Annotated in this window: 48 protein-coding genes, 1 tRNA gene, 1 pseudogene and 1 riboswitch (2 of these 51 only partly in view); of the genes and pseudogenes, 26 read left to right on the top strand and 24 right to left on the bottom strand. The window is 63.3% G+C overall.

The window, feature by feature from the left end:
* The 3 genes in view from NKI15_RS06075 to NKI15_RS06065 are tightly spaced (at most 3 nt apart) and all read right to left on the bottom strand, a layout consistent with a single transcriptional unit that may run on beyond the window.
* Window positions 1-680, bottom strand: the 5' portion of a protein-coding gene (locus NKI15_RS06075; RefSeq protein ID WP_023688708.1) for a dimethyl sulfoxide reductase anchor subunit family protein. 259 nt of this gene lie to the left of the window's left edge; only the first 680 of its 939 coding nucleotides appear in the window; the start codon lies at window positions 678-680; its stop codon lies beyond the left edge, outside the window.
* Window positions 681-683: 3 nt separating this feature from the next.
* The gene (locus NKI15_RS06070; RefSeq protein WP_023703453.1) at window positions 684-1,412 is read right to left on the bottom strand and encodes a 4Fe-4S dicluster domain-containing protein; all 729 of its coding nucleotides are present in this window, start codon (window positions 1,410-1,412) and stop codon (window positions 684-686) included.
* Window positions 1,409-4,339 carry a molybdopterin oxidoreductase family protein gene (locus NKI15_RS06065; RefSeq protein ID WP_023703452.1) on the bottom strand — a complete coding sequence of 977 codons (2,931 nt, stop codon included), beginning with the start codon at window positions 4,337-4,339 and terminating at the stop codon, window positions 1,409-1,411. Before NKI15_RS06065 ends, NKI15_RS06070 begins: the two co-directional genes overlap by 4 nt.
* A gap of 278 nt (window positions 4,340-4,617) precedes the next feature.
* Here NKI15_RS06065 and NKI15_RS06060 point away from each other — a divergent pair, with 278 nt between their 5' ends.
* Window positions 4,618-5,517 carry a LysR substrate-binding domain-containing protein gene (locus NKI15_RS06060; protein WP_023703451.1) on the top strand — a complete coding sequence of 300 codons (900 nt, stop codon included), beginning with the start codon at window positions 4,618-4,620 and terminating at the stop codon, window positions 5,515-5,517.
* Between the two features lie 4 nt (window positions 5,518-5,521).
* Here NKI15_RS06060 and NKI15_RS06055 read toward each other — a convergent pair whose 3' ends face one another.
* The 4 genes from NKI15_RS06055 to NKI15_RS06040 form a co-directional block, all read right to left on the bottom strand.
* Complete coding sequence (locus NKI15_RS06055) at window positions 5,522-6,778, bottom strand: Hsp70 family protein (RefSeq protein ID WP_023669606.1); 1,257 nt, start codon at window positions 6,776-6,778, stop codon at window positions 5,522-5,524.
* A 176-nt stretch (window positions 6,779-6,954) separates the two neighbouring features.
* A complete protein-coding gene (locus tag NKI15_RS06050) occupies window positions 6,955-7,746 on the bottom strand; it encodes a TIGR02186 family protein (RefSeq protein ID WP_023669607.1) in 792 nt (263 codons plus the stop codon).
* Window positions 7,746-8,669 carry a sulfite exporter TauE/SafE family protein gene (locus NKI15_RS06045; RefSeq protein ID WP_023669608.1) on the bottom strand — a complete coding sequence of 308 codons (924 nt, stop codon included), beginning with the start codon at window positions 8,667-8,669 and terminating at the stop codon, window positions 7,746-7,748. The genes NKI15_RS06050 and NKI15_RS06045 overlap by 1 nt, the downstream gene beginning before the upstream one ends.
* A 193-nt stretch (window positions 8,670-8,862) precedes the next feature.
* Complete coding sequence (locus NKI15_RS06040) at window positions 8,863-12,852, bottom strand: SEL1-like repeat protein (RefSeq protein ID WP_023703450.1); 3,990 nt, start codon at window positions 12,850-12,852, stop codon at window positions 8,863-8,865.
* A 479-nt stretch (window positions 12,853-13,331) separates the two neighbouring features.
* On the opposite strand from NKI15_RS06040, the gene NKI15_RS06035 reads away from it, so the two are divergent.
* The 8 genes and pseudogenes from NKI15_RS06035 (at window position 13,332) to NKI15_RS06000 (ending at window position 22,763) form a co-directional block, all read left to right on the top strand.
* Window positions 13,332-13,790: a MerR family transcriptional regulator gene (locus tag NKI15_RS06035; RefSeq protein WP_023669610.1), complete on the top strand. Its 459-nt coding sequence runs from the start codon at window positions 13,332-13,334 to the stop codon at window positions 13,788-13,790.
* Window positions 13,791-14,061: 271 nt separating this feature from the next.
* On the top strand, window positions 14,062-15,870 hold the full coding sequence (locus tag NKI15_RS06030) for an acyl-CoA dehydrogenase (RefSeq protein ID WP_352514530.1): 1,809 nt from the start codon (window positions 14,062-14,064) through the stop codon (window positions 15,868-15,870).
* Window positions 15,871-16,101: 231 nt separating this feature from the next.
* Complete coding sequence (locus NKI15_RS06025; RefSeq protein WP_023738205.1) at window positions 16,102-17,271, top strand: acyl-CoA dehydrogenase family protein; 1,170 nt, start codon at window positions 16,102-16,104, stop codon at window positions 17,269-17,271.
* A 31-nt stretch (window positions 17,272-17,302) separates the two neighbouring features.
* Window positions 17,303-18,511: an acetyl-CoA C-acetyltransferase gene (locus NKI15_RS06020; RefSeq protein ID WP_023749993.1), complete on the top strand. Its 1,209-nt coding sequence runs from the start codon at window positions 17,303-17,305 to the stop codon at window positions 18,509-18,511.
* A 23-nt stretch (window positions 18,512-18,534) separates the two neighbouring features.
* Complete coding sequence (locus NKI15_RS06015) at window positions 18,535-20,754, top strand: 3-hydroxyacyl-CoA dehydrogenase NAD-binding domain-containing protein (protein WP_352514531.1); 2,220 nt, start codon at window positions 18,535-18,537, stop codon at window positions 20,752-20,754.
* 41 nt (window positions 20,755-20,795) lie between these two features.
* Window positions 20,796-20,925 (top strand): annotated as a pseudogene (locus NKI15_RS06010) (thioesterase family protein); the annotation flags it as partial.
* Window positions 20,926-21,231: 306 nt separating this feature from the next.
* Window positions 21,232-21,882, top strand: coding sequence for a S24 family peptidase (locus NKI15_RS06005; protein WP_023715330.1), 651 nt, complete (start codon window positions 21,232-21,234; stop codon window positions 21,880-21,882).
* Between the two features lie 8 nt (window positions 21,883-21,890).
* Window positions 21,891-22,763 carry a thermonuclease family protein gene (locus NKI15_RS06000; protein ID WP_352514532.1) on the top strand — a complete coding sequence of 291 codons (873 nt, stop codon included), beginning with the start codon at window positions 21,891-21,893 and terminating at the stop codon, window positions 22,761-22,763.
* On the opposite strand, the gene NKI15_RS05995 is transcribed toward NKI15_RS06000, so the two are convergent.
* The gene (locus NKI15_RS05995; RefSeq protein ID WP_352514533.1) at window positions 22,726-24,375 is read right to left on the bottom strand and encodes a lysine--tRNA ligase; all 1,650 of its coding nucleotides are present in this window, start codon (window positions 24,373-24,375) and stop codon (window positions 22,726-22,728) included. The two genes, NKI15_RS06000 and NKI15_RS05995, sit on opposite strands and share 38 nt — an antisense overlap.
* 156 nt (window positions 24,376-24,531) lie before the next feature.
* Here NKI15_RS05995 and NKI15_RS05990 point away from each other — a divergent pair, with 156 nt between their 5' ends.
* Window positions 24,532-24,945 (top strand): tellurite resistance TerB family protein, encoded by a 414-nt coding sequence (locus NKI15_RS05990; protein WP_023688697.1) that lies wholly within the window; start codon window positions 24,532-24,534, stop codon window positions 24,943-24,945.
* A gap of 33 nt (window positions 24,946-24,978) precedes the next feature.
* On the opposite strand, the gene NKI15_RS05985 is transcribed toward NKI15_RS05990, so the two are convergent.
* On the bottom strand, window positions 24,979-25,794 hold the full coding sequence (locus tag NKI15_RS05985; protein WP_502898677.1) for an ABC transporter substrate-binding protein: 816 nt from the start codon (window positions 25,792-25,794) through the stop codon (window positions 24,979-24,981).
* Between the two features lie 296 nt (window positions 25,795-26,090).
* Here NKI15_RS05985 and NKI15_RS05980 point away from each other — a divergent pair, with 296 nt between their 5' ends.
* Window positions 26,091-26,822, top strand: a complete 732-nt coding sequence (locus NKI15_RS05980) for a helix-turn-helix transcriptional regulator (protein WP_023669621.1) — start codon at window positions 26,091-26,093, stop codon at window positions 26,820-26,822.
* A 275-nt stretch (window positions 26,823-27,097) separates the two neighbouring features.
* On the top strand, window positions 27,098-27,736 hold the full coding sequence (locus NKI15_RS05975; protein WP_023681954.1) for an acyl-homoserine-lactone synthase: 639 nt from the start codon (window positions 27,098-27,100) through the stop codon (window positions 27,734-27,736).
* Between the two features lie 201 nt (window positions 27,737-27,937).
* On the opposite strand, the gene ppk2 is transcribed toward NKI15_RS05975, so the two are convergent.
* Complete coding sequence (gene ppk2 / locus NKI15_RS05970) at window positions 27,938-28,843, bottom strand: polyphosphate kinase 2 (protein WP_023703442.1); 906 nt, start codon at window positions 28,841-28,843, stop codon at window positions 27,938-27,940.
* A gap of 102 nt (window positions 28,844-28,945) precedes the next feature.
* On the opposite strand from ppk2, the gene NKI15_RS05965 reads away from it, so the two are divergent.
* From NKI15_RS05965 to NKI15_RS05955, 3 genes are all read left to right on the top strand, one after another.
* Window positions 28,946-30,214, top strand: coding sequence for an ATP-binding protein (locus tag NKI15_RS05965; protein WP_023715333.1), 1,269 nt, complete (start codon window positions 28,946-28,948; stop codon window positions 30,212-30,214).
* Window positions 30,215-30,328: 114 nt separating this feature from the next.
* Window positions 30,329-31,051, top strand: coding sequence for a phosphate signaling complex protein PhoU (gene phoU / locus NKI15_RS05960; RefSeq protein WP_352885820.1), 723 nt, complete (start codon window positions 30,329-30,331; stop codon window positions 31,049-31,051).
* 95 nt (window positions 31,052-31,146) lie between these two features.
* Window positions 31,147-32,154: a magnesium and cobalt transport protein CorA gene (locus tag NKI15_RS05955; RefSeq protein WP_023692534.1), complete on the top strand. Its 1,008-nt coding sequence runs from the start codon at window positions 31,147-31,149 to the stop codon at window positions 32,152-32,154.
* A gap of 132 nt (window positions 32,155-32,286) precedes the next feature.
* Here NKI15_RS05955 and NKI15_RS05950 read toward each other — a convergent pair whose 3' ends face one another.
* On the bottom strand, window positions 32,287-32,805 hold the full coding sequence (locus NKI15_RS05950; RefSeq protein ID WP_023692533.1) for a GcrA family cell cycle regulator: 519 nt from the start codon (window positions 32,803-32,805) through the stop codon (window positions 32,287-32,289).
* 358 nt (window positions 32,806-33,163) lie between these two features.
* On the opposite strand from NKI15_RS05950, the gene NKI15_RS05945 reads away from it, so the two are divergent.
* From NKI15_RS05945 to NKI15_RS05935, 3 genes are all read left to right on the top strand, one after another.
* Window positions 33,164-34,363, top strand: coding sequence for an aspartate aminotransferase family protein (locus NKI15_RS05945; RefSeq protein WP_023681950.1), 1,200 nt, complete (start codon window positions 33,164-33,166; stop codon window positions 34,361-34,363).
* Between the two features lie 18 nt (window positions 34,364-34,381).
* The gene (gene argF / locus NKI15_RS05940) at window positions 34,382-35,293 is read left to right on the top strand and encodes an ornithine carbamoyltransferase (protein WP_023699513.1); all 912 of its coding nucleotides are present in this window, start codon (window positions 34,382-34,384) and stop codon (window positions 35,291-35,293) included.
* A 108-nt stretch (window positions 35,294-35,401) separates the two neighbouring features.
* Window positions 35,402-36,433, top strand: coding sequence for an Hsp33 family molecular chaperone (locus tag NKI15_RS05935; RefSeq protein WP_027049368.1), 1,032 nt, complete (start codon window positions 35,402-35,404; stop codon window positions 36,431-36,433).
* A gap of 185 nt (window positions 36,434-36,618) precedes the next feature.
* On the opposite strand, the gene apaG is transcribed toward NKI15_RS05935, so the two are convergent.
* Window positions 36,619-37,011, bottom strand: coding sequence for a Co2+/Mg2+ efflux facilitator ApaG/CorD (gene apaG, locus NKI15_RS05930; RefSeq protein ID WP_023681948.1), 393 nt, complete (start codon window positions 37,009-37,011; stop codon window positions 36,619-36,621).
* Between the two features lie 221 nt (window positions 37,012-37,232).
* On the opposite strand from apaG, the gene NKI15_RS05925 reads away from it, so the two are divergent.
* Window positions 37,233-38,384 carry a ceramide glucosyltransferase gene (locus tag NKI15_RS05925; protein WP_023750002.1) on the top strand — a complete coding sequence of 384 codons (1,152 nt, stop codon included), beginning with the start codon at window positions 37,233-37,235 and terminating at the stop codon, window positions 38,382-38,384.
* Between the two features lie 11 nt (window positions 38,385-38,395).
* Here the strand turns inward: NKI15_RS05925 and NKI15_RS05920 are convergent, their stop codons facing one another.
* Window positions 38,396-39,586 carry an O-succinylhomoserine sulfhydrylase gene (locus NKI15_RS05920; RefSeq protein ID WP_023669633.1) on the bottom strand — a complete coding sequence of 397 codons (1,191 nt, stop codon included), beginning with the start codon at window positions 39,584-39,586 and terminating at the stop codon, window positions 38,396-38,398.
* Window positions 39,587-39,643: 57 nt separating this feature from the next.
* A riboswitch (SAM riboswitch) is annotated at window positions 39,644-39,721 on the bottom strand.
* A 140-nt stretch (window positions 39,722-39,861) separates the two neighbouring features.
* On the opposite strand from NKI15_RS05920, the gene NKI15_RS05915 reads away from it, so the two are divergent.
* Window positions 39,862-40,956 carry a 2'-deoxycytidine 5'-triphosphate deaminase gene (locus tag NKI15_RS05915; protein ID WP_023738218.1) on the top strand — a complete coding sequence of 365 codons (1,095 nt, stop codon included), beginning with the start codon at window positions 39,862-39,864 and terminating at the stop codon, window positions 40,954-40,956.
* A gap of 101 nt (window positions 40,957-41,057) precedes the next feature.
* Window positions 41,058-41,828: an ABC transporter substrate-binding protein gene (locus NKI15_RS05910; protein ID WP_023681945.1), complete on the top strand. Its 771-nt coding sequence runs from the start codon at window positions 41,058-41,060 to the stop codon at window positions 41,826-41,828.
* Window positions 41,829-41,844: 16 nt separating this feature from the next.
* Here the strand turns inward: NKI15_RS05910 and NKI15_RS05905 are convergent, their stop codons facing one another.
* The 5 genes from NKI15_RS05905 to chvE all read right to left on the bottom strand — a co-directional run bounded on the left by NKI15_RS05905 (window position 41,845) and on the right by chvE (window position 47,558).
* Complete coding sequence (locus NKI15_RS05905) at window positions 41,845-42,294, bottom strand: hypothetical protein (protein ID WP_023750003.1); 450 nt, start codon at window positions 42,292-42,294, stop codon at window positions 41,845-41,847.
* A gap of 27 nt (window positions 42,295-42,321) precedes the next feature.
* Window positions 42,322-43,317, bottom strand: a complete 996-nt coding sequence (araD1, locus tag NKI15_RS05900) for an AraD1 family protein (RefSeq protein ID WP_352514535.1) — start codon at window positions 43,315-43,317, stop codon at window positions 42,322-42,324.
* A 202-nt stretch (window positions 43,318-43,519) separates the two neighbouring features.
* Window positions 43,520-44,806: a multiple monosaccharide ABC transporter permease gene (gene mmsB / locus NKI15_RS05895; RefSeq protein WP_023669637.1), complete on the bottom strand. Its 1,287-nt coding sequence runs from the start codon at window positions 44,804-44,806 to the stop codon at window positions 43,520-43,522.
* On the bottom strand, window positions 44,803-46,335 hold the full coding sequence (gene mmsA, locus NKI15_RS05890) for a multiple monosaccharide ABC transporter ATP-binding protein (protein ID WP_027049369.1): 1,533 nt from the start codon (window positions 46,333-46,335) through the stop codon (window positions 44,803-44,805). The genes mmsB and mmsA overlap by 4 nt, the downstream gene beginning before the upstream one ends.
* 152 nt (window positions 46,336-46,487) lie before the next feature.
* Window positions 46,488-47,558: a multiple monosaccharide ABC transporter substrate-binding protein gene (gene chvE / locus NKI15_RS05885; RefSeq protein WP_023681943.1), complete on the bottom strand. Its 1,071-nt coding sequence runs from the start codon at window positions 47,556-47,558 to the stop codon at window positions 46,488-46,490.
* Between the two features lie 293 nt (window positions 47,559-47,851).
* Between chvE and NKI15_RS05880 the strand changes: the two genes are divergently transcribed.
* Complete coding sequence (locus tag NKI15_RS05880; protein ID WP_023669640.1) at window positions 47,852-48,859, top strand: LysR family transcriptional regulator; 1,008 nt, start codon at window positions 47,852-47,854, stop codon at window positions 48,857-48,859.
* Between the two features lie 4 nt (window positions 48,860-48,863).
* Here the strand turns inward: NKI15_RS05880 and NKI15_RS05875 are convergent.
* A tRNA-Gly gene (locus tag NKI15_RS05875) sits at window positions 48,864-48,937 on the bottom strand.
* Window positions 48,938-49,120: 183 nt separating this feature from the next.
* Between NKI15_RS05875 and NKI15_RS05870 the strand changes: the two genes are divergently transcribed.
* Window positions 49,121-49,384 (top strand): DUF6460 domain-containing protein, encoded by a 264-nt coding sequence (locus NKI15_RS05870; RefSeq protein ID WP_352514536.1) that lies wholly within the window; start codon window positions 49,121-49,123, stop codon window positions 49,382-49,384.
* A 67-nt stretch (window positions 49,385-49,451) separates the two neighbouring features.
* On the opposite strand, the gene NKI15_RS05865 is transcribed toward NKI15_RS05870, so the two are convergent.
* Window positions 49,452-50,354 carry a histone deacetylase family protein gene (locus NKI15_RS05865; protein WP_023746698.1) on the bottom strand — a complete coding sequence of 301 codons (903 nt, stop codon included), beginning with the start codon at window positions 50,352-50,354 and terminating at the stop codon, window positions 49,452-49,454.
* A gap of 217 nt (window positions 50,355-50,571) precedes the next feature.
* Here NKI15_RS05865 and NKI15_RS05860 point away from each other — a divergent pair, with 217 nt between their 5' ends.
* Window positions 50,572-51,909 (top strand): MATE family efflux transporter, encoded by a 1,338-nt coding sequence (locus NKI15_RS05860; protein ID WP_023746699.1) that lies wholly within the window; start codon window positions 50,572-50,574, stop codon window positions 51,907-51,909.
* A 3-nt stretch (window positions 51,910-51,912) separates the two neighbouring features.
* On the opposite strand, the gene NKI15_RS05855 is transcribed toward NKI15_RS05860, so the two are convergent.
* From NKI15_RS05855 to NKI15_RS05845, 3 genes are all read right to left on the bottom strand, one after another.
* Window positions 51,913-52,227, bottom strand: a complete 315-nt coding sequence (locus NKI15_RS05855) for a hypothetical protein (protein ID WP_023703431.1) — start codon at window positions 52,225-52,227, stop codon at window positions 51,913-51,915.
* Window positions 52,228-52,342: 115 nt separating this feature from the next.
* A complete protein-coding gene (locus NKI15_RS05850; protein ID WP_023703430.1) occupies window positions 52,343-53,419 on the bottom strand; it encodes a quinone-dependent dihydroorotate dehydrogenase in 1,077 nt (358 codons plus the stop codon).
* Window positions 53,416-53,766 (bottom strand): DUF952 domain-containing protein, encoded by a 351-nt coding sequence (locus NKI15_RS05845; RefSeq protein ID WP_023703429.1) that lies wholly within the window; start codon window positions 53,764-53,766, stop codon window positions 53,416-53,418. Before NKI15_RS05845 ends, NKI15_RS05850 begins: the two co-directional genes overlap by 4 nt.
* Window positions 53,767-53,871: 105 nt before the next feature.
* Here NKI15_RS05845 and NKI15_RS05840 point away from each other — a divergent pair, with 105 nt between their 5' ends.
* Complete coding sequence (locus tag NKI15_RS05840; RefSeq protein ID WP_023746700.1) at window positions 53,872-54,306, top strand: hypothetical protein; 435 nt, start codon at window positions 53,872-53,874, stop codon at window positions 54,304-54,306.
* 133 nt (window positions 54,307-54,439) lie between these two features.
* A complete protein-coding gene (locus tag NKI15_RS05835) occupies window positions 54,440-55,099 on the top strand; it encodes a response regulator transcription factor (RefSeq protein ID WP_023703427.1) in 660 nt (219 codons plus the stop codon).
* Window positions 55,100-55,164: 65 nt separating this feature from the next.
* Here the strand turns inward: NKI15_RS05835 and NKI15_RS05830 are convergent, their stop codons facing one another.
* On the bottom strand, window positions 55,165-57,363 hold the 3' portion of the coding sequence (locus NKI15_RS05830; RefSeq protein WP_023703426.1) for a PAS domain-containing hybrid sensor histidine kinase/response regulator. Its footprint extends 1,311 nt past the window's final position; the window shows 2,199 of its 3,510 coding nt (coding positions 1,312-3,510); the start codon falls outside the window, past its right edge — the gene reads right to left on this strand; the stop codon is at window positions 55,165-55,167.

Below are 57,363 nucleotides of genomic sequence, written 5' to 3'. Positions count from 1 at the left end.
GTGTGCGGCCATTCCAGCGAGCGCACCGTCCCTCCGGCGAGGCCTGTCGCCGTGTTGGCGGTGGTCGCGATCTCCAGCGCGTCATTGTATCGCCACGTCGCCAGCTTCCAGCCCCAGCCGAGCAAGGTCAGCAGCAGGGCGGCTACCGCAACGGCGGTCGGGCTGATGGCGAAAGCCTGCAGCAGCGCGTTCAACAGCACGCTGCCGGTCATCGCCGAAAAGATGAGATAGCCCGGCAGCGTATACGGGCTATGCCACTGCGCGATCGGCTTCAGCGAGGCATAGATCATGCCGGTGGTGCAGACGGTGACGATTGCGCCGATAGTTGCGAGAAACCCGGCGATGGCCATCCAGCCTCCGGTGCGGCCAAAAAACACCCAGCCGATGCCGAACAGCCCGGCGGGAATGAAGGTCGCGACCGAGGCCACGCCTTCGCGCGACAGCCAGGAACTGCGCCATTGCGAGAAGGCGCGCCATGCACGTTCGGGGCGGCCGAGATGGCCGGTCGAGGACAATAGGCCGGCGGCGATCAGGCCGAGCGACAGCCCCATGCCGATAAGGCCGAGCCAGAAATGGGCCGGGATAAAACCCAGTCCGCCAAGCACGCCAAGCAGCGCCAGCAGGCCGTAGCCCGCTCCTGTGGCAGTTGTGAAGAAGACGACGGAAAAGGCTGGATGCATTGGTCAGTTCGAAAGCATGCGGTCGATCCAGCCGAGAAAACCGCCTTCGGCCGTGATTGGCTCGAGCCTTGGCGCCGGCACCCATGCGGCGCGCTGGGCGCGCGGCGGCAGATATTTGTTGGTCGGTTTGTAGCCCATCTCCGGCATCAGGTCGACGCCGCCACGCTCCGCCACCAGTTGCGAGACAGCCGACGAGGGATCGCCGAGATCGCCGAAATGCCGGGCGCTGGTCGGGCAGGCGGCAACGCAGGCCGGCACGCGGTCTTCCTCGGCCAGATTGTCGTTGTAGATGCGATCGACGCACAGCGTGCATTTCTTCATCACGCCGACGTCGGTATCGAATTCGCGCGCGCCATAGGGGCAGGCCCAACTGCACAGTTTGCAGCCGATGCATTTGCTTTCGTCGATCAGCACGATGCCGTCCGACGCCCGCTTGTAGGACGCGCCGGTCGGGCAGACAGTGACGCAGGCAGGCGTCTCGCAATGCAGGCAGGAGCGCGGAAAGTTGACCGTGCGCCCGCCCGCCTCGGTCGTGTGCTCATAGCTGTCCACGCGGTTGAACCAGACGCCGTCGACACGGCCGCCATAGGGGTCGATGTCGGTCAGTGGCGCCATGTGGCCGCCGGTGTTCCACTCCTTGCAGGCGGTGACGCAGGCCTGGCAGCCGACGCAGGTGTCGAGGTCGATGACCAGGCCAAGCTTCTTGTCTGTATGGGCGGGAAGGCAGGTCATTCCACGGCTTCCCTATTGACGCGGAACTCGGCGCCGAAGCGAAGGATGTCGGGCGAAGGCTCGACATTTGGCGGCTGGCTGAAACGCTCGAATTGCGGTTCGGTGAAGCCGGCTTCCTCATCAGAGCATTTGACGATGCGTACCCTGAGGTCGAACCACGCCGCCTGGCCGGTCACCGGATCGGAATTCGAATAGCGTTTGCCTTTCGCGTCAGCCGATGTCTGGTCGCCGATGATGTGGTTGAGCAGGAAGCCGCGATTGCTCTCGGCGGCGTTGTCCTTCAGCCCCCAGGCGCCGCGCCTTTTGCCGATGGCGTTCCATGTCCAGACCGTATCCGCATTGACCCCGTCGACCAGCTTGATCTGTCCCTTCACCCGGCCGTTGATGCTTTCGATCCACACCCAGTCGTCGTCGGCCAGGTCGAGAACTGCCGCGGTCTGGTGGTGCACGAACAGGCGGTTCTGGCTGGTGATTTGCCGCAGCCACGCATTCTGCGAGCCCCAGGAATGATACATGTGCATAGGCCGCTGCGTCAGCGCATGCAGCGGGTATTTCTGCGGATCGACCGCGGCCTCTTCGAACGGCGTAAACCAGAACGGCAGCGGATCCATATAGGTCTCGATGCGCTGGCGTTCGCTCTCGGTCGGCTGGACGCGACCATGACCGCGCGCGGCGAGGCGAAAGCGCTGCATCGGTTCGCAATAGAGCTGGAACACGATCGGCTCGGCCTTGGGGATGAACCCCATCTGCTCTGCGAAGTCGAGATAGGAGCGGTTGGCCATCTTGTAATAGCGCTGGTCCTCAGCAAAATCCTGGTGCCAGAAGCCGCCATTGCCGATGTAGCGCTGCAACTGGTCGGGATTGACTTCGCCCTTGCCGACGGAAGTGCCGTCCTTGCCGCGCCAGCCGGCCAGCGGGCCGATGCCCGGCGTGCGTTCGTGATTGACGATGTAGTCGGCATAGTCGGCATATCTGGCCGAGCCATCGTCCTCGACGAAGCCGGGCAGGCCAAGCCGAGCGCCAAGTTCGATCAGCACCGATTGGAACGGCCTGACATCTCGGTCCGATTCGACCACCGGATGGCGGATCGCGTCGCCCGGCCCGTCGGCATGGCTGATCGGCCGGTCGAGCAGGCTGATGCAGTCGTGACGTTCGAGATAGGTGGTGTCGGGCAGCACCAGGTCGGCGAACGGCACCGTCTCGGAATAATAGGCGTCGGAATAGATGATGAAGGGGATCTTGTAGTTACCCGCTTCGTCATGGTCGGTGAGCATGGCAATGGTCTCGACGGTGTTCATCGAGGAATTCCACGCCATGTTCGACATGTACATCATCAGCGTGTCGATTGGGTACGGGTCACCGGCCCACGCATTGCGGATGACCGTATGCATCAGCCCATGCGCGGCGAGCGGCGCATCCCAGGAATAAGCCTTGTCGATGCGCAAAGGCGTGCCGGCCTCGTCGACCAGGAGATCGTCCGGCCCGCAGACGAAGCCGAGCGGCATGCCGTCGAGCGGCGTCATCGGCCTGACCACCTTGCCGGCCGGCTTCGGTCCCGGGGGCGCCGAGCGCGGGTAGGGGGGCTTGAAACGGAAGCCGCCGGGCACGTCCACCGTGCCGAGCAGCACCTGCAGCAGGTGGATGGCACGGCAGGAGTGAAAGCCGTTGGAGTGGGCCGAGATGCCGCGCATGGCATGCATCGACACCGGCCGTCCCTTGATCGTCTCGTGCCGCCGTCCGGCCCAGTCGGTCCACGCAACCGGCAGTTCGATCGTCTGTTCGAAGGCGACGTGGGCGAGTTCGGCAGCGATCCGGCGGATGGTGTCGGCCGGAATGCCGCATCGTGCCGCGACCGCATCGGGTGCGTAGCTGTCGTCCATGTAGCGGTCGGCGATAAGCCGAAACACCGGCACGCAGCGGCGGCCGGCGAACGTGAAGCTGCCGGTCAACGCCGGCTTCGCATCCGCATCGGCTGCGTTGACGGTTGTCTTCGCCACTCTGTCCCACGCGAGAAGATTGTTGTCGCTGTCGCGCAGGAACAGCCCGTCGTCCGCCGCACCCGGCTCCTGGATGACCAGCACATGGGCGTTGGTGTAGCGGAGCAGATAATCGAGATCGACGCGGCCCGCCTTGAGCAGTTCGTGGATGAGGGCGAAGACGAAGAGGCCGTCGGTGCCGGGCCGGATCCCGATCCAGTCGTCGGCAATCGCGTTGTAGCCCGTGCGGCACGGGTTGATCGACACCACCTTGGCGCCGCGCGCCTTGAGTTTACCCAAGCCGATCTTGATCGGGTTGGAATCATGGTCCTCGGCGACGCCGAACAGCATGAAGTATTTCGTATTGTCCCAGTCCGGCTCGCCGAACTCCCAGAACGAGCCGCCGATCGTGTAGAGCCCGCCGGCCGCCATGTTGACCGAGCAGAAGCCGCCATGGGCGGCGAAGTTCGGCGTGCCGAACTGGCTCGCCCACCAGCCGGTCAGCGACTGCGACTGGTCGCGCCCGGTGAAGAAGGCGAGCTTTTTCGGATCGGTTCGGCGGATATTCGATAGCCGCTCGGTCGCAATCGAAAACGCTTCCTCCCACTCGATCTCGCGGAATTCACCCGAGCCCCGCAGGCCGCTGCGCAACAGCGGCTTCTTCAGCCGCGCCGGGCTGTAATGCTGCATGATGCCGGAGCTGCCCTTGCCGCAGATTACGCCGCGGTTGACCGGATGGTCCTTGTTGCCGTTGATGTAGCGCACCTTGCCGTCCTTGATGTGGACGTCGATGCCGCAGCGGCAGGCGCACATATAGCAGGTGGTCTTGGCGATGCTGTCGGAAACGGTTGGCGAGGTGTCGACACCGTCGCCTTCATCAGGCGCGCGTGTATTGGGAAGCGGCCGTTGCGACGGTGCGGAATTGGCCCCGCGCGGCGCAGCTGGATTCATGATGCCGGCGTGCTTTTGCTACCTGCGAATTTGGCCCGCGTCTTCGGTCCGGGGCCACGCATATAGTGTTCTTCAGGATGATATCGATCGCCGGCCAGCCGCCGCCTGAGGCCACGGGTCCAATGCGCAAAAAGGGATCTGAACCGCCCGATCATTTTGTTGGCCGCGATTTGTTGGCGAATTTTTTCTAACTTCGACTGAAAAAGTAGAATAAAGCTATCGATCCGTCTAATCAGTTGTTCTTGTAAATTCGATCGGAATTGGTTCTTAATGCACACATGACGCTGGACCAGTTGCGCATTTTCGTTGCCGTTGCCGAACGCGGCCATATGACCAAGGCGGCGGAGCTTTTGGGCATCTCCCAGTCGGCGGCGTCGGCGGCCATCCGCGCTTTGGAAGAGCAGCATGGCGTTCATCTGTTCAACCGTGTCGGCCGCAACATCGAGCTGGCTCAGACCGGCCACCGTTTCCTGCCCGAGGCCAAGGCGGTGCTGGAACGCGCCGCCGCCGCCCGAAATGTGCTGGAGCATGTCTCGCAGACGGTCGCCGGCAGCCTGTCGATCGCCGCCAGCCTGACCATCGCCAGCTACTGGCTGCCGCGCAGGCTGGCCTCTTTCCATGAAGCCTACCCGGCGGTGCGCTTAAGCGTCAGCATCGGCAACACCAGGCAGGTCGAGGCCAATGTGCTCGACGGCACCGCCGATCTCGGTCTGGTCGAGGGGCGCACCGAGTCAGACATCCTCCGCCGCACCAAGGTCGACGTCGACAGGTTGATGCTGGTCGTCGCCGCCTCGCATCCCGAAATCGCCGAGATCGCGCCGGGCCGCCCGCATATCACAGGGCTGCGCTGGATCATCCGTGAGGGTGGTTCGGGCACGCGCGAGGTGCTGGAGGACCTGGCCCGCCGCGAGGGGATATCGCTTGGCGACCTGCAGATATTTCTGGTGCTGCCGAGCAACGAGGCGGTTCGCCAGGCGGTCGAGGCCGGCGCCGGCGCCACCATCATCTCGGACCTCGTCGTCGGACGCGCCGTCGCCGAGGGCAGTCTCCGGTCGGTGCCGCTCGAACTGCCGAAGCGCGACTTCGCCATGATCACCCATCGCGACCGCCAGGCAAGCCTGGCCCAGATGGCGCTCAAGGCGCATCTCGGCGCTGAAGCCGTCAGCAATCCGGCGTAAGCGATCAGGCGAACTTCCGCTGCGCATCCAGCGCCAGGCCAAGGCCGACCGAGCCGAACATGTCGCCCTCGATAACGGCGGCTTGCGGCACCAGCGACAGGATTTCACGCCGTGCCAGCGGGATCGCGGTCGAACCGCCGGTGAGGAATACGGCGGTGATCGCAGAGGCCGTTATGCCGGCATCGGCAATCGTCTGCCGCACCGTAGCGGACACCCGCTCGATGTCGGCGGCGATGGTCTCTTCCAGGCCGGTCCGCGAGATCTCGGCGGCGAAATGCGCGCCAGGCAGCGCCACCGTTACATCGGCCGAAGCCTGATCCGTCAGCGCGATCTTGGCTCGTTCGACGAGGCCGGCCAGCGCATGGCCGTAACGGTGCTCGACAATATGGATGAAGCGGTCGACAAGGTCGGCGCGGACGGCCTCGAAGCGGATTTGCCTCAGATGCGTCATCGCCTTGGCAGTATAGACGAGGTTGATGCGCTGCCACGTCGCGAGATCAATGAAATAGCTCGCCGGCAGGTTGCGCTTGCCGTCTTTTGTGGGCGAGAGATAGCCGAGCTTGGGCATGACATGGGCGATGCTGAGCAGCCGGTCGAAATCGGTGCCGCCAATATGAATGCCTCGGTTGGCGAGGATGTCGTCCTTGCGGTCGCGTGAGCGGGCGCGTTGCGGCGAAACGCGCACGATCGAGAAGTCGGACGTGCCGCCGCCCATGTCGACGATCAACGCCAGTTCCTCGCGCTTCACGTCCTGCTCATAGTCGAGTGCTGCCGCAATCGGTTCGAACTGGAAGGCGATGTGCTTGAAGCCTTGCGCGCGCGCCGCTTTTTCAAGCTCGCTTTGCGCCTTGGCATCGGCTTCCACATCGTCGTCGACAAATTGCACCGGCCGGCCGAGCACAACGTTCTCCACCGGAGCGCCGGCATCTTCCTCAAGCCGCTTCTTCAAATGGCCGACGAACATGCCGACAATGTCGATGAAACCGATCTGCCGGGCCTTGATCCGCGTCTTCTCATGCGCCAGCGAACTGCCGAGCACGCTCTTCAGCGACCGCATCAGCCGGCCTTCGATGGCATCGGTGTAGTCGGCAATGGCGCGGCGGCCGAAATAGGTGTGACCGTCCTCAAAGTTGAAGAAAACCGCGCTTGGCAATGTCGGCTGTTCACCTTCCAGCGCCACCAGCCGTGCCTGGCCGTTGCGGATCACGCCCACCGTAGAATTGGACGTGCCGAAATCGATGCCGCCAAATGCCTGGTGCATTGCAGCCTCCTGTCATTGGGTCGTCGCTGTGGCAGGCGTCCGCAAGACGCGCGCCGTCCAGAGGCCTGACCGCTCTGCCGAATGATTGTGCGTGTTACCCGAGGGTTGGGAGGCGGCGGTCTATCGCAAGACTGAGAAAAGGGGAACCCCTTTTCCCCGGAAATGGGTCCTGCGCGTCAATCCCTGCGGAAAATCAGCCTGCCCAGCCAGCCGGTGATCATGGCCAGCGACACGGAGAAGACGCCGTAGAGAAACGAGTAATCATGCGCGACGCGGAAGATCGACTGTTCGAAGCCCGATTTGCGGATTTCGAGCTGGGCCGAGCTTTCCTTGAGGAACAGACCGCTCTTGAACAGGAACGCGCGGGCTTTATGGGTTCCAACCGGGACGTTGGGCGCCAGCCGCACCGTGGCGCGAAACAGGTTCTGCGACAAGAACTGCACGCCGCCGACATTCTCGCTATAGAGGCCGGTCGCCGCCTTGCGCTCGCGCAGCGCCACGGTGAATTCCTCGATCGTCGCCGGACTGTCGGTTACCTCGGCCGGCTGCATGTAAAGGTTGGAGGCGCCGAGCGACAGCTGCTTGTAGCTGTTGGGTTCGGTGATGTCCTGCAGCGGCCGCGTCGTGGCGACGGAGTAGGATACCGGCACGTTCTCGAAGGTCTCGGATTCCAGATTGACCCAGACGCCGAGCACCCGGTCCTTGCGGCGCACCACCACCGGCCGCGGCGGGCCTTCGAGCACGACGATGACGTCGTAGCGCCCCTGTCGCGCGACCAGCGGGTCGGGATTTTCCAGCGAACCGAAAATGGTCAGGTCGGCGCCGGAAAAGCCGGCGGTGATCGACACCGCGTCGGTGGAGAGACCGATCTGGATGCCTTCCGGCAAGGGGTTCGGCGATTGCGCTGCCGCCGGCAGAGCGAGGGCGAAAAGCAAAACGGCGGCCGAAAAAATCCCCCACCGCGGCATCAGTTCAGGCCCGCGGCGGTCAGCGAATAGAGGTTTGGCGGCGTGACGAAGAGATCGATGGCAAGCCGGATGGCAACCGCCAGCACCAGCAGCGCCAGCAGTGCCCTGAGCTGTTCGCCGCGCAGCTTCTGTCCTGCCTTGGCGCCATATTGCGCGCCGGCAACGCCGCCCGCCATCAGCAGGAAGGCAAGCATGACGTCGACCGTCTGGTTGGTGGTGGCGTGGACCAGCGTGGTGTAGGCCGAGGTGAAAATGATCTGGAACAGCGAGGTGCCGATGACGACGTTGGTCGGCACTTTCAGGAGGTAGATCAGCGCCGGCACCATGATGAAGCCACCACCGACACCCATGATCGACGACAGGAAGCCGATGCCGGCGCCGAGCCCCAGCACCGGAATGACGCTGACGAACAGCTTCGAGGCCCTGAAGCGCATCTTCAGCGGCAGCCGGTGGATCCAGTTGTGCTGGCCGGATTTCTTCAAGACCGGCGCCGCACCGCTGCGCGTCGCGCGCAGCGCATTGACGCTCTCGACCAGCATCAGCCCGCCGACGGTGCCAAGCAGCACGACGTAAAGCAGTGAGATAAACAAATCGAGCTGGCCGAGCCGACGCAGGAAGGCAAAGACGAAGATACCGCCGGTCGAGCCTACGATGCCGCCGGCCAGCAGCACCCCGCCGAGCTTGAAGTCGAGCGTGCCGCGCTTCATGTGCGACAGCGCGCCGGAGAAGGAGGAGGCGATAACCTGGTTGGCACCGGTAGCAACGGCGATTGCCGGCGGGATGTTGTAGAAGATCAAGAGCGGCGTGATCAGAAAGCCGCCACCGACCCCGAACATGCCCGACAGGAAACCCACCGCCGCGCCCATTGCCAGCAGCACGAAGACGTTGACGGAAATTTCCGCGATCGGGAGATAGATGCCCACCCGTCAGTCTCGATCAGTTTGCCTGTCGGCGATTGCAGCCATTCCAGGGCATTGTCGCACCGAAAAGCCAATTCTTTCTTGCACCGCCGGGGCAGTGGGATCAAACCCCGTCGCCCTACCGAAACAAAAAACATCTCAAGCAGTTAACAGGCAAATGTATGGCAAGGGCGTCGCGTTAGCGACGCATCTGCCGTTATTTGTGCGCCAGCAGCGCCTTCACCAGCTTTTCGTCGATTTCGCCGGTCGCCTGCATCTTGTTGTCGGTCTGGAAAGCCATGATTGCGGTCTTGGTCTTGCCGCCCATCACGCCATCGGCGCCGCCGGCATCGTAGCCGTTCTTGTTGAGGATGAGCTGGATGTTCTTGACCGCCTTCTTCATGTCGACGCTGGCGGTGGTCTGCGGCGTGCCTTCCTGCCAGGATTCAGGAATGTCGGCCGAGTTGGACGCCGGGTCGAGCGGCTTCGGCTTCCACAGTTCCGTGGCGGCGCGCGCCCGCTCCAGCTGTTCGGGGCGCAGCGCAGTGGCGACTTCGTCGCGCTTTGCAGCCGCATCCTTGTCGCCGGTCTTGGCGACGAGCGCGAACCATTTGTAGGATTCCTCCAGGCTCTGCTTCATGCCGACGCCCTTTGCCGCCAGGATGCCGAGATTGAACTGGCTGTCCTTGACGCCGACATCGGCCGCCGCCTGAAACCAGTGCGCGGCCGATTCATTGTCGGTCACGCCGTCGGCGGCCATGGCAAACAGAACGGCCAGATTGTGCATGGCGCTGGCATTACCCTGCGCGGCGGCGAGCTGGTAGAAGGTCTTTGCCTTCTTGACGTCGCGCGTGACGCCGATGCCCTTCTCGTAGAAATTGCCGATGCGGTATTCCGCCGGTGCGAAGCCGAGCTCGGCCGACTTTTCGTACCATTTGGCCGCTGCCGCCATGTCTTCCTTGACGCCGCGCGATTCAGCATAGCGCGAACCGAGCTCGAACAGCGCCTTGGCGTCACCGCCGGCAGCCGCGTCGCGCAAGGCTTGCGGGCCGGCATCGGCCGGAACGTCTATCTTGGCCACGACAGGTGCTACCGCGGCATCAGCCGGCGGAACGGCGCCGGTAGTATCCGAGGCCGTCGTATCCGAGGCCGAGGGCGCCATGACGGCGGCCGCAGGCTGCGCGTCGGCAGCCGCCGGTTCCGCAGTGGCGGTGGTCGGCAGCATTGCATTTGGCGCGGGGGCCGGATCGGCCAAAGCCATCGGCGCTGGCGCGGGCTCCACCGCCGGCACTTCGGGCCCAGCGACCGAGGCCGCATTCATTGGCGCATCGTTGCCAGCTGGCGGTTCCGTGGGCTCCGCCTGCCTGACGATCCGGGCCGGCACGTCCTGAACGGCCACCTGCTGTTCTGCCTTGGGTTGGCTGGCAGCGTTGACCGAGGCAGTCTCGACCGGCTGCGAGGCGACGATCGGCGCTGTATCGTTGCTTGCGACCTCGACCGGGTCGGCGAAGAAGGCCTTGCCCAACTGGAGGCCGGCAAGCGCCAGCATGATCGCGACCGCTCCCATCAGGATCGGCTTGCGCCGCGCCTTGAGCAGGTCGCCGATACGAAGCGCCTTGACCGGGCCCTTCATGGTAGACTGGCGTTTCAACGCGTCGGCCTCGGCGGCCGCGGCCTGCGCCGCGCGCCTGGCCGCGGCAATGAAGTCGGATTTCGACGCATCGCCGGAGTTTTGGCGCACCGGTGGGCCACGTTCGTCGCGTACGCGCTTCATGATGGCGTTGAGGTCGGGCGCGCCGGAGCCCGGCTCCAACGGCCGGTTGGCGAGCTTCGGATCGAGCGGCTCGTCGAGATCGACGCTCGGCAGGTCGACATTGGGCCCCGAGCCGGCAAGCGGCGGCATGTCAGCCGGCTTCTTGCCCCTGAAGGCGCGCGCAAATCCACCGAACAGCGACTTCTTGGCCGTGGCTTCGCCTTTCTCGGCAATCCTGTCGGAACCGAGCGCTGCCTGGGCAGCGGCCGCGGCAGCCTCGGCTGGCGAGCGCCGTACGGGTTCGCTGCCCATGACCGGGTCGCTACGCGTACCCGGGTCGGCGCGCATATCCGGCTCGCTGCGCATGATGGCGGCGGCGCGGCCGTCGAGATCGGCCATGTCTCCGGTCAGCGGCAGCGGCTGGTCGATATCCATCGACGGCGCGTCCTGCACCGAAATCTTGGAGGCGCGTGCAGCGCGGGCCCGCCGCGCCGGCTCGGCCTGGGCATCCAGAAGCTCGCTCACCGCCTCGGCCGGTTCGCTGGTCTCCAGCGAGCCCAGACGATCGACGATCTTGAGCAACGTGTCGTGGATAGCCTCGAATGTCCGTGAATTGCGCTCGTCCGAACGGCGCGTCAGCGCTTCCAGCGTCTTCAGATCCTGAGCAAGGCCGGTAACGGCCGCGGTGTTGGCGTTGGAATCTGCCAGCGAGCGCACGGCGCTCTCGGCTGCTTCGCGTGCCGCGCCCATGATGGATTCGCGGGTTCCGGCCAGCGACTTCTCGATTTCGTTGAGGCGCGGGCTGATGTCCTCGAATTCCGGCAGCGGCGTGCCGGGCTTCGACAGATGCGCCGATAGGCTGGAGACCTGCGCCTCAAGGCTGCGGATCAGTGCCGGATCGATGCCGGCGACCTGCGCGGCCGACGATTCCAGCCGGCTTGAAATGTCTTCGAGCCGGCTTTCCAGGCCGCGGATCGCCGCCTCGTTGGCAGGATCGGGAATGCGCGTCTCCATGCGTTGGGCGAGCGCGGTGAAGCGTGCGTCGATGGCGTCCATGATGCCGGCGCTGTCAGCCTGCGGCTGGCGCTGGTCCAGCCGGTCGGCAACCTCGTCCAGCCGCCGCTCGAGATCGCGAAACAGCATGTTGCCCTGTTCGATGGCATCGCCCTGCCGACGTTCCATCATGCCCGACAGCACGTCGAAGCGCTGTTCCAGACCCTGGAAGATATAGTCGGCGTCGGGCATGGCCGGGGCGCGGTCGATCTTGTCGGCGATCATCGCGATCTGCTTGCCGAGGCGCTCCATCGCCTGTTCCGGCAGATTGGCGCGGCCGGCAAGCTCGTCGACCCTGTTCGACAGCGTGCTGAGACGGTCGAGAACCTCGCCGCTCGGACGAACCTGCACGACTTCCTCGATCTGCTGCGCCAGCGAGGCGATCCGCTTCTCGATGCGTTCAAAGGGTTCGGGGTCGAAGGAATTGGCCTGTGCGGCGACGGTCGAGGCGACGATGGCGCGCGAAATCTCATCAAGCCGTTCGTCGATCAGGCCAAGCGTGTCGCCGCCGCGGTTGCTCTGCTGGCTGACGAAATGATCGACGGCGCCGGCAAGGGTGCGGACCTTTTCTTCCATCGAGCGCAGCGACAGCGATTCCGGCAGATTGTGGACGGCATTGCTGATCTGTTCGAGCCGGTCGGTCAGGGCCGAAAATCCGGGGCCGTCGGCACGGTTGCGCTGGTCGGCGTCGACACGGTCCTCGAACGCGCTCCAGCGGCGGTCGAAATCGTCCCAGCGGCGGTCGACCTTCAGCACGCTTTCCTCGCGCGCCAATGTGTCGAGCGCCGTCTTTACCTGCTCGAGCTCGAGCCGCAGCATGTTGACGCTTCGGTCGTCGCTCTTCTCGGCCAGCGTCTGGATTGCGCCGGACAGCCGCTCGAATTCGACGCCGAGTTCGGCGCTGCCCTTGCCGGGCAAGCCGCCTGCCTGACCACCCGATTGGTTGCTCGCCTGGAAGGCCCGTTCGATGTCCTTGCGCAACGCGGCGAATTCGCGCTGCAGGCCGGCCGTCATCTGATGGCGCAGTTCCTCGCGCAGGCCACGCAATTCGCCGGCGATCTTGCCGACCACGGCGACGCTGTCTTCCTGGCCGCGCACGCGGTCGATGTCGCGCGCGATCGCCTGATAGTTCTGGTCGAAGCCGGCCGGCCCGGCGCCTTTCGGCCGCGGCGTGGGCTGCGGGTCCTCGTACCAGCGCGGCGGGGCGTAGGGCTGGGCGCTTGCGTAGCGCGGCTCTGCCGGCGGCCGGCGCGGATCGAAGCGCTCGGCGGCGTCCTCGCGCTTGCGCTCCAGCCGCTGCTCCAGCGTTTCCAGCGAGCGGTTCAATTCATCAAGTGTGGTGTTCGGCCTGCGCGGCCTGCCGGCGTTGAGTGTATCGAGATAGGACCGCTTGCTGTTCATCGATGCATCCGTTTTTCAGAATGGCCGGCTTGCTGCCAGTTTCCCAAGTCCTTGTCGGGAACGAAGGCGGCCGCGCGGCACTGCTGCGGCGGAAGACGAGCTTCCCGGGCCAGGCCCGCTCTCCGAAAAACCGTGAAAAATTCGCTACAGGATAAACACGGGTGACCGACATCCGCACATTTCACCCATCGTGGTAAACAAGGTGTTAACCAAGCTTAAGAAGTTACGGCATTGCTGAAATACAGGCGGTGCCCGTTCGGACCCGGCGCCGGGGGTGCGGCATAAGGTTTCGCAATCCCAGAACGCCCTTGCGTCATGCGGCGGCTATCGATATAGAATTGACGTAAACGTAAGAGGGGCGCCGTTCGTGCCTTTTGCGATGAATTAGTTGAAACCACGACTGGAAGCATGCCCCCGCTTCCACTCAGGCGTTGCAAGGTCCGAGACCGCGATGCCACGACAGGGGAAAGCCAGTGACTATGAAACTTGTTTCGCCCGGCGAAGCCGCGGCCAACACCAACAATATGTCTGCCGAAGCCAGTGAGGAGCTCGTGCGCATCGGCGAGATGGCCAAGAAATACGGCGTGACGCTGCGCACGCTGCGTTTCTATGAAGACAAGGGCCTGCTCAATCCGAAACGCGATGGGGCAACGCGCCTCTACACGCGCCGCGACAAGGCGCGGCTGAAGCTGATCCTGCTCGGCCGCAAGGTCGGGTTCTCGCTGCGCGACGTCAAGCAGATGATGGATCTCTACGATCCCACGGGATCCAACACCAAGCAATTGCGGCTGGCTCTCGACAAGTCGGAGAAGCAGCTAGCCCGCCTGCAGAAGCAGCGCGCGCTGATCGACGACGCCATCAACGAGCTGAGCGGCTCGATGTCGGCCGTGCGCCAGATGCTGTCCGAGCGTTCGGCCCCGGCCAGCGCCGCCAGCTGATTTTGCTCCGCAGCTCCCGGCGAAAGCTTTGAACTTAAGAGCCGCGCGGCCGCCCGCGCGGCTCTTTTTGTTTGACCCCCCTCGCTTTGCACAAAGCCATGCACCGCTCGTGCGACAGGCTGGCATAGGTAAATTTTGTCCCGGCGACAAAATTGACGTTTACGCAAACGTCAATTTTTGCTATCTCGCTTTCGACATTGGCCGGCGTGCCGCCCCAACCTCATGTTCGGGGCCCGATCTCGCGGCCAAGACCCGCATGGTGGAGGAACACATGCCGATCTACAGGGCGCCGGTCCAGGACACGCTGTTCGTGCTCAACGAGGTGCTGGGTTATCAGCGATATTCCAACCTTCCCGGGTTTGCCGACGCGACGCCCGACGTTGTCGAGGCGATCCTCGCCGAAGGCGCCAAGCTCGCCGAAAACGTTATGCATCCTCTGAACCGCGTCGGTGACATGGAAGGCTGCGTGCGCCATGAGGACGGCTCGGTGACGACGCCGAAGGGCTTCAAGGAAGCCTACGACCAGTATCGCGAAGGCGGCTGGATGGGACTGGCGGCGCCCGTCGAGTTCGGCGGCCAGGGGCTGCCCTATGCCGTGCACACCGCGGTTGCCGAATACATGGTTTCGGCCAACATGGCGCTGATGATGTATCCCGGCCTGACGCAAGGCGCGATCGCTGCGATCATCACACACGGCACCGACGAGCAGAAGGCGACATGGCTGCCGAAGCTGGTCGAGGGGTCCTGGACCGGTACCATGAACCTGACCGAGCCGCATTGCGGCACCGATCTCGGCCTGCTGCGCACCAAGGCGGTGCCGAACGGCAACGGCACCTACAAGATCTCAGGCCAGAAGATCTTCATCTCGGCCGGCGAGCACGACATGTCGGAAAACATCGTCCATCTCGTGTTGGCCCGCATCGAAGGCGCGCCGGCGGGCGTGAAGGGCATCTCGCTATTCATCGTGCCAAAGCTGAAGCTCGATGCCTCGGGCAATCCGGGCGAGAAGAACACGCTCTCCTGCGGGTCGATCGAGGAGAAGATGGGCATACACGGCAATTCGACTTGCGTCATGAATTATGACGAGGCCGAAGGCACGCTGCTCGGTGAGGCCAATGGCGGCCTGAAGGCGATGTTCACGATGATGAACGAAGCCCGGCTCGGCGTCGGCCTGCAGGGCCTGTCGCTGTCCGAGATCGCCTACCAGAACGCGGTCTCCTACGCCAAGGACCGGCTGCAGGGCCGCTCGCTGTCTGGCGCCAAGGCGCCGGACAGACAAGCCGATCCGATCATCGTCCATCCCGACATCCGCCGCTCGCTGATGACCATGAAGGCCTTCAACGAGGCCGGCCGCGCGCTGGCGCTGTGGACGGCGATCAAGTCCGACATCGCCCACCGCTCCGCCGACGACAAGGATCGCCAGGCGGCCGACGACTATACCGGCCTGCTGACGCCGGTGATCAAGGGCGTGCTCACCGACAAGGGTTTTGACCATGCCGTCATGGCGCAGCAGGTGTTCGGCGGCCACGGCTACATCGAAGAGCACGGCATGAGCCAGTTCGTGCGCGATGCCCGCATCGCCATGATCTATGAAGGCGCCAACGGCATCCAGGCGCTCGACCTCGTCGGCCGCAAGCTTGGTCTGAATGGCGGCCGCGCCGTGCAGGCCTTCTTCAAGGACGTCGGCGAGTTCTGCGAGGAGAACCGTGCCGACGACAAGCTGGCGCCGTTCACCAAGGCGCTGAAGAAAGGCCTCAACGATCTGCAGGCGGCGACCCTGTGGCTGGTGCAGAACGGCATGGCCAAGCCCGACAATGCCGGCGCCGCGTCGACCGATTACATGCATCTCTTCGGCCTTGTGGCGCTGGGCTACATGTGGGCGCAGATGGCCAAGGCCGCGCTCGGCAAGACCGGCGCCAACGGCTCGCAGTCTGTCCACGAAAATGGGGCTTTCTACGACAACAAGGTGGTGACGGCGCGCTTCTTCATGGAGCGGATCATGCCCGAGACGTCGGCACATCTGGCCCGCATTTCCAGTGGTGCGGACACGCTAATGGCGCTGCCTGCGGAAGCGCTCTAGAAATGGCTGGCGTCCCCCTCCCCCTAGAGGGGAGGGTGGCCCGAAGGGCCGGGAGGGGTCCTGCGTGCAGTGCGCCGGCTGGTTGGCGCTTTGGTAGGAGATGATCGCAATGCCCCAAACCCGCGTCAATTCCGAAGATAAGGTCGAGCACGTCATCGGCGACCCCACCCGACCGCTTCTCGGCCACCCTCCCCTCGAGGGGGAGGGGGACGTTGGCGCGGGAGAAACGGCATGACAAATCCATCAGAAGTGCTCTCCTTGCCGACGCCCGCCTGGGCGGCGGACGAAGTCGGCATGCTCTACGACATGGCGCATCGCTTCATGTCGGAAGAGATCGCGCCGCGCTACGACGAGTTCGAGAAGAACGAGATGGTCGACCGCGAGAGCTGGCGCAAGGCAGGTTCCGCCGGCCTGCTCTGCGCCTCGATGCCGGAGGAATATGGCGGCTCCGGCGGCACCTTCGCGCATGAGAGCGCCATCATCGAGGCGATCGGCCATGTCGGCGTCGACGGTTTCGGCATCGGCCTGCACAATGCGATCGTTGCCCCTTACATCCTTCATTACGGCTCCGAGGAGCAGAAGAAGAAGTGGCTGCCGAAGCTGGCAACCGGCGAACTGATCGGCGCCATCGCCATGACCGAGCCGGGCGCCGGCTCCGACCTACAAGGCGTCAAGACGCGCGCCGAGAAGGACGGCAACCAGTACAAGATCAACGGCTCGAAAACCTTCATCACCAATGGGCAACTGGCCAATTTCATCATCGTCGTCACCAAGACCGATCCGGCCAAAGGCGCCAAGGGCACCTCGCTGATCGTCGTCGAGACCGACGAGGCCGAAGGCTTCGAACGCGGCCGCAACCTCGACAAGATCGGCCTGAAGGCCAACGACACGTCGGAGCTGTTCTTCAATGATATGCGCGTGCCGACCTCGAACCTGCTTGGCCACGAAGAGGGACAGGGCTTCATCCAGCTGATGCAGCAATTGCCGCAGGAGCGCCTGCAGATCGGCACCGGCGCCATCGCCATGATCGAACGCGCCCTGGCGCTGACCATCGACTACGTCAAGGATCGCAAGGCCTTCGGCAAAGCGATCATCGAGTTCCAGAACACCCAGTTCAAGCTCGCCGAACTCAAGACCGAGGCGACCATCGGCCGCGTCTTCTACAATGATTGCGTCACCCGCCACATCAATGGCGGGCTGGATCCGGTGACGGCGTCGATGGCGAAATACTGGCTCTCGGACCTGCAGGGAAAAGTCGTCGACGAATGCCTTCAATTGCATGGCGGCTATGGCTACATGAATGAATATCCGATCGCCCGCATGTTCCGCGACGCCCGCGTCCAGCGCATCTACGGCGGCACCAACGAGATCATGAAATTGCTGATCGGCCGCTCTCTCTGAGAGCGACGTCGGCAAAGCAAGGAGCAAGCAAATGGCTGAAGCTTATGTCTATGACGCCGTGCGCACACCGCGCGGCAAGGGCAAGAAGGATGGCTCGCTGCACGAGGTGCCGGCGGTGCGGCTTGCGGCCAGGACGCTTGAAGCGTTGCGCGACCGCAACGGCCTCGACACTGCAAACGTCGACGACATCATCTTCGGCTGCGTCGATCCGGTCGGCGAAGCCGGCTCCGTCATCCCGCGTGCCGCCGCCTTCGAGGCCGGCTACGACAACAAGGCGCCGGGCATGCAGATCTCGCGCTTCTGCGCCTCAGGCCTCGACGCCATCAATTTCGGCGCCGCCAAGATCGCTCAAGGCGCCGACGAGATCGTCATTGCAGGCGGCGTGGAATCGATGTCGCGCGTCGGCATGGGCGCCTCGGGCGGCGCCTGGTTCATGGACCCGTCCGTCGGCCTGCCCGGCTGGTTCGTGCCGCAAGGCATATCGGCCGATTTGATCGCCACCAAGTATGGTTTTTCGCGCGACAACGTCGATGCCTATGCGGTCGAGAGCCAGACGCGCGCCGGCAAGGCCTGGGCCGATGGCCGTTTCAAGAACTCCGTCATACCGATCAAGGACCAGAACGGCCTCACCATCCTCGATCATGACGAGCATATGCGGCCGTCGACCGACATGCAGTCGCTGGCCTCGCTCAACCCGTCCTTCGTCATGCCTGGTGAAATGGGCGGCTTCGACGCGGTCGCCGTGCAGAAGCACCCTGAGGTGGAAGAGGTCAATCACGTCCACCATGCCGGCAATTCGTCGGGCATCGTCGACGGTGCCGCCGCAGTGCTGCTCGGCTCCAAGAAGGCCGGCAAAACGATGGGCTTGAAGCCACGCGCGCGTATCCGCGCCTTTGCCAACATCGGCTCCGAGCCGGTGCTGATGCTTACCGGTCCGGTCGACGTCACCGAGAAGCTTCTGAAGCGCGCCAAGATGAAGCTGTCGGATATCGACCTGTTCGAGCTTAACGAGGCCTTCGCCTCGGTGGTGCTGCGCTACATGCAGGCATTCGAAATCCCGCACGACAAGATCAACGTCAATGGCGGCGCCATCGCCATGGGCCATCCGCTCGGTGCCACCGGCGCGATGATCCTGGGCACGGTGCTGGACGAGCTCGAGCGCCGCGATTTGAACACCGCTCTGGTGACGCTCTGCATCGGCGCCGGCATGGGCACCGCAACGATTATCGAACGCGTCTGATTTTCGGCCGGAAGGAGAGAGACATGACTTATACAAACTTCACGGTCGACACCGACGCAGACGGCATCGCGCTGGTCACCTGGAATATGCCGGACCGCTCGATGAACGTCTTCACCGAAGAGGTAATGAACGAGCTCGACAAGATCATCGACCAGGTGGTGGCCGACGCCGCCATCAAGGGCGCGGTGATCACCTCGGGAAAGGACAGCTTCTCCGGCGGCGCCGACCTGACCATGCTGCAGAAGATGCTGGCCGTATTTGCCAAGGAGAAGACCAAGGACCCGGAGAAGGCGGCACAGCTTCTGTTCGACAATGCCGGCCGCATGGGGGGCCTGTGGCGCAAGCTCGAAACGTCGGGCAAGCCCTGGGTCTCGGCGATCAACGGTACCTGCATGGGCGGCGCGTTCGAGCTGTCGCTGGCCTGTCATGGCCGCGTTGCCGCTGACTCCGAAAAGGTCAAGATGGCCTTGCCGGAAGTCAAGGTCGGCATCTTCCCCGGCGCCGGTGGCACCCAACGCGTGCCGCGCCTGACCGACCAGCAGCAGGCGCTGCAAATGCTGACCACCGGCCAGACGCTGTCGCCGCAGAAAGCCAAGGCGATGGGGCTGATCCACGAGATCGCCGAACCCGGCAAGCTGATCGAGACCGCCAAGGCGATGATCAGGAACGGCCTGAAAGCCGTCCAACCCTGGGACGAGAAGGGCTTCAAGCTGCCCGGCGGCCTGATCTATTCGCCCGCCGGCTTCAATCTGTGGCCGCCGGCCATCGCCATCCTGCGTCGCGAGACCTACGGCAACTATCCGGCCGCCGCGGCCATCCTGAAATGCGTCTATGAGGGCCTGCTGGTGCCGTTCGACACCGGTCTGCGCATCGAACAGCGCTATTTCACCGCAATCATGCAGTCCAAGGAAGCAGCAGCGATGATCCGCTCGCTGTTCGTCTCGCTGCAGGAGCTCAACAAGGGCGCCCGCCGTCCGGCCGGCGTGCCGGAGACCAAGTTCAAGAAGATCGGTATTCTCGGCGCCGGCTTCATGGGTGCCGGCATCGCCTTTGTCACCGCCAAAGCCGGCATCCCGGTCGTCCTGCTCGACCGCGACATGGCGTCGGCCGAAAAGGGCAAGGCGCATTCCGACAGCCTGATCTCCGATCAGGTCAAGAAGGGCCGCGCCAAGCCCGAGGAGAAGGACAGACTTCTGTCGCTGATCACGCCGACGGCCGACTATGCCGATCTCGCCGGCTGCGATCTGGTGGTCGAGGCGGTGTTCGAGGATTCGGCCGTCAAGAAGGCTGCCACCGAACAGGCCGAAGCCGTGCTGAAATCGTCGGCGATCTTCGCCTCCAACACCTCGACCATTCCGATCACCGCGCTGGCCAAGAATTCGGCGCGGCCGAAGAATTTCGTCGGCATCCACTTCTTCTCGCCGGTCGACAAGATGATGCTGGTCGAGATCATTCTGGGCAAGAAGACCGGCGACAAGGCGCTGGCCACCGCGATCGATTTCGTGCGCGCCATCAAGAAGACGCCGATCGTCGTCAACGACACGCGCGGCTTCTACGTCAACCGCTGCGTGCTGCGCTACATGTCGGAAGCCTACAAGATGCTGATCGAAGGCGTTCCGGCGCCGATGATCGAGAACGCCGCCAAGGCCGCCGGCATGCCGGTCGGCCCGCTGGCGCTGACCGACGAGACGGCGATCGACCTTGCCCAGAAGATCATGAAGCAGACCATCAGGGACCTCGGCGACAAGGCCGTCGACCCCAGGCAGATGGCGTTGATCAACACGCTGGTCGACACCCATGGCCGCTTCGGCCGCAAGAACGGCAAGGGTTTTTACGACTATCCGGCCAAGCCTGCCAAGAAGAAGCTGTGGCCGGGCCTGAAGGATCTCTATCCGCAGCTGGAGGCCGAGAAGGTCGACTATGAGGAACTGCAGCAGCGCCTGCTGGTAACCATTGCGCTGGAAGCGGCCCGGGTGATGGAAGAGGGCATCGTCACCGATCCGCGCGAGGCCGATGTCGGCTCGATCCTCGCCTTCGGTTTCGCGCCATTCACCGGCGGCGCGCTGTCCTATATCGACGGCATCGGCGCCGGGGAGTTCGTCAGAATAGCCAAGGGCCTGCAGAAGAAATACGGCGCCGAGTTCAAGGCGCCCAAGCTGCTGCTCGACCTGGCGGAGAAGGGCGAGACCTTCTACCAGCGCTTCGATCCCTATGCCAAAGGCGAGGTGCAGAAGGCCGCTTGAGCTAGCGCCCCATGTACGTCTGAGGGCGCCTTGCGCGCATGATGGCCACGGCAAGGCGCGCCGTGACCCTTACGCGGTCGGCAGCGAAAGTCGGCTGGCTTTTCGCTGCCTGCCGACATCGACTTCAACCTCCATCTCAACAATGCCCGCTACATGATGCTCGCCGACCTCGCGCATGACCCCGAAAATCGGAATCGATTTTCGGAAAGGATCATGCGCCAAATCAAATGCTACTGCGTCCTTGGCGCGTCCAATAGGACGCTTGCCCGCTCCGTTCAACCGCGGCCGCCGACCGAGGCCGAGCGGGTTTGCATGACCTCCACCAAGGATTGCGCAGCCTGCCCAAGGCAGTTTGAGGCATCCATGACGACTTCGCCGCACGCAGCTTTTTAGGGGATCGGGCCGCGCGCCGGTGGACAATCGGATGACCGCGCGTTAGAAGGAAAAGGTATTTTTTCCTGTTTTGAGGAGAGCGAATTGCTCTCGCATGACCGAGTTTGGGCAGCCATCGACGCTCTCGCCGAGCGCTATTCGTTGTCGGCCTCCGGCCTGGCCCGGCGAGCCGGTCTGGACTCCACCGCTTTCAACAAGTCGAAGCGGCTGTCCTCGGATGGGCGACCGCGCTGGCCCTCGACCGAATCGCTGGCCAAGATCATCGAGGCGACAGGCGCTTCGCTCGACGAATTCACCGGACTGGTCGAAGGCCGCGCCAAGACAGCTTCGGGCTCGTTAGCCCCGCAGCGTTCAGCGGTGCCGCTGCTCGGCTTCGCCCAGGCCGGCGCCGGCGGCTTCTTCGATGATGCCGGCTATCCCTCAGGCCAGGGCTGGGACCTTGTCGAGCTTCCGGCACGGGCGACCGAAACCTCCTATGCGTTGAAGGTGCAGGGCGATTCCATGCTGCCGCTCTACCGCAATGGCGATGTGCTGATCGTCGAGCCGGGCGCCGCTACCCGCAAGGGCGACCGCGTCGTCGTCAAGACCAATGCCGGCGAAGTCATGGCCAAGGTGCTCGACCGCCAGACGACGAAATCGATCGTGCTGATTTCGCTCAACCCCGACCATCCGGACCGCGACATCGCGATGCGCGATGTCGAATGGGTGGCGCGGATCGTCTGGGCAAGCCAGTAGGTCTCGCGGTGCGTCTGCTTCAAATCCTCATAGCCCTCCTGGCGATCCCGGTGATGGTCGCCATTGTCGTCGCCGGCGGTCGCGCGCTGCATCGCGACGGCCCCGCCATTACTGTCGACCAGATCGACCCGGACACCGAGGCCGTGCCCGAGGAGCCGGCGACGTCGGCGATCCCCGAGGTCCAGCCCGTCAAGCCTCCGATGCACTCGCCTCAGGTGCATTCGAGGGCGATCGATCCCGAGGCCATCGCTCCGCCGCCGCTGCTGGTAGAAGAACTTGAACGGGTTGAGCCACGCGCGCCGCTGAGCGACCTGGCGCTGGCCGGGCCGCCCAAGCCGCGTGGGCGCAGAGCGGTCGACGACTGGGGAGGAACAAAACTGTTCCAGCCGGTCGCGGCCGCCGCCGGCCTGATCGAAGCCAATGGTTATTCCGTGACGGTCTCCGGCATCGACATCGTCAGGCAAGACGAGACCTGCACCGAGGGCGGCAAGTCCTGGGCTTGCGGTATCAGGGCGCGCACCGCGTTCCGGTCTTTCCTGCGCGGCCGGGCCGTTGCCTGCAAGGTGCCGCCGGAGGCCGACCGTGCGCTGATCGCCGCCGAATGCCGCATCGGCAAGCTGGATGTCGGCCAGTGGCTGGTCGAAAACGGCTGGGCGCGCGCCACGGCAGGCGGCCCCTATGTCGAAGCGGGCGACAAGGCGCGCGCCGCCAAGAAGGGCATCTTTGGCGCCGCGCCCGATCTTGGCGGCCTGCCACCGGCGCCAACGCCTGTTGCCGCCCCGACAGCGTCGCAACCGATCCTCGATATCCCGGTTGCCGAGATGCCGCCGGCCGGGACGGAAATTACGCCGCCAGCTGACCAGCCAGCGCCCGCTCAATGAGCGCGCGGGTTTCGGCGATGCCGTAGAGGGCTGCGAACGAACCGAAGCGCGGTCCGCGTTCCTGGCCGATCAGCACCTGGTAGATCATCTGGAAGAAAGCGCCCGAGACACCAGGGCCGCCGTCCGGGCTCTTCTTCGAATGGTCCTGATAGCGTTCGATCTTGCGCGCCACGTTGAGCGAAGCGTTCTGGATCGCTTCGCCGTCGGCGCAGGCCGGCAGGCCAGCAAGCGCGTTGCCAAGCGCTTCCAGCGCCACGCGTTCGACATCGTCGGCCGGCCGGAAGGTCTTCGTCGGCTTCACGAAATCGTCGAAGTAGCGGATGGCGAAACCGACCAGCTGGTCGAGTTCGGGATGCGTCGCCGGCGTCACGCCAGATGCATGGCGCGAGATGAAGCCCCACAGCACATCCTTGTTTTGCGCGTTGGAGGCGCTGACCAGGTTGAGCAGCAGCGAGAACGGCACCGGCATGTCGATGGAAGGCGGCTTGCCGTCATGCATGTGCCAGACCGGATTGCCCAGCCGCTCCTTCCAGTCCTGGCGCGGATAGGCGTTGAGGAAGGTGTAGTACTCGTCGACGGCGCGTGGGATGACGTCGAAATAGAGCTTTTTCGCCTGCCTTGGCCGCTGGTACATATAGAGGCCGAGGCTTTCGGTCGGCGCGTAGCGCAGCCATTCGTCGATGGTCAGCCCGTTGCCCTTCGACTTCGAGATCTTCTGGCCGTTCTCGTCGAGGAACAGTTCGTAGACGAAATGCTCCGGCGCGCGTCCGCCGAGAATGTTGCAGATGCGGTCGTAGATCACCGCATTGGTCTGGTGGTCCTTGCCGAACATTTCGAAATCGACGCCGAGCGCTGCCCAGCGCATGCCGAAATCCGGCTTCCACTGCAGCTTGACCTTGCCGCCGGTCACCGAAAGCGTGGTCTCGGTGCCTTCATCGTCGAAGGTGATGGTGCCGGCCTTGGCGTCGACATGCTTCATCGGCACGTAGAGCACGCGCCCGCTCTTCGGCGAGATAGGCAGGAACGGGCTGTAGGTCGCCTGGCGCTCGGGTCCCAGTGTCGGCAGCATCACCGCCATGATCTGCTCATAGCGCTCGGCGGCGCGCACCAGCATCGCATCGAAGCGGCCGGCCTTGTAGTACTGCGTGGCGCTGGCGAATTCGTAGTCGAAGCCGAACGTGTCGAGGAAGCGGCACAGCATCGCGTTGTTGTGGTCGGCAAAGCTCGCATAGTCGCCGCCGAACGGATTGGGCACCGACGACAGCGGCATATGCAGATAGGGCTCGAGCGCTGCGCGATCCGGCACATTGTCGGGAATCTTGCGCATGCCGTCCATGTCGTCGGAGAAGCAGAGCAGCTTCGTCTTGACCTTGTTCCCGGTCAGCACGTGAAAGGCATGGCGCACCATCGAGGTGCGCGCGACCTCGCCGAACGTGCCGATGTGCGGCAGGCCCGACGGGCCGTAGCCGGTCTCGAACAGGACGATCTCCGGGAAGTCGCCGCCCTTGTAGCGCTCGATGATCTTTTTGGCTTCCTCGAACGGCCAGGCCTTGCTTTCGGCGGCTGCCGCAAGCATTTCGGGGTTGAGATCGGCGATGTTTGATCCCGTCATGTCAAAGTTCCAGTCATGGCCGGCTTTCGCGGCTGGTAAGATTTTTCAACCGGGTCTCTAGGCGCGACAGGGCGGAGCGTCAACGATATCAGGCGTTTTCGTTGCGACGGCGCCGTGGCGTCCCTACCTTCGACCCTCACTATCAAGGAGTTTTGAATGCCGTTGCCGTCCACCCATGAAGCCCTGATCTACCTGATGGTCATCACCTCGGCTTCCGATCGCGACATGACCGATATCGAACTGGCGCGCATCGGCGACGTCGTCCGCAGCTGGCCGGTGTTCGAGGATTTCAAGCAGGACAGGCTGATCGCCATTGCGCAGGACTGCCAGAAGATGCTGCATGAAAAGGATGGGTTGGAAGGCGTGCTTGAGCGTGTCGCCGAGACTTTGCCCGAACGGCTGCACGACACCGCCTATGCCGCGGCCTTCGAGGTTGCCGCCGTCGATCTAGAAATGCGCATGGAGGAATTGCGGGTGCTGCAGTTGATCCGGCGTGAGCTCGATCTCGACACGCTGACCGCCGCAGCCATCGCGCGCGGGGCGAAGGCCCGCCTGCGCACGCTGACCTGATCCAGCCCCTAGAGGAAGCTGACCGGGACCGGATCAGAAAAAGCTGACCGGGAAATAGCGCAGGTAGAATTCGGCGAAGGTGCCTTTCACCGATATCTCCTGCAGCGCGTAGTCCATGGCTGCTGCCAGCGCTGGGTCGCTGGCCCGGGTGGCAATGGTCATGCCGGACCCCAGATATTCCGGCGCGAGGTAGGGTCCACCGGCGAAGCGGCAGCAACCGGCGGCGTCCGTGCCGCCCAGCCAGAAGGAAAAGCGCATGCCGTCGCCGAAGGCGGCATCGATCTTGGCGCTCTTCAAGTCGCTGTAGAGGTCTTCCGGCCGTTGAAAGCGGATGATCTGCACGGTGCCGAAATAATCGCGCAGCATCTTTTCATGCGCCGAGCCGGCCAGCACGCCGACCCGCTTCGAGCGCAATTTGTCGAGGATCGGCTCGGCGAAGGCCTTGGTCTTCGGCATGATGAAGCGCGCCGGAAACTGTAGATAGGAGCGCGAAAAGCTGTACTTCGCCCGCGTCTCCGGCGTTGCGGCGATGCCGGCGATGATCGCCTCGCCTTCGCCCTTCTGCAACGCGTCGTCGAGTTCGGCCCAGGGCAGCGCCTGGATCTGGCATTTGTCGGCGATGTCGAGTTCGGCGCAAATCGCCCGCGCCAGGTCGATGTGGAAGCCGGACAGTCGGCCCGTGCCGTCGAGAAAATTGAAGGGCGGGAAATCGGTTGTGGTGAGGAACCTGAGCCTCGGCAGCGCCGCAAGGTCCGGCTTCGGCAGCCGCTCCTTGGCATCCCAAAGCACCGGCACCTGCGGTTCCGCTGCCCGCACAGCGCCGGCAAACGGCTGCACTCCCATCAGCATCGACAGCAAGGCGATGGTTATCCAGCGTGATGTCACAAAAAACTCCGCCCGTCTTGGCCGTTGGCTTGTGATACGAAAACGGCGCAGGCACAATTGTTTTTGATTTCAAAGGGCAAATTTCGGGTTATGCTTTGGCGAGGTTGCAAATAGCCGCACAGAGTCGGCCCGGGGTTGGCGGTCGCTGGCGTTAGAAAAGCTAAGGATGTGGCTTTGCAATCCGGGGTTGATGGCTAAGTGCGGGGCAGGCACGTAGCATCGGTCTCAAGAGCGGTAGGCAACATGGGGTAGATGTTGCGATGGGTTATTTTGACCGGACACTCGAATATATTGACCGGGTGCAGCGTGCCGACACGTCGGCTGCGGTGTGCGAGCAGCTACTTAGTGTCACCTCGAATTTCGGATTGACGGCCCTGATAGCCGCAACGGTGCCGCAGCCCGGTACACCAAGCAGCCAGACGAAGGACCATGTGCTGCTCTGCGATTGGCCTAGCGAATGGCTGGAGCGTTACTTATCGCGCAACTACGTCGACCACGATCCGGTCGTCAGCCATTTGAAGCAGTTTCGGGCGCCATTCCAATGGCGCGATGCCGTTCAAAGCATGCCCGCCGACAAGAGCAGCGCCGAGGTGATGCGCGACGCCCGCCAGTTCAAGCTGCGTGACGGCCTCGCCTTCCCGCTGATCACGCTCGAAGGCCAGATCGCGCTGGTCTCGCTGGGCGGTGAGGCGGTCGAACTGTCCGAAGCCGAATTCGCAATGGTCTCGCTGGCCTCCACCTATGCCATCGGCCGCGCCATGCAGCTTCAAACGACGGCCGGCAAATCTATCGATCACATTGAATTGACGCCGCGCGAGCGCGAATGCCTGCAATGGGCGGCGGTCGGAAAATCCGAGTGGGAGATTTCGCAGATCCTCGGCATCTCGGAGCATACCTCTGAGAAACACCTTCTCAACGCCAAGAGCAAACTAGGCGCCGCCAACCGTGTGCAGGCAGTCGCCGAAGCAGTCAGGCACGGCTATATCAGCTAGGCCGGTTCTGGCGGCCCGAAATTTATGGCCGCAGTGTTGGCGTCATATCTTCAGAAAAGACCGGCCCCTGTCGTCCTCTTGAGACGGCTAATGCTTTCTTAACGCCAAAAGCAGACTCGGCGTCGCCAACAGGGTGCACGCCATCGCGGAGGCGTTTAGACGCAGCTATATTAGCCATGTCGGCTGTGGCAGCCTGGAAATCCTTGCCAACACCTTCGCGCAATTTTTTCGGGAAAGCCCGGCCGTATCTTCCTCTTAAGCCCAGGAGACGGCTAATGCTATTTTCCCTTACCACTCAACAACTGATGGAACGTCCCGACCTATGGGAGGCCGTCCATCGCCTGCGTTACAAGGTCTTCGTCGATGAGATGCGGTGGACCGATCTCGATCGCCCGGACGGCCTCGAAATCGATCAATTCGACCATGATGAGGCCGAACACCACCTTGTCATACGCAATGGCGAGCTTGCAGGCTATCATCGGATGCTGCCGACCACACGGCCGCATCTCCTTAGCGATGTGATGCCGGAACTCTGCGAGGGAAAGCGCCCTTCGGGACCGAATGTCTGGGAGCTAACCCGTTACGCGGTGGCGCCAGGCTTTCGCGATGGCAAGCGCGGCGTGTCTACGGTCGGCACCGAACTGATCGCCGGCTTCGTCGAATGGGGCCTTGCTCGCAATGTCGATCAGGTCATTATCGAGGTCGAGCCGGTGTGGGTGCTGCGGACGCTGCAGTTGCACTTCCTGGCGACGCCGCTCGGTTACCAGCGCACCTATGGCAACCAGCAGGTCGTCGCCACACTGCTGACCTTCAACGAGCATACGCTGGATGTCGTGCGTTCGCGCCGCAACCATCACGCCCCGGTGTTGGCCAGGGGCACCCCCCACATGCTCGGCATGCGGCAGGCGTCGTGAGACTGTCTTCACCCGACGCGCTTTAATGCATGTCGCTCAAAGTGGCCCCGGTTTTGAGAGAACGACATGCATGAAACAAAGACCTAAAGCGCGTCGCGTGAATCCGTTCAAATGCGATGCGCTTTAGACAATGGCCACAGAGCCCACCTCCGTGTGGGGGTGGGCTCTGTAATTTCAGCCTCTGCCTATCGAGGCCAGTCTCTACTTCTCAAGAAACGACGGCCCTTCGCCGACGATCTTTTTGTCTTCCTTGCCGATGGCGTCGAGATCGCGCCCATCATAGGGCAGTGACAACAGGATGCGCCGCATGACGGCCAGCCGCGAGCGTCGCTTGTCATTGGCCCGCACGATGATCCAGGGCGCGAACTGTTTGTGCGTGCGCTCGACCATCTGGTCGCGCGCCTTGGTGTAGTCGTCCCATTTGGTGATGCCGGCAATATCGATCGGCGAGAACTTCCAGTTCTTCAGCGGCGACCAGCGGCGGTCGTGAAACCGTTCGAGCTGGGTCTCGCGGCCGATGTTGAGCCAGAATTTGAAGAAATAGATGCCCTCATTGGAGATCATCCGCTCGAAATGCGGCGTCTCGTCGAGGAATTTTGCATGCTGTTCCGGTGTGCAGAAGCCCATCACCGGCTCGACGCCGCCGCGGTTGTACCAGGAGCGATCGAAGGTGACGAATTCGCTTGATGTCGGGAAATGGGCGACGTAGCGCTGGTAGTACCACTGCCCGACCTCGGTCGGGGTCGGCTTGGTCAGCGCCACGTTGCGCGCGGTTCGAGGATTGAGATACTGGCGCAGCACCGAGATGGTGCCGCCCTTGCCGGCGGCATCGCGCCCCTCGAACAGCGACATCACTCTGCTGCCGGTCGCCTGCAGCCAGGCCTGCGCCTTGACCAGTTCGATCTGCAGCCGCTCCAGCGTCTCGTCATACTCCTCGCTCTTCATTTTCTTGTCGTAGGGGTAGTCGCCTGCGGTCAGTTTGTGGTCCTCGATCCAGCTGGGAAGTTCGGGGTTTTCGATGTCGAACTCCCGCTCCTTGCCGTCCACCTTGATCTTCAGCGGCCCCTTTGCCGGCTCTGCGGCGGGACTTTCCTTGGCTTTTTTCATCGAGACGAACCTTTCCAGCTTGCGGACTCATGCTATGGGGGGCCTCAAACCCGGTCCAGCGGAAGTTTCGGCGGGACCGGCGCAGAAGCACGGAAAGCACGAATGGCTGACACCGGGGCAGAGCGGACAACCAGGGGGCAGGCCGTCGCCGGCCGGCTGTGGAACAGCCGATGGCTGCTTGCCGCCGGTGCGATCGCTATCCTGGCCGTTTATGGTTTTGCCGGTATCTCCGCCTATGTCGTCCTGGCTGCGTTGACGGTGCTGCTGGCTGCCGCGCTTCTGCCAACCGGTGGCGCCAGCCGGTCTGCTGAGAAGACCATTGCCACGGTCGAGGCGAGCGGGCTGCAGCGGCTTTCCGGCGAATATCTTGCGGCTGCCGTTGCCGATCCGCTGATCATCTTCGACCGCACCGCCACCATCGTCCACGCCAATGCCGCCGCCTTTGCCGCCTTTGTCGGTATCGCGCCCGGCCTGTCGCTGTCGCTAAAATTCCGCGCGCCGGAAATGCAGGCCTTGCTCGACGGCGTGCTGTCGGGAGCCGTCGCCTCGGATGCCGTCGACTACACCGAGAAGCTGCCGGTGGAACGCGCCTACCGGGTCAGCGCATCCTCGGTCGGCCACGCCACAGATCTCTATGTGCTGGTGTTCAAGGACCAGAGCGAGACGCGCCGCATCGATCGCATGCGCGCTGACTTCATAGCCAATGCCAGCCACGAGCTGCGCACCCCGCTTGCTTCGATCTCGGGCTTCATCGAGACGTTGCGCGGCCCGGCCCGCAACGATCCGGCGGCGCGCGAGCAGTTCCTGCAGATCATGCAGAACCAGACCGGCCGCATGGCGCGCCTCATCGACGATCTCCTGTCGCTGTCGAGGCTTGAAATGAAGCCTTACCTGAGGCCGGGAACCGAGGTCGATCTGCGCCAGACCATCGACAGCGTCATCGATTCACTAGGCCCGCTCGCCAGCGAGAACGGCGTCGTCATCGACCGCGACTACGCCGAGGGGCCGCTCGACGTGCCCGGAGACCGCGACGAGCTGTTCCAGGTGTTCGAGAATCTCTTGGAAAACGCCTGCAAATACGGCCAGCCTGGCGGACGCGTCACAGTGTCGATCGCGCGGGGCGAGGCCGGCCCGGAACCGGGCATCGATGTCACCATCAGGGACTATGGCCCGGGCATCCCGGAAGAGCACATACCGCGCATTACCGAGCGCTTCTATCGCGTCGACGTGGAGAGCAGCCGCACGCAGAAAGGCACCGGTCTTGGCCTGTCCATCGTCAAGCATATTCTGACGCGCCACAACGCCCGGCTTTCGATCAAGTCGGAGGTTGGCAAGGGCGCGGCGTTCACGGTCCATTTGCCGGCAGGCTGAGGCGGTACTATCTGCTAACTGCCTGTTTCTTCTTTCTGTCATCCGGCTAGCGTATCAGCACAGGGTCGAGGAAACGACTCAAAAGGCCAAAGATTTAAGGAAGGCATTTCGCCCATGCAGTCCGTACACATTGTCAGCGCCTATGACGAAGAGCTGAAATACCTGGCGAAGCGCATCGCTGCGATGGGCGGCCATGCCGAGCGCATGGTCGAGCAGGCGATCCATGCGCTGGTCAATGCCGATCCCGGCCTCGCCCAGAAGGTCATTCGTGACGACATCGTGCTTGACGATGGCCAGCGCGAAATCGACGACAAAGCCATCGTCATCATCGCCAAGCGCCAGCCCATGGCGACGGATCTGCGCGAGATCGTCGGCGCCATCCGCATTTCGGCCGACCTCGAACGGGTCGGTGACCTCGCCAAGAACGTCGCCAAGCGTGTGGTCAGCGTCATTGACGGCCGCCAGCCGACCAGCCTGTTTCGCGGCCTCGAGGCGCTTGCCGAACTCGCTTTGACCCAGCTCAAGGAAGTGCTCGACGTCTATGCCTCGCGCTCGGTCGAGAAAATAGGCTTCGTTCGCGACCGCGACGACCAGATCGACGCCATGTACACCTCGCTGTTTCGCGAGCTTTTGACCTACATGATGGAAGATCCGCGCAACATCACGCCGTGCACGCATCTGCTGTTTTGCGCCAAGAACATCGAGCGCATCGGCGACCACGCCACCAACATTGCCGAGACGATCTACTACATCGTCACCGGCGAGCAGTTGCCGGCCGAGCGTCCAAAGGGCGACAAGACCGACAAGGTTGCCCTTCCGGCGCTGCCGGTGAAGTGATCGCGCTCCCCTCGAACGCTTAATCATATTGCGCTAAACTACCTGGATGTTAGCGTCTCGGTTCCTGGCCAAGGCCAGGCGCTCAGGAGGCTGCGATGGAATATGTCCGAGAGTTCAAGCCGGCGCCGGCATCGTCCGGCATCATCGCGTCGAGCGTCTACACCGCCGGCAAGCGCATCGCCGACATTCCGATCGAAGAAGCCGGCGAATGGGCCAAGAAGTCGGGCCATGTCGTCTGGATCGGGCTGCTCGAACCCGACCGCGAGCTTCTGCTGCGCGTCAAGGCGCAATTCCATTTGCATGAGCTGGCGATTGAAGACGCCGAACATCCGCACCAGCGGCCGAAGATCGAGCAATATGGCGATGCGCTGTTCATCGTTGCCCGCACTGCACAGCTGATCGACGGACGCGTCACCTTCGGCGAGACGCATCTGTTCGTCGGCTCAGGCTATATCGTCAGCGTCAGGCATGGTCCCTCGACCTCATACGCCGCCGTGCGCCAGCACTGGGAAAGCTGTCCGCACTCATTGGCCAAGGGCGAGGATTTCGTCCTCTACGCCATCCTCGACTTCATCGTCGACAACTACATGCCGGTGCTAGAGCAGATCGAGGACGAGGTCGAGGCGATCGAGGACAGGGTGCTGCTGAAGCCGATGACCGGTCCCGACATCGAGCGGCTCTATATGCTGCGCCGCGATCTGTTGCGCCTGCGCAATGCGGCGCTGCCGCTGGTCGAGGTCTGCCGCCGGCTGACCAGCGCCGAACTGCCGCAGATCCATACCGCAATGCATCCGCTGTTTCGCGATGTCACCGACCATATCCGCACCGTGCAGGAAAAGATCGACAGCCTGCGCGAGGTTCTGGCGTTCGCTTTCGAAGCCAGCCTGCTGGTCGGCCAGAGCCAGGAAACCGCGAACACCAAGAAGCTGGCCTCATGGGCGGCGATCCTGGCGGTGCCGACGGCGCTCGCCGGCATTTACGGCATGAATTTCGACGACATGCCGGAACTGAAGATGCAATACGGCTATCCCGTCGTATTGGTCTCGATCGCGCTGATCTGCTCGTTTTTGTATTGGCGATTTCGGAAGAGTGGGTGGCTGTGATGGTAGGCAGTAGGCAGTAGGCAGTAGGCAGTAGGCAGTAGGTAGTAGGCAGTAGGCAGTAGGCAGAATAAGGTGGCGCCTCACGAGCGCTACCCCATTCCCTACTGCCCAGTCCCCAATCCCTATTCCTAACTACCGGCTCCTGCGCCGCTCTGAAGCCGGCTGGAACGCCACCCTTGCGTGGTACTTGCAGTAAGGTCCGGTTTCAGCCGCCTCGTTGCCGCAGAAGTTGAAGTCTTCCGACAGCGGGTCGCCATTCGGCCATTTGCAGGTGCGCTCGGTGAGATCGGTGAGCTGCAGATGCCGCGAGATCGGCACGACGACGTTTTCGACCGGGCGGATGTAGTGGCGCGCCACTGGCTCGGCGTCGAACTGCGCCTGCAGCGCGTTCGCCCCGATCGAAGTCGTGACATGGCGCTGCGCGGTTGCGGCGCGCGGCACCGATTTCTGGATCGAAGATCCCTGCGTTGTCTTCTTCTGACGCGCCGGCGTCGCGGTCGAGCGTCCGCGGCCCGACAGCTTCAGCCGGTGCACCTTGCCGATGACCGCGTTGCGGCTGACCCCGCCGAGTTGGGCGGCGATCTGGCTTGCGCTCAAGCCCTCCGACCACAGTTTCCTGAGAAGTTCGACCCGCTCGTCAGTCCAGTTCATGAGACCGCGCTCCTGCTATGTGTGCGGCAGCCGGAATCCGTTCCCGACCCGGCAATCTTTGCCGGGGCAGACACCACATATATTAGGTGATTAGGTCCGCCGCACGAAATCTAGTTATTTCCCGACTACAATTACCTCATGTGTTGACTCGGTGACAAGAGTCCCAGGTGCAACACGAATCGGTTTTTTAGGTTTTCCCCAACTTGCCCGGTCGCTTATGAGCCGGCGTCTCGTCGGGAGCTTGCCGCGCGCCTCTGCGCGACGTTTTCGTTGACTTCATGGCCGAAAAACACGATAAGCCGCAAAGGCCGCCGCTTTGGCGGCTTTTTTGATTTTTCCGGTACCGGAGACGCATATAATGAGCGGTTCGGCGCTTTACGAGACCTTTGCCCGCGCCCCTTTGGCCTTCGACCATGGCGAAGGCACCTGGCTGGTTACCGACAAGGGCGAGCGATATCTCGATTTCGCTGGCGGCATCGCGGTCAATTCGTTGGGCCACAGCCATCCGCATCTGGTCTCGGCGCTGACCGAACAGGCGGCCAAGCTCTGGCACGTCTCCAATCTCTACGAGATCCCGGGGCAGGCCCGGCTCGGCGAGCGGCTGGCTGACGCCACCTTCGCCGACAAGGTGTTCTTCACCAATTCCGGCGCCGAGGCGCTCGAATGCGCGATCAAGACGGCGCGGCGCTACCAGTTCGTCAAGGGCCATCCCGAGCGCTTCCGGGTCATTACCTTCGAAGGCGCCTTCCACGGCCGCACGCTGGCGACCATCGCCGCCGGCGGCCAGTACAAATATCTCGAAGGCTTCGGCCCCAAGGTCGAAGGCTTCGACCAGGTCGGCTTCGACGACATCGACGCCGCCGAGAAGGCGATCACACCAGAGACCGCCGCGATCCTGATCGAACCGGTACAGGGCGAGGGCGGCATCCGCCCGGTGCCGACGCAATCCTTGAAGCGGCTGCGGCAGCTCTGCGACCAGCATGGCCTGCTGCTGATCTTCGATGAGGTCCAGTGCGGTATCGGTCGCACCGGAAAGCTGTTCGCGCATGAATGGACCGGCGTGACGCCCGACATCATGGCGATTGCCAAGGGCATTGGCGGCGGCTTCCCGATGGGCGCGTGCCTCGCCACCGACGACGCTGTCGTCGGCATGACGGCAGGCGTGCATGGCACCACTTTCGGCGGCAATCCGCTGGCCATGGCGGTCGGCAACGCTGTGCTCGACGTCGTGCTGGAAGACGGCTTCCTCGAAGACGTCCAGCGCAAGGCATTGCTGATGAAGCAGGGCCTGGCGGCGGTCGCCGACGAATTTCCTGATGTCATCGAAGGCATCAGGGGCAGCGGCCTGATGCTTGGCCTGAAATGCGCCATGCCCAACACCAAGGTCAACATGGCGCTGCGCGACCAGCATCTGCTGGCGGTGCCGGCAGGCGACAACGTCATTCGTCTGCTGCCGCCGCTGACCGTCACCGACGCCGAGATCGGCGAAGCGCTCGATCGCATCCGCGCCGGCGCCAAGGGCCTGACCGACGCCATCGCCGCGGCCGCCGCGAAGTAATCCCGAGAACCATTCCCGATGAGCCTTCGCCATTTCACCGATCTTTCCGCCGTTTCCGAAGGCGATCTGCGCCTGATGCTGGACGATGCGGTGGTGCGCAAGGCGCGCCTCAAGGCCGGCGAACGGACCAGACCGCTCGAAGGCAAGGTGCTGGCCATGATCTTCGACAAGCCGTCGACGCGCACGCGCGTGTCCTTCGACGTCGGCATGCGACAGCTCGGCGGCGAGACCATCATGCTGACCGGCACCGAAATGCAGCTCGGCCGCTCCGAGACCATTGCCGACACCGCCAAGGTGCTGTCGCGCTATGTCGACGCCATCATGATCCGCACCACGTCGCATGAGCGGCTGCTCGAGCTGACCGAGAATGCCACGATTCCGGTCATCAACGGGCTGACCGACGACACCCATCCCTGTCAGCTGATGGCCGACATCATGACCTTCGAGGAGCATCGCGGTCCGGTTGCCGGCAAGACCATCGCCTGGACCGGCGACGGCAACAACGTGCTGCATTCGCTGCTCGAGGCCTCGGCGCGGTTCCGCTTCAACCTCAATGTCGCCGTGCCGGAAGGCAGCGAGCCGGCGCAGAAGCACATCGACTGGTCGAAGTCCAATGGCGGCAAGCTGCACTTCACCCGCTCGCCCGAGGAAGCCGTCGACCAAGCCGACTGCATCGTCACCGACTGCTGGGTGTCGATGGGCCAGGAACACCGCGCCCGCGGCCACAATGTCTTCTCGCCCTATCAGGTCAATGCGGCGCTGATGGCGAGGGCCAAGCCCGACGCCCTGTTCATGCACTGCCTGCCGGCGCATCGCGGCGAGGAAGTCACCGACGAGGTCATCGACGGTCCGCATTCGGTGGTCTTCGACGAAGCCGAGAACCGGCTCCACGCCCAGAAGGCGGTTTTGGCCTGGTGTCTGGGCGCTTGATCTCCAGGCGCTTGCTCTCCAAGCGCTTGATCCGGGGCGGCGCGATGCCTATTTGCGCCCCATCACGCAAATCAAGCGCGTTTGGACGCATGCACCCCTCCGGGCCGCATGGCCGCGCCCTGGAGCTTTGTCATGTTGGAAACGCATCAAGTGACTGAACATCACCCCAAACTCGGCGAGTTCGGCTATGCCGGCGACGATCATGTCGTGCCCTTCGAGGTAGGCCCGCTCGACGTGCGCGGCCGCACCGTGCAGCTCGGGCCGATGCTCGACGCCATCCTCAACCGTCACGACTATCCCGAGCCGGTCGCCCGCCTGCTGGCGGAAGCCTGTGTGCTGACGGTGCTGCTCGGCACTTCGCTCAAATTCGAAGGCAAGTTCATCCTGCAGACCCGCACCGACGGGCCTGTCGACATGCTGGTCGCGGATTTCTCCACGCCCTCGGCATTGCGCGCCTATGCGCGCTTCGATGCCGACCGGCTGGAGGCCCTGGTGGCCGCAGGCCAGACCTCGCAGCAGACGCTGCTGGGCAGCGGCGTTTTGGCGCTGACCATCGACCAAGGCGCGCACACGCAGCGCTATCAGGGCATCGTCCAGCTCGACGGCGAGACGCTGGAAGACGCCGCGCGCACCTATTTCCGCCAGTCGGAGCAGATCCCGACCGACCTCCGGCTGTCGGTGGCCAAGCTGCTGACGCCCGGCCCCGGCGGTGCGCGCGAGCAGTGGCGCGCCGGCGGTATCCTGGCGCAGTTCCTGCCGCAGTCACCCGAGCGCATGCGCGTGCCCGACATTTCGGGCGGCGACGGCGATCCGCGTGACGTGACGCAGGAGCCGGCCGACAATTCGTGGCGCGAGCTGGTGGCGCTGCTCGGCACCATCGAGCCGACCGAGCTGATCGACCCGACCATCGGCGCCGAGCGGCTGCTCTACAGGCTGTTCCACGAACATGGCGTGCGCGTCTTCGGCGGCGTGCCGGTCGCCGACCAATGTTCCTGCTCAAGGGACAAGATACGCGGCATCCTCGAGGGGTTTTCCGCGCAGGAGATCAAGGACAGCACCGAAGATGGCGGCATCCACGTCGCCTGCGAGTTCTGCTCGAAGCAGTACGACTTCGACCCGGCGGAGTTTGCAGCTCAGTAGCATCTCTTCCTTCTCCCCGTTCACGGGGAGAAGGTGCCCGAAGGGCGGATGAGGGGCAGCGCGAACTTTGGTGAATGGCCGCGCATAGCCTACGTCATGTGCGTGGAAGATAACCTCATGAGTCCGGCGGCGCCCCTCATTGCACTGCCGGGCATTTCTCCCCGTATAGAGATGGGGAGAAAACCCTAATTCACCGTCCGCCGCGTCCCCGGCAGATCCAGCGAAAACGCGGGAATAGCGACGTCGAACGTCTCGCCCTTTTTGTTGCGCATGGTGTAGTGGCCGACCATGAAGCCGGAGGGCGTCGAGAGCGGGCAGCCTGACGTGTATTGATAGCTGTCGCCGGGATTGAGCTCAGGCTGGTCGCCGACCACGCCGGCGCCGCGCACTTCCTCGATCCGGCCGCTGCCGTCGGTGATGTGCCAGTAACGCGACATAAGCTGCACGAAATCGTCGGACTGGTTGTCGATCGTCACCTGGTAGCCCCAGACATAACGGTTCTCCGCCGGGTCCGAGCGGTCCTCCAGGTAGAACGGTCTGACCTGCACTTCGATGTTGCGCGTGACGGCGCGATACATGGGCTGCTCCGGTTGCGCGGCAAGGAACATTTGTCGCGCTATGCGGTTTGATACGCGCACAACGGCATGTCCTGCCAGCCTCAAAGCGGAGGTGCCGACAAACAATGTCATTTAAGTGACACATGACAGTGTTGGTGTGCGCAAACCTTGCCGGCGACTCAAGGCCCATCTGTCGACTGACAAAGCAGCCGCGAGCGGCCTTTCCGGAGTGACCAGATCTCATGGAACCAGCTCTCACAGCCGCCTTCGCTTCCTCCGCTTTGCTTCTTTCCAATCTCGCCAGCATCCTGCTTGCTTCGTCGAAACTGCAAGCGCGTCGCCTTATCCCTCCGCCGTCCGACGAGCAGCCACCGGTCTCGATCGTCGTGCCGTCGCGCGGCGTGGAGCCGTTCACACAAGAGACGCTGCAGCGAGCCTTCTCGCTCGACTGGCCGCGCTACGAACTGATCTTCTGCGTCGCTCACGCCGACGATCCCGTCGTCAAACTGATAAACAGGGCGATCGTCCTGTTTCCCAACGTGCCGGCCCGGCTGCTGATCGGCGACGACCGCGTCAGCAGCAACCCGAAGCTCAACAACTGCGTCAAGGGCTGGGAAGCGGCGCGCAATCATTGGGTTATTCTGGCGGATTCCAACGTGCTGATGCCTAGGGATTACGTCCAGCACCTGATGGCGGCCTGGCGGACCAATACCGGGCTTATCTGCTCGACGCCGATCGGCTCGCGGCCGGAAGGCTTCTGGGCCGAGGTCGAATGCGCGTTCCTCAACACGCTGCAGGCGCGCTGGCAATATGCCGGCGAGGCGCTTGGCCTCGGCTTTGCCCAGGGCAAGAGCATGCTGTGGAACAAGCCGATGCTCGATACCAATGGCGGTATCCGCGCGCTGGCCGCCGAGATCGCCGAGGATGCTGCTGCAACCAAGCTGGTCAACGGACTGGGCCTGCGCGTCAATCTCGTTGCCTCGCCTTTCGAGCAACCACTGGGGCAGCGCCGACTTGCCGACATCTGGTCGCGTCAGGCGCGCTGGGCGCGGTTGCGCCGCGTCACTTTCCCGCTGTTTTTCGCACCCGAGATCCTGACCGGCGTCGCCGTGCCGTTGGCGTTGGCGCTGGTGGCGGCAGCAAGTGCCGGCATCAGCCTGCCGGCCACGGTGTTGGCCGTGCTGACGGCGGCCTACATTCCCGAATGCGCGCTGGCCGCGGCCAAGGGCTGGCATCTGTCGCTGCGCATGGTCCCGGCGATGATGGTCCGCGACATGATGCTTCCCGCCATCTGGGCGCGCGGCTGGCTGAGCGGCGCCGTCGATTGGCGCGGCAACACCATGATCATCGGCACCAAGGCAGCCGAGCTGGAAGAGGCTTCGTCGGGAGCGTGACGCCTCGCGGCCTACCCGGCTGCCTTCAGCGCCTGCGCAACGTCCTCCAGCAGATCGTCCGTATCCTCAAGACCGACCGACAGCCTGAGCGTTCCCGGCCCGATGCCAAGCTCGGCGCGAGCTTCGTCGCTGAGGTTCTTGTGCGTGGTGGTCGCCGGATGGGTGATCAGGCTCTTGGCGTCGCCGAGATTGTTGGAGATCAGCACGATGTCGAGCGCGTTCTGCAAGGCGAAGGCCGCCTGCTTGCCGCCCTTCACGTCGAGGCAGATCAGCGTCGATCCGCCCGTCATCTGCTTCTTGACGATGTCGGCCTGCGGGTGGTCGGCGCGGCCGGGATAGATGACGCGGGCGATTTCCGGCCGTCCTGCCAGGAAATCCGCGATCTTGGCCGCGCTTTCCGTCTGCTGGCGCACCCGAACCGGCAGCGTCTCCAGGCCCTTGAGCAGCGTCCAGGCGTTGAACGGCGACAGGCTCGGGCCGGTGTGGCGGAAATAGTCGTGCAAATTCTCGTCGATCCATTTCTTGTCCGACAGGATGATGCCGCCGAGACAGCGTCCCTGGCCGTCAATGTGCTTGGTCGCGGAGTAGACGACGATATGGGCGCCGAGCTGCAAGGGCTTCTGCTGCAAGGGCGTGGCAAAGACATTGTCGACGATCAGCCTGGCGCCGATCGAGGTGGCGAGCGCCGCCACCGCTGCGATGTCGACCACTTCCAGCGTCGGATTGGTCGGGCTTTCCAGGAAGAACAGTTTCGTGTTCGGCCGCACCGCCTTTTCCCAGTTGGCGATGTCGGTGCCGTCGACCAGCGTTGCCTCGATGCCGTATTTCGGCGCCAGCGTCTCCACCACCCAGCGGCAGGAGCCGAACAGCGCGCGCGCCGCAACGATATGGTCGCCGGCCTTGGCGCTGCACAGGAGCGCTGCCGTCACCGCAGCCATGCCGGACGCCGTGGCGCGCGCATCTTCGGCACCCTCCAGCGCGCACATGCGCTTTTCGAACATGTCGACGGTAGGGTTGGCATAGCGCGAATAGATGAAGCCCGGCTCCTCGCCCTTGAAACGGGCCTCGGCAGCCTGCGCCGTCTCGTAGACATAGCCTTGGGTGAGGTACATCGCTTCGGACGTCTCGCCGAACTGGGAACGCAGCGTTCCCCCGTGCACGAGTGCGGTCTGAGGTTTCCAGTTACGCTTCTTGGTGCTCATCGCTTTTGTTCCAGACACAAAAAAACCGGCCGCGAAAGTCGCAACCGGTCCATATGGCCTTGCGGCCCGACGGTCCTTTAGCGACTTGTTTAACGTGGCTGCAAGCCGACCGGCCAAATCACCACGGGATAACGACCCTTTAGACCTCACCTGCGCTTGCGTCAATTGCCGGCTTCATTAAGAGGTTTGTACCAGGCAGGTTCCGCAATAATATCCAGCGGTTTTGCGGCAAGAACCTGCCACAAAGAGACCGACCTTGGAGCGGAGCCAGCCTTTTGCGGCAGACAGGCATTCTTCCCGATCAGGACATTTCCGCGCTGTTTCAGTCCGGCGCGCTGGAGTCGCCGCGCGCGCTCGATGTCGACCAGGTGCAGCCGGCGAGCCTCGATCTGAGGCTCGGCGACAAGGCTTTTCGCGTGCGCGCCTCCTTCCTGCCGGGTCCCGATCATCTGGTGGCCGACAAGCTTCACCGGCTGAAATTGCATGAGTTCAGTCTCGCCGAGGGCGCGGTGCTGGAAACCGGCTGCGTCTACATCGTGCCGCTGCTCGAAAGCCTGGCGCTGCCCGCAAACGTGTCCGCCTCGGCCAACCCGAAGAGCTCGACAGGCCGGCTCGACATCTTCACCCGGGTGATGACCGATCGCGGCCATGAGTTCGACAAGATCGCCGCCGGCTATCACGGGCCGCTTTATCTCGAAGTCAGTCCGCGCACCTTCCCGATCGTCGTGCGCGCCGGATCGCGACTGTCGCAGATCCGCTTTCGCACCGGAAACGCGCTGTTGTCGGAGGCAGAGCTGAACGAATTGCACCGCGCCGAGATGCTGGTGGCGACCGAGCCGCCCAACATTTCCGGCGGCGGCATTGCGCTGTCGATCGATCTTGACGGCGACCAGAACGGCCTGGTCGGCTATCGCGGCAAGCATCACACCGGCTTGGTCGATGTCGACAAGCGCGCCGCCCAGGATGCCGTCGATTTCTGGGAGCCGCTCTACAAGAGCGGCGCCGGCGAACTGGTGCTCGACCCGGACGAGTTCTACATCCTGGTCAGCCGCGAAGCCGTGCACGTGCCGCCGCTCTACGCCGCCGAGATGACGCCCTTCGATCCGCTGGTTGGCGAATTCCGTGTTCACTATGCCGGCTTCTTCGATCCGGGCTTCGGCCATTCGGCCTCAGGCGGCACCGGCAGCCGGGCGGTGCTCGAAGTGCGCAGCCACGAAGTGCCGTTCATCCTCGACCACGGCCAGATCGTCGGCCGGCTGGTCTACGAACACATGCTGAAGCGGCCGCAGGCGCTTTACGGCACCGATCTCGGCTCGAATTACCAGGCGCAAGGCCTCAAGCTCTCCAAGCATTTCCGCCCCGCCGGCTGAACCTTCGATCACCGTCAGGCAAAATACTTGCCTGCGCTGCCTCACCATGCTTGGCTGCCTTTCGGTGGCCGGCAAGAGAACGGCGCGCAAGGGGAACCAAAATGCAGATTTCAAGATGGATCATATCGGCAGCGAGCGCTGCCATGCTGGTGATATCGGCCGGCTCGCTGGCTGAGGCGCAGGAGAAATTGAAGATCGGCACCGAGGGCGCCTATCCGCCCTTCAACACCATCACCGCGGACGGCAAGATCGAGGGCTTCGACATCGACATTGCCAATGCGCTGTGTGCGCAGATGAAGGTCGAGTGCGAGATCGTCACCCAGGACTGGGACGGCATCATCCCGGCGCTGCAGGCGAAAAAGTTCGACGCCATCATCGCCTCGATGAGCATCACCGAGGAGCGCAAGAAACAGGTCGCCTTCACCAACAAATACTACACGACGCCGCTGGCGCTGGTGGCGCCGAAGGACAGCGACCTCACTTCCACCGAACCGGCAGCCCTTGCCGGCAAGACGGTGGGCGCGCAGGCCTCGACCACCCAGGCCGACTATGCGCAGGACGCCTATGGCAAGGCCGGCGCCGAGGCGAAACTCTACCCCACCCAGGAAGAGGCGATCACCGACCTGCAGAACGGCCGTCTCGACGCCGTCATCTCCGACAAGTTCGTGCTGATGGACTGGCTGAAGAAGGCGAGCGAAGGCTGCTGCAAGCTTGTCGGCGACGTCAAGGGCACCGAGACGCAAGCCGGCATCGCTGTCCGCCTGGAAGACACGGCGCTGCGCGACAAGCTGAATGCGGCGATAGACGCCATCGTCGCCGACGGCACTTACAAGAAGATCCAGGCCAAGTATTTCGATTTCGATATTTATTGAGTCCCGTCCGCCGGCGTCAGCCGCGAAAGAGATACTCTTTCGCGGCGCCAAGGCAGGCATGAAAATGGCCGATAAACAGCAGTTCGCGTGCGGCCAAACGTTTCCTGCCCCAAAAGCCTTCGGTCAGTTTGACCTCGTCGAGCGAAGCGTTTGAGCCGCGCTTCAACGGGAACAACTGCTTGTCGAGGCAACCGAGGACATGGGCCTTGGCGGAGTCGATGCCGCAGACCTTGCCATTGTTGTTCAGCCTGTCGCTGCAAAGCGCTGATGTCATGTGATCCGTGTTGCGCATCAGAAAGCTCACCTGGGCTTTCGAATAGCCGGTTGCCAGAAGACGGCTCGTCATCGCCAAACGGGCTTCACGATAGGACTTCGGGCTGCACTGGCCGGCGCTAAAGGCCACCGACGGTTGGGTCAGGAACAGGGCCACGCCCGTGAACACAATGACAAGCCGCATTCCGTTCATTTCCGGCTCCCAAATTGTGATGCTGCCTCAAAGCGCCTTCACCGCCACCTTAACCGGCTGCTCAATCTCCAGCGGGTTGCGCAGCGGTAGGCCGAAATCCGCGGCCTCGATCTCGAACACGTCGCCGGCCTGAGTCTTGATGCCGTCGGCAAAGGACAGCGTCGCCGTGCCGAACATGTGCACATGCACGTCGCCCGGCTGGCGGAAGGCCGAATATTTGAAGTGATGATGTTCGAGATTGGCGATTGTGTGCGACATGTTCGCTTCGCCCGACAGGAACGGCTTTTCCCACAGCAAATTGCTGTCGCGATAGATTCGCGATGAGCCCCTGACGTCGGCCGGCAGGTCGCCGATCAGGATTTCCGGCCCGAACGAGGCGTTGCGCAGTTTGGAATGTGCCAGGAACAGATAGTTCACCCGCTCGGTAACATGATCGGAAAACTCGTTCGACAGCGTGAAGCCGACGCGGAACGGCGCGCCGTCGTCGCCGATGACATAGATGCCGGCGATTTCCGGCTCCTCGCCGGCGTCCTGCGCAAAGGCCGGCGACATCAGTGCGGCGCCCGGCGCCACCGCCATGGTGCCGTTGCCCTTGTAGAACCATTCCGGCTGCACGCCGGTCTGGCCCTTGGCCGGCTTGCCGCCTTCGAGCCCCATGCGGAACATCTTCATGGAATCGGTAAGCTGCTCCTCGCCGCCATCGCTGAGCTTCTTGTGCATGGAATCGCGCGTCGCCGCCGAGCCGAGATGGGTCAGGCCGGTGCCGGTCAGATGCAGATGCGCAGGATCGGGATGATTGATCGGCGACTCCAGCCGGCCCTTCTTGTAGACGGCGTCGAGGTCTATCGCTTCACCGAACCCCTTGCGTTCGATCAGCGCGACGAGGCCCGTTCCGGTGCGCGCGGCTTCCATGGCCAGCGAATAGACGCTGCGGGCGCCGTTGATGATCCTGGTCTTGCCGCCGCCATTGCGGGCGACGACGCGGATGGTCTCGGCGTCGTCGAGGATCTGGGAGATTAGCATGATGAAATCCTCTCTCATGTGCTTGGCCTTGGATGCCTCTTGGCAAACCTTGACCTGCGCGGCTCGGACCTCGCCGCGCCACGGGTTGAACTCTTCGTCCGGATTGCGCTCGCGAGCTTGATCCCTCGGGGGACTTCTTATGCCGACAATTTGCCGGCTGCGCCGCGATCGTATGCCTCCTGCTTGCCTCGCCTGAAGCTTGTCAGGCCTTGTTCTTGTTGTAGACGTCGAAGATCACGGCGCCGAGCAGCACCAGGCCTTTGACCACCTGCTGCCAGTCGACATTGACGCCCATGATCGACATGCCGTTGTTCATCACGCCCATGATGAAGCCGCCGACGACCGCCCCGATAACCTGGCCGACGCCGCCCATCGCCGAGGCGCCGCCGATGAACACTGCGGCGATGACATCGAGCTCCGAGCCGAGACCCGCCGCCGGCACCGCCTGGCCGAGACGAGCCGCGATGATCAGGCCGCCAAGCGCCGACAGCACGCCCATATTGATGAACACCATCAGCGTCAGCCGCTCGGTGTTGATGCCCGACAGCTGCGCCGCCTTGGGATTGCCGCCCATGGCGTAGATGCGCCTCCCGATGGTCATGCGCTTGGTGACGAAGACGAACAACGTGATCAGCACGCCCATGACCAGCAGCACCACGGGCAGGCCGCGGTAGCTGGCAAACTCATAGACCAGGAACAGCGCCAGCGCGCTGGCGACCAGCGTCTTGACCACGAACAGGGTGAAGGGCTCGGCCTCATAACCATGGCGTTCTCGTTTGCGCCGGGTGCGGACCCCGAAATAGGCATAGGCGAGCACGGCGATCAGCCCCAGCACGACCGTCGTCATGTGCAGGGTCACGCCGCTGCCCATGATGGTCTTGCCGGCTGCGTTCACGACCGGCGGGACGAGCGTCAGTGGGCCGATCACATCCGGGATGAAGCCGGAACTGAGCATCTTGAAGTCGTCGGGAAGCGGACCAACCGACGAGCCGCCGCCAAGCAAGGCCTGGCAAATGCCGCGGAAGATCAGCATTCCGGCCAGCGTGACAATGAAGCTCGGTATCCGGTGATAGGCGATCCAATACCCTTGCGCGGCGCCGATCAGGCCACCCGCGACCAGGCAGACGATCGAAACCACCAGGGGATTGCTCAGCGGTCCGAGTTGCCAGATGACCATCATGTTTGCCGCCAGCGCGCCAATGAAACCGGCGACCGATCCGACGCTGAGGTCGATATAGCCCGATACGATCACCAGCAGCATGCCCAGCGCCATCACGATGATGAAGGAGTTCTGCTGCACCAGATTGCTGAGGTTGACCGGCTTGAACAACGTCCCCGACGTGGTGAACTGGAAGAACAGCATGATGACGATCAGGGCTATGATCAGTCCGTATTCGCGTAAATTCGTCGCCAGCGCCGAGACGGCGATGCGCGGGCGCTGTTCGTCGGCGACGTTGCCCTGCGGGGCGGGGGCGCTTTCGGTGCTCATGCTGCTTTTCCTTCTCCCCGGACGATGGCGCGCATTATCTTTTCCTGGCTTGCTTCCGCCGCCGGCATTTCGCCCACCATGCGCCCTTCGTTCATGACGTAGATGCGGTCGGTAATCCCCAGCAATTCCGGCATTTCCGACGAGATGACCACGATCGCCTTACCCTCCGAGGCAAGGCGCGCGATGATCGTGTAGATTTCATACTTGGCGCCGACATCGATGCCGCGTGTCGGCTCGTCGAGGATCAGCACGTCAGGATCGGCAAACAGCCATTTCGACAGCACCACCTTCTGCTGGTTGCCGCCGGAAAGATTGCCGGTCATCTGATAGACGCTTGACGCACGGATATTGGTCTTCTTGCGATAGTCGTTGGCGACCGCAAGTTCGCGCATGTCGTCGATCACGCTGTGGCGCGACACGCCGTCGAGATTGGCCAGCGTAATGTTATGCTTGATATGATCGATGAGGTTCAGGCCGTAGGTCTTGCGGTCCTCGGTGACATAGGCGATGCCGTGTTGGACCGCCTTGCTTACCGAGGAGACATCGACCGGCTTGCCCTTGAGCAGCACTTCGCCGGTGATGCGGCGGCCATAGGAGCGGCCGAACAGGCTCATGGCGAATTCGGTGCGGCCGGCGCCCATCAGCCCGGCGATGCCGACCACCTCGCCCTTGCGCACATTGATGTCGATGCCCTTGATCACCTGCCGCTCGGCATGGAGCGGGTGATAGACCGACCAGTTTTTCACCTCGAACACGACTTCGCCGATCTTGGGCTCGCGCGGCGGATAGCGGTCGTCGAGCGAACGGCCGACCATCGAGGTGATGATGCGGTCTTCGGAGATATCCTTCTTGGCCAGCGTCTCGATGGTGCGCCCGTCACGGATGACGGTTACCTTGTCGGCGACCCGGTTGATCTCGTTGAGCTTGTGCGAGATCAGGATCGAGGTCATGCCTTGTCGCTTGAATTCGAGCAGAAGATCGAGCAGCGCCTGGCTGTCTTTCTCGCTGAGCGACGCGGTCGGCTCATCGAGGATCAAAAGCTTGACGTCCTTGCTCAGCGCCTTGGCGATCTCGACCAGCTGCTGCTTGCCGACGCCGATATTGGTGATCAGTGTCTTGGGGTCCTCCTTGAGGCCCACCTTCTTCAACAGGGCAGCGGTGCGCGCCTCGTTGGCATCCCAGTCGATGACGCCGTATCGGGCGTTTTCGTTGCCGAGGAAGATATTTTCGGTGATCGACAGCATCGGCACCAGCGCTAGCTCCTGGTGGATGATGACGATGCCCTTGTGTTCGCTGTCATGGATACCTTTGAACTGGCATTCCTGACCCTGAAAAATGATCTGGCCGTCATATGTGCCGGCGGGATAGACGCCCGACAGAACCTTCATCAGCGTCGACTTGCCGGCGCCGTTCTCGCCAACCACGGCGTGGATCTCGCCTTCTTCGACGCTGAGGTTGACGTTCGACAGCGCCTTCACGCCGGGGAACGTCTTGGTGATGTCGCGCATCTCCAAAATCGTCGTCATCAGGGCAAGCTCCTCCTGTTGCATGTCGCTCAAAAGTGCTTGCGGTTTGAGACAACGACATGCACGGAAATAAAGTCCGGTAGAAACAATACCGGGGTCGCTTGTGAACGGAAAGGGGTCCTGCGTCGCGCAGGACCCCTGTCTTTATAAACGGATTACTTCAGTTCGTCGGCCTTGATGTAGCCGGAGTCGACGACCAGTGCCTGGTAGTTCGACTTGTCGACCTCATGCGGCGTCAAAAGGATCGAGGGAACGACCTTGACGTCGTTATTGTAGGTCTTTTCATCGAGGCCGTCCGGCTTGCCGCCCGAGAGCACCTTGTCGACGAGTTCGACGGTGGCCTTGGCCAGTTCGCGGGTGTCCTTGAACACGGTCGAGTATTGCTCGCCCGTGATGATCAGCTTGACCGAAGCAGTCTCGGCGTCCTGGCCGGTCACGATCGGCCACGGCTGGGCGTCGGTGCCGTAACCGACGGCGCGCAGCGAAGCGGTGATGCCGCGCGACAGGCCGTCATAGGGCGAAAGAACGCCATCGACGCGGCTGCCGTCCGAGTAGTTGGCCGACAGAAGGTTGTCCATGCGCGCCTGGGCGGTGGCGGCGAGCCAGCGCAGCGTGCCGACCTTGTCCATGCCGGTCTGGCCGGACTTGATCTTGATCGAGCCGTCATCGATCAGCGGCTGCAGCACCGAGATTGCGCCGTTGTAGAAGAAGAAGGCGTTGTTGTCGTCCGGCGAGCCGCCGAACAGTTCGACGTTCCACGGCTTGGTGTTCGGGAAGCGCTCCTTGAGGCCCTTGACCAGCGAGTTCGCCTGGATCACGCCGACGCCGAAATTGTCGAAGGTGGTGTAGTAATCGACATTGGCGGTCTTCTTGATCAGGCGGTCATAGGCGACGACGACGACGCCGGCGTCAGCGGCCTTCTGCAGCGCGTCCGACAGGGTCGTGCCGTCGATCGAAGCGATGATCAGCGCCTTCGGGCCCTTGGTGATTTCGTTTTCCAGCTGGCTGAGCTGGTTGGGGATGTCGTCCTGCGCGTACTGCAGGTCGACCGTGTAGCCGAGAGCTTCGAGCTGGGACTTGACGGCATCGCCGTCATTGATCCAGCGCTGCGAGGTCTTGGTCGGCATCAGCACGCCGACAAGACCCTTGTCGGCTGCATGCGCCGAGTAGGTCATGGCAGCGATGCCAAGGGCCGCGACGGCGGCCAGTGTCTTGATAATTTTCACGTAAACTCTCCCTGGTTGATGGACGCGACACCTCGGGGCTTCGCGGGCCGCGCAGTCGGGCGGATGCGCCAAAGCGCCGCCGCCGTCATAATCGATCTCCGGTATCCTCCCAATCGGCCCTCAGTCTTGATTTAAATCGATACGATTTTGCTCGTCATCGACCGTCAAGTCTTGAGGACGCGCGAAAGTGTGACCCTTTGCCATAACTGTCAAATGCGATCTTCGGTGGTTGCTATACCAAAACCGGTATATGACGAGACCGGGCTGGAACAGTGGCGGAAGCGGGAAAAGGCATGGCGGCTTTACGAGGTCCTCAGGGAATTTCAAGCGGTTACGATGAATTGCCGGGCGATGGCGAGACACTTCTGCGCAGTGGCTTGAGCCTGCGTCACATGCGCATGATCGCAGCGCTGGACGATCACGGTCGGGTGAGCGCGGCCGCCCAGGTGATGAACATCTCGCAGCCGGCGGCCTCGCGCATGATTTCCGAGATGGAAGCGGTGCTCGAGGTCAAGCTGTGCGAAAGGCTGCCGCGCGGCATCACGCTCACCCCTTACGGCAAGGCGCTGGCCCGGCGCGCGCGCTCGATCCTGCTCGAAATGCGCGAGGCCGACCGCGAAATATCGGAGCTCAAGGCCGGCAAGGGCGGCTCGGTGTTCCTTGGCGCGGTGACGGCGCCGGCGATCGAACTGGCGGTCCCGGCGATCCGCGAGATACGCCGCCTTTATCCGCGCATCGAGATTACCATGCAGGTCGAGACGTCGAATGTGCTGGCGCGCGAACTGATCGCCACGCGCCATGATTTCATCATCGCCCGTGTTCCCGAAGACCTCAATCCGCGGCTGTTCGAATCGCGCGTCATCGGCGTCGAGAAGGCCTGCCTGATCGTGCGTCGCGGCCACCCGCTGAGCAATGGCCATCCTCTTAACAATGGGAGGGCGGTGCGGCTGGAGGACACCGCCGCCTTCGACTGGGTGTTCCAGTCGGGCGGGTCGCCGCTGCGCCAGGCGATGGAGAGCAATTTCCTGAACCGCAACATCGCCCTGCCGGACCGCATCCTCAACACCTCGTCGCTGCTGCTCACCCTGGTCATGGTGGCGCAGTCCGACGCCATCGCCCCGGTGTCGATCCAGGTGGCAAAATTCATCCAGAACCCCGACGGTCTCGCCGGCGCCATCGACGTCGTCCAGACCGAGTTCGACATCGAGGTCCGGCCCTACAGCCTGATCACGGTGAAGAACCGAGTCTTGTCGCCGGCGGCCAAGATGCTGCACGATTTTATCTTGCGGGAAGTGGGATAGGAACTGGAGCGGGTAGAGGGAATCGAACCCTCGCGTTCAGCTTGGGAAGCTGACAAGCTACCATTACATCATACCCGCGTCGGCTCCTCGATATCATGACGGGCGTGCTTCGGGCAATCGCCTTGGACAGCTCTTCGGAAACGGCTGTTGGAAACCCCGACCGATTGCGCCAGTCCGCCTGCCTTGATGCGGGCGCAGCAAGTGCGTATTCGTGCCCCTGTACCCCCAAATCCGGGGCACCCGAATTTGGAGGCAGGCCCCTTGTCCACAGTGACGCGCTTTCTCGGTGACTCGCCCGTCAGGGTGATCGTCAAGCTGCTGGTCGTGTCGTTCCTCGTCGGCCTGGTCATGAATGCGTTCGGCTGGACGCCGATGGACGTCTTCTACCACATCCAGGGTTTCTACATCGATCTTTGGAACCTCGGCTTCAACGCGGTCTATCGCTTCTTGGGCTATATCCTGCTCGGCGCCGCGATCGTCGTGCCGGTGTTCATCCTGCTCAGGCTCGCGAACTACCGGAAGTGAAGCGGACCACGATCCCGAAAAGTGGAAACCGGTTTTCGGAAAAGATTGTGCTCAAACCAAAGGCCACTCAGGCAAAGTCCGACGCCACCTCGAACAGGATGGCGTGGCGCGCCGCGAGCGCTGCGACATCGGTCGAATAGCCGCCGCCGATGACACCGCAGACCGGGATGCCCAGCGCGCGGAAATGACCGATCACCATGGCGTCGCGGGCACGCACGCCGTCATCGCTGAGCGATAGCCGGCCGAGCCGGTCCTCGGCATGCACGTCGACACCGGCATTGTAGAAGACGATGTCCCAGTGCGCCTTGGCCGAGAGCTCCGGCAGGAGGACACCCAGCCGTTCGAGATAGGCGCCATCGCCGGTGCCGTCCGGCAGCGCAACGTCGAGATCGGAGGCAATCTTGCGCACCGGATAATTGCGCTCGCCATGCATGGAAAAGGTGAAGGCGCGTGGTTCCTCTCTCAGTATATCCGCCGTGCCGTCGCCCTGATGCACATCGAGATCGACGATCAGGATGGTTTGGGCGGAACCTTCGGCTAGCAGCACCAGCGAAGCGACGGCGACATCGTTGAAAGTGCAGAAGCCCGCGCCTTGCGCACGCCGCGCATGGTGGCTGCCGCCGGCGCTGTTGCAGGCAATGCCGTTGACAAGCGCCAGCCGCGCCGCCAGCACCGTGCCGCCGGCGGCGAGTTGCGCCCTGAGGGAAACGCGCGGACCCACGGGAAAGCCGATCTCGCGCTCGATCTTTTCAGGCACTGAACACGTGATGACCTGGTCGACATAATCAGCCGCATGGGCGAGCTTCAGCCATGAGGCCGGCGCCGGCTCGGGCATCGACAGCGCCTCGGCATGGATCAGACCCCTGATATGCAAGGCCTGCATCAGCAGCGGATATTTGCTCATCGGAAAGCGATGATTGACCGCGAAGCCGGCATCGTAGTCGGGGTGATGGACGATCTGCAGGGGCATGGCTAAAGCAATTCCAGGAAAAGTGTGCAGCGGTTTTCCCGGGAGAAGCGCGTAGCGCTTCCCCTTGGGAATTGCTTAAAACCAGTACTCGGATCCGGCGGGCTCGCGCCAGAAGAACATTTCGGTTGGCCGTTACGGCAAGAGTGATTGCGCGGCGGCCGGAAAATGGGGCACATCGGCTGTTCGATCAAGCCGCAATCAGCAAGGCAGCAATCCCCTGGACACGGGTGCAACCCCAGCCGACGCGAGACCCTTCGCCGTCACCAACCGTTCGGTGCTCGCCATCGCCGTGCCGATGACGCTCGCCTATCTGACGACGCCGCTGCTCGGCATCGTCGACACGGCTGTGGTCGGGCAGTTCGGCGATGCCGCCCTGCTCGGCGGCCTGGCGGCCGGGGCGCTGGTCTTCGACGTCGTCTTCAGCACCTTCAATTTCCTGCGCTCCGGCACCACCGGCCTCGTCGCCCAGGCGTTTGGGCGCGGCGACGAAACCGAGGAGCAGGCGGTGTTCTGGCGCGCCGTGCTGATCGCGGTCGCCGCCGGCATCGTGCTTGTCGTCCTTGCGCCGCTGATCGCCATCGCCGGCCAGAAATTCATCGGCGGCGAAGCGCGCGTCGGCGAGGCGATGGGCGTCTATATCCACATCAGAATGCTCGCCGCCCCCTTCACTCTGATCAACTACGCCATCCTCGGCTATGTCCTTGGACGCGGCGAGGGCGGGCTTGGGCTGATGCTGCAGGCGGTGCTCAACGGCATCAACATCGTGCTTTGCATCCTGCTCGGCCTGAAGCTTGGCTGGGGCGTCGCCGGCGTGGCCTGGGCGACCGTCACCGGCGAATGTCTGGCCATGCTGCTGGGTCTCGCCATCGTTGTCTGGCGCTTCCGGGCCGCACCCCGCCTGCCGCGGCATCGCCTGCTCGACATGCCCGCTTTCCTGCGCATGCTGTCGCTCAACCGCGATATCATGATCCGCTCGTTCTCGCTGCTCGCCGCTTTCGCGCTGTTCACCCGCCAGGGCGCGCAGTTCGGCACGCTGACGCTGGCCGCCAATGCCGTGCTGATGAACTTCTTCCTCGTCGCCGGCTATTTTCTCGACGGTTTCGCCACCGCGGCCGAACAGTTGGCGGGACGCGCGATCGGCGCACGTGCCGAGACGGCGTTCCGCCGGGCGGTACGTCTGACCTTATTCTGGGGGTTCGGCCTCGCCGGAACCGCCACGCTGATCTTCTGGCTCGGCGGCGCCGGCCTGATTTCGTTGATCACCACGTCGCCGGATGTTCGTGCTGTTGCCGACATCTATCTGCCGTGGGCGGCACTGACACCGCTGAGCGGCGTGCTGGCCTTCCAGATGGACGGCGTCTTCATCGGCGCTACCTGGTCGCGCGAGATGCGCAACATGATGCTGGTGTCGTTCCTGGCCTTCAGCGCCGCATTGTTCAGCTTGGCGCCGTCTCTCGGCAATCACGGCCTGTGGGCGGCGCTGCACGTCTTCCTGCTGGTGCGCGGCTTCAGCCTGCTGGCCATCCTGCGGCTCCGGTTGCGCACGGCGTTTTAGCGCTTAGAAACGGCCATTGGCCCAATTTCTTGTCAGCTCGCCTGCTGCCTCGCAAACGTCCATGGCAATCTCGTGGTCGGAAGGCGCAAGCGCCGCTACGACTGCATTGCAGTTTTTGGCGGGCTGCTCGGCAGAAGGCATATCGGAATAGACAAAGAAGCAAACGGCCGCTGACTGCAATGCAGCGGTCGACGAGACGTTCGCGGGCAAGGCATTCCCAGCGGCGGCCTGGCAAAGTTGCCGCACATAGGGCTCCAGTTGACCATTGCCAAAAGGAGCAGCCATGGACGCAAGAATGAAAACCGCAGTCAATGGCATTGCAGCCTCGCTTTTCAATCGAAGACGCTGACAGGTCTTGTGTGCTCTAAATATAGCATCAGATCGGACAGCGGCCACGTTCGCTGCGGATCAACGGCGTAGCTTGGCCGTCAAATCAAAGCGGCTTTGCCGCCCATTCGCCGAGCCGGCTATCGCGCAGGCCGCGCAAGGACGTCAGCTGTTCCCTGTCGGCGAACTTCGCCATGCCGGCAAGGATGCGGCCGGGCAGCGCCGGTCCGGCATAGACCATGCCGGTGTAGAGCTGCACGAGGTCGGCGCCGGCGCGGATTTTCTCCAGCGCGGTCTCGGCGGAATCGACGCCGCCGACGCCGATGACGGCGCGCTCCGGCCCGAGCAGCCGACGCATCTTGGCCAGCACGATGGTCGAACGCTCGAACAGCGGTTTTCCCGAGAGACCGCCGGTCTCGCCGGCGCCGCTTGGGCTACGCAATCCGGATCGCGAGAGCGTCGTGTTGGAGACGATGACGCCGTCGATCTGCTTTTCGGTCACTTCGGCGGCGATGTCTTCCAGCTCGGCCTCGACCAGATCGGGTGCGACCTTGAGAAAGATTGGTGGCTGGGCCGATGCCGAGCCACGGGCCGATATGACGCGACCCAGAAGTTCGCCGAGCTGTTCGCGCGCCTGCATGTTGCGCAGGCCGGGCGTGTTGGGCGACGAGATGTTGACGGTGAGATAACTGGCGTATTTCGCAAAGCGGGAGACGCCGAGCTCATAGTCATGGACACGATCGGCGCTGTCCTTGTTGGCGCCGATGTTGACGCCGACGATGCCGACGCGTCCCTTGCGCGCGGCAAGGCGCATCTCGGCCGCTTCGTGGCCCTCATTGTTAAAACCCAGCCGGTTGATCACCGCATCATCCTCAGCCAGCCGGAAAATGCGCGGCTTCGGATTGCCGGCCTGCGGCAGCGGCGTCACGGTGCCGACTTCGGCAAAGCCGAAGCCGAGGCTAAGCAGCGCGTCAGGCACCTCGGCATTCTTGTCATAGCCTGCGGCCATGCCGAGCGGATTGGGGAAGGCGATGCCACAGAGGCTGAGCTTCAACCTGTCGTCGCGCACCGTCCGCGCGCCGACCGGCAGACCGCAGCGCAGCGCCGCGATCGACATGCCATGCGCCGTTTCCGGATCGAAGGTGAACAGCAGTTTCTGGCCGATGCGATCGAACACGCTCATTCGGCCTCCAGCGCCGGAAACTGGTGTGCGCCATCAGCGCCGAGCGGCAATGGTTTCACCCACAGCACGGCGCTCATATCGAGCACGCCATAGAGATGCGGAAACAGCGCGCCGCCGCGCGAGACCTCGTATTTCAGCGCGTCACCGAGCAGCGCCCCGTCGATGGCGATCAGCAGCAAATCCGTCTGGCCGGCGAAATGCTTCGCCGCCGTCTCCCTGGCCTGATCAGCAGTGGAGAAGTGGATGAAGCCGTCGGCGACGTCGATCGGAGCGCCGGTGAAGCGGCCGTTTTTCTCGGCCGCGCGCCAAAGCGCTTCGGGCGCGATCTTGTAGATAATCTGAGACATGGTTGCGCTATAATCCGAACCGATCATGCGGGGAAGGGCAACTCGTCCGCATTTACGGCGCAAAGCTGTGATAGGTTGCGCACCCTGGCTCGTGGAGGATGGAACATGCGTCTGCAGCACATACTGATCCCCGCCGCACTGGTCTCGCTGGTCGCGGCGTCGGCCTGGTCCGAAGAGACCGACCACTACCGGCTGGAAAAAGCGGCCAACGGCTATGTCCGCATGGACACCCGGACCGGCGCCATGTCGATCTGCGAGGAGCGCTCCGGCCAGCTCGTCTGCAAGATGGCGGCCGACGAACGCGCCGCCTTCCAGGACGAGGTCGAGCGTTTGCAGGCCTCGATGAAGGCCATGGACGAACGCGTCGCCAGGTTGGAGAATTCGCTGTCGGCCCGTCTCGAGTCGAAATTGCCGAGCGAAGAGGATTTCGACAAGACGATGAGCTATATGGAGCGCATGCTGCGTGGCTTCATGGGCATCGTCAAGGAGATGGACAAGGACAATGGCGACGGCGCCAAGCTCAACTCGCAAAAGACCTGAGCTGCCCGGCGCAAAGTGCCGTCCGGCCATTGCCGCTTGAAAACAAAGCGCTTCGCCGCATAATCGTCCGATCCCGTAAAAGCCGTCAATCGATAACGAAGTTTGGGCAACAACGGGATTTGGGGAGGAACATTTGCCGTCGGGCTACACCTTCGTCATTGCCGACGACCATCCGCTGTTCCGCGGCGCCTTGAAAGAGGCACTTGCCGGCGTCGGCGATGTCGCCGCCATTCACGAGGCCGGCGATTTCGAAAGTGCCAAGGCCCTGGTCGTGGCCAATGAGGATGTCGACCTGGTGCTGCTCGACCTGTCGATGCCGGGCGCCAGCGGCCTGTCCGGTCTGATCGCGCTGCGCGGCATCCACCCGGCGGTGCCGCTGGTGGTGGTGTCGGCCCACGACGACCCGGTGACCATCCGGCGCGCGCTCGATCTCGGCGCATCCGGCTTCATCTCCAAATCGGCCAGCATGGAGGAGATCCGCGGCGCCGTGCAGACGGTGCTGGCCGGCGATATCGCCGCGCCCGTCGGCATCGACCTCGGCGTCGAGCGCGACCCCGAAATATCCGACCTGATCAAGCGGCTGCAGGCGCTGACGCCGCAGCAGACGCGTGTCCTCGGCATGCTGGCCGAAGGCCTGCTCAACAAGCAGATCGCCTACGAACTCAGCGTCTCCGAAGCGACTGTAAAGGCGCATGTCTCGGCCATCCTGCAGAAACTCGGCGTCGACAGCCGCACCCAGGCGGTGATCCAGCTGTCCAAGATCGGCAGCGATCCGTTGCAGCCAGCAGGCTAAAGCTATTCCAGGAAAGTGCGTAGCGCTTTCCCTTGGGAATTGCGCAAAAACAAAGAGATAGGACTCTACTCGGCCGCCGACGCCAGCGGCCTGACCCTGGCCATCATCGAGCGTAGCACGGCCGGCTTCAGCGGCTTGTTGATCACCGGCACGTCAATGGCGGCGGCAGCGGCACGGACCTCGGTGGAGCGGTCGGCGGTGACCAGCACGGCCGGCAGGTCCGAACCATGGATGTCACGCAGGCGCGCGATGATGTCGAGGCCGCTTCTGCCATCGAGATGATAGTCGGCAAGCACGATGTCGGGCCGATGGATGTCGGCCCTGGCGAAATCCTCCGAGCCGGAAAACGTGCCGACGCTGCAGCCCCAGCCTTCGAGCAAAAGCCGCATGCCGTCGAGGATGCGGGCATCGTTGTCGACGCACAGCACATGCAGTCCGGCGAGCGATGCGGTGGCGCGGGCCGGCGCCTTGGGCTCGACCTCGCGCCGCGGCGCTTCAACCGAAGCAACCGGCAGGATGACCGAAAAGCGCGTGCCCTTGCCGGCGTTGGAAAAGATCTGGATCTCAAGCCGCAGCACCCGGGCAATGCGGTCGACGATGGAGAGGCCGAGGCCGAGACCTTCAGCCTCGCGCACGCCTTCGTCGAGCCGGGTGAATTCGTTGAAGACCGTGTTCAGCTTGTCGCCGGCAATGCCGATGCCGGTGTCGATCACCTGGATTTCGGCAAGCTCGCCGCGCCGGCGCACACCGACCAGGATGCGGCCATGGCGCGTGTATTTGATGGCGTTGGAGACCAGGTTCTGGATCAGCCGGCGTAAGAGATTGCGATCTGTCATCACGATGAGCGATGAGGCCATGATCGTCAGATCGAGTTTCTTTTCGGCGGCGAGCGGCTGAAAATCGTTGCCGATCTGGCGCAGCAGCCCGTCCAGCCGGAAGGCGCTGTCATCCGGCTTCATGGCGCCGGCGTCGAGCCGCGAAATGTCCAGCACGGCACCCAGGATCGTCTCGACCGATTCGAGCGAGGATTCGATGTTGACGGCGGCCTTGCCCGCCGGGCCCTTGCCGGCCTTTTCGATCAGCGACGAGCAGTAGAGCCGGGCGGCGTTCAGCGGCTGCAGGATATCGTGGCCAGCGGCGGCGAGGAAGCGCGTCTTGCCCAGATTAGCCTCCTCGGCCAGCATCTGCGCCTGCGCCAGCTCCTCATTGACCCGGGTCAACTCCTCGTTGACTCTAGTCAGTTCGATGGTGCGCGTCTTGACCCGCTGCTCCAGCGATTCATTGGCCCGCTTCAGCGCCAAATCCTGTTCGACGCGTCCTGATATGTCGGCATAGGTGGCGACGATTCCGCCGTCCGGCATCGGGTTTGAGCGCAGTTCGAGGATGCGGCCGCTGGTCTTCAACTCCATCTGCCACGGGCTGACGAAACTGGTCAGCCGGTTGAGCATCGCCACGCGCTGGTCGGCCGGAATATCGCCGCGCTCGGCGAGGTGGCGCAGGATGCGGTCGAGCGAGACGCCGACCTGGCCCATCTCGTCGGGCAGGTCGAACAGCGCGCGATATTGTCTGTTCCAGCAGATCAGACGAAAATCGCGGTCGAATACGGTGATGCCCTGCTCCATCTGGTCGAGCGCGATCTGCAGCAGGTCGCGATTGTGCTGCAGCGCTTCGGTGGCGTCGTCGAGCAGGCGAAAGGCGTCCTTGGACTCGCGGTCGTTGCGGCGAAACAGCAGCGACAGGATCAGCCGCGCCGAAGACGAGCCGACCGCGCTCGCCAGCAGCTGCTCGGAAAAGCGGATGACATCCATGCTGGCCTGCTCATTGCCGTGCAGCGAGACGCCATTGCTTTTCTCGAAGGATTGGAAGGAGCGCTCGGTGCGCTCGACGCCGAGGTAGCGCGAGATGGTGTCTTTCAGCACGTTGACGGTGATGGCGGTGCGGAAGCGGCGCAGGCTGGGCATCGGGCCGGATTCGCGCGGCACGAAGATCGACGCCTGGATCCGCTCCAGCGGCACTGACGCGCGCGACAGCGAGCCGAGCACGAAGAACAGCGTGTTGACCGACAGGCTCCAGAGCACGCCGTGGTTCAACGGTTCGGCGACGGTGCCGAACAGAGCCTGCGGCCGCAGCGCCTCGAAACCGAACAACCCCTGCACGACGATGTCCGCGTCGGCTGCCGAGAGCGACGGCAAAAGCAGCGTATAGCCCCAGACGAGGATGCCGGCGACCATGCCAAGGGCCGCGCCGCGGCCATTGGCGCCGCG

The sequence above is a fragment of the Mesorhizobium sp. M0862 genome (assembly GCF_040319795.1).
Classification (GTDB): Bacteria; Pseudomonadota; Alphaproteobacteria; order Rhizobiales; family Rhizobiaceae; genus Mesorhizobium.
This window is presented reverse-complemented; position numbering and strand designations above follow the sequence as displayed.

Bases quoted from the DNA above. Each gene is read 5' to 3' on its own strand.
- NKI15_RS06070 (WP_023703453.1), bottom strand. From the start codon at position 1,412: ATGACCTGCCTTCCCGCCCATACAGACAAGAAGCTTGGCCTGGTCATC.
- NKI15_RS06065 (WP_023703452.1), bottom strand. From the start codon at position 4,339: ATGAATCCAGCTGCGCCGCGCGGGGCCAATTCCGCACCGTCGCAACGG.
- NKI15_RS06060 (WP_023703451.1), top strand. From the start codon at position 4,618: ATGACGCTGGACCAGTTGCGCATTTTCGTTGCCGTTGCCGAACGCGGC.
- NKI15_RS06055 (WP_023669606.1), bottom strand. From the start codon at position 6,778: ATGCACCAGGCATTTGGCGGCATCGATTTCGGCACGTCCAATTCTACG.
- NKI15_RS06050 (WP_023669607.1), bottom strand. From the start codon at position 7,746: ATGCCGCGGTGGGGGATTTTTTCGGCCGCCGTTTTGCTTTTCGCCCTC.
- NKI15_RS06040 (WP_023703450.1), bottom strand. From the start codon at position 12,852: ATGAACAGCAAGCGGTCCTATCTCGATACACTCAACGCCGGCAGGCCG.
- NKI15_RS06035 (WP_023669610.1), top strand. From the start codon at position 13,332: ATGAAACTTGTTTCGCCCGGCGAAGCCGCGGCCAACACCAACAATATG.
- NKI15_RS06030 (WP_352514530.1), top strand. From the start codon at position 14,062: ATGCCGATCTACAGGGCGCCGGTCCAGGACACGCTGTTCGTGCTCAAC.
- NKI15_RS06025 (WP_023738205.1), top strand. From the start codon at position 16,102: ATGACAAATCCATCAGAAGTGCTCTCCTTGCCGACGCCCGCCTGGGCG.
- NKI15_RS06020 (WP_023749993.1), top strand. From the start codon at position 17,303: ATGGCTGAAGCTTATGTCTATGACGCCGTGCGCACACCGCGCGGCAAG.
- NKI15_RS06015 (WP_352514531.1), top strand. From the start codon at position 18,535: ATGACTTATACAAACTTCACGGTCGACACCGACGCAGACGGCATCGCG.
- NKI15_RS05995 (WP_352514533.1), bottom strand. From the start codon at position 24,375: ATGACGGGATCAAACATCGCCGATCTCAACCCCGAAATGCTTGCGGCA.
- NKI15_RS05990 (WP_023688697.1), top strand. From the start codon at position 24,532: ATGCCGTTGCCGTCCACCCATGAAGCCCTGATCTACCTGATGGTCATC.
- NKI15_RS05985 (WP_502898677.1), bottom strand. From the start codon at position 25,794: ATGCTGATGGGAGTGCAGCCGTTTGCCGGCGCTGTGCGGGCAGCGGAA.
- NKI15_RS05980 (WP_023669621.1), top strand. From the start codon at position 26,091: ATGGGTTATTTTGACCGGACACTCGAATATATTGACCGGGTGCAGCGT.
- NKI15_RS05975 (WP_023681954.1), top strand. From the start codon at position 27,098: ATGCTATTTTCCCTTACCACTCAACAACTGATGGAACGTCCCGACCTA.
- ppk2 (WP_023703442.1), bottom strand. From the start codon at position 28,843: ATGAAAAAAGCCAAGGAAAGTCCCGCCGCAGAGCCGGCAAAGGGGCCG.
- NKI15_RS05965 (WP_023715333.1), top strand. From the start codon at position 28,946: ATGGCTGACACCGGGGCAGAGCGGACAACCAGGGGGCAGGCCGTCGCC.
- phoU (WP_352885820.1), top strand. From the start codon at position 30,329: ATGCAGTCCGTACACATTGTCAGCGCCTATGACGAAGAGCTGAAATAC.
- NKI15_RS05955 (WP_023692534.1), top strand. From the start codon at position 31,147: ATGGAATATGTCCGAGAGTTCAAGCCGGCGCCGGCATCGTCCGGCATC.
- NKI15_RS05950 (WP_023692533.1), bottom strand. From the start codon at position 32,805: ATGAACTGGACTGACGAGCGGGTCGAACTTCTCAGGAAACTGTGGTCG.
- NKI15_RS05945 (WP_023681950.1), top strand. From the start codon at position 33,164: ATGAGCGGTTCGGCGCTTTACGAGACCTTTGCCCGCGCCCCTTTGGCC.
- argF (WP_023699513.1), top strand. From the start codon at position 34,382: ATGAGCCTTCGCCATTTCACCGATCTTTCCGCCGTTTCCGAAGGCGAT.
- NKI15_RS05935 (WP_027049368.1), top strand. From the start codon at position 35,402: ATGGCCGCGCCCTGGAGCTTTGTCATGTTGGAAACGCATCAAGTGACT.
- apaG (WP_023681948.1), bottom strand. From the start codon at position 37,011: ATGTATCGCGCCGTCACGCGCAACATCGAAGTGCAGGTCAGACCGTTC.
- NKI15_RS05925 (WP_023750002.1), top strand. From the start codon at position 37,233: ATGGAACCAGCTCTCACAGCCGCCTTCGCTTCCTCCGCTTTGCTTCTT.
- NKI15_RS05920 (WP_023669633.1), bottom strand. From the start codon at position 39,586: ATGAGCACCAAGAAGCGTAACTGGAAACCTCAGACCGCACTCGTGCAC.
- NKI15_RS05910 (WP_023681945.1), top strand. From the start codon at position 41,058: ATGCAGATTTCAAGATGGATCATATCGGCAGCGAGCGCTGCCATGCTG.
- NKI15_RS05905 (WP_023750003.1), bottom strand. From the start codon at position 42,294: ATGAACGGAATGCGGCTTGTCATTGTGTTCACGGGCGTGGCCCTGTTC.
- araD1 (WP_352514535.1), bottom strand. From the start codon at position 43,317: ATGCTAATCTCCCAGATCCTCGACGACGCCGAGACCATCCGCGTCGTC.
- mmsB (WP_023669637.1), bottom strand. From the start codon at position 44,806: ATGAGCACCGAAAGCGCCCCCGCCCCGCAGGGCAACGTCGCCGACGAA.
- NKI15_RS05880 (WP_023669640.1), top strand. From the start codon at position 47,852: ATGGCGGCTTTACGAGGTCCTCAGGGAATTTCAAGCGGTTACGATGAA.
- NKI15_RS05865 (WP_023746698.1), bottom strand. From the start codon at position 50,354: ATGCCCCTGCAGATCGTCCATCACCCCGACTACGATGCCGGCTTCGCG.
- NKI15_RS05855 (WP_023703431.1), bottom strand. From the start codon at position 52,227: ATGCCATTGACTGCGGTTTTCATTCTTGCGTCCATGGCTGCTCCTTTT.
- NKI15_RS05850 (WP_023703430.1), bottom strand. From the start codon at position 53,419: ATGAGCGTGTTCGATCGCATCGGCCAGAAACTGCTGTTCACCTTCGAT.
- NKI15_RS05845 (WP_023703429.1), bottom strand. From the start codon at position 53,766: ATGTCTCAGATTATCTACAAGATCGCGCCCGAAGCGCTTTGGCGCGCG.
- NKI15_RS05840 (WP_023746700.1), top strand. From the start codon at position 53,872: ATGCGTCTGCAGCACATACTGATCCCCGCCGCACTGGTCTCGCTGGTC.